Origin of the sequence: Pseudomonas sp. NPDC089758, assembly GCF_044748705.1 — a bacterium.
GTDB lineage: Bacteria > Pseudomonadota > Gammaproteobacteria > Pseudomonadales > Pseudomonadaceae > Aquipseudomonas > Aquipseudomonas putida_X.
The window spans coordinates 113720-170754 of the sequence record NZ_JBIVGN010000006.1; the positions used below are offsets into that span (position 1 = coordinate 113720).

The 57035-nt window shown below is 63.2% G+C and carries 51 protein-coding genes and 3 pseudogenes (2 of these 54 running past the window's edge); 21 read left to right on the plus strand and 33 right to left on the minus strand.

Features of this window, described 5'->3' with window-relative positions; genetic code table 11:
- The 8 genes from ACIPZH_RS10710 to ACIPZH_RS10745 form a co-directional block, all read right to left on the minus strand.
- A protein-coding gene (locus ACIPZH_RS10710; protein ID WP_400636152.1) for a PDR/VanB family oxidoreductase crosses the window boundary here: on the minus strand, positions 1–856 show its 5' portion. Its footprint begins 104 nt before the window's first position; 856 of the gene's 960 nt are visible here — the first part of the coding sequence; it begins with the start codon at positions 854–856; its stop codon lies off the left edge, out of view.
- On the minus strand, positions 853–1884 hold the full coding sequence (locus ACIPZH_RS10715) for a Rieske 2Fe-2S domain-containing protein (protein WP_400636153.1): 1032 nt from the start codon (positions 1882–1884) through the stop codon (positions 853–855). Before ACIPZH_RS10715 ends, ACIPZH_RS10710 begins: the two co-directional genes overlap by 4 nt.
- A 29-nt stretch (positions 1885–1913) precedes the next feature.
- Complete coding sequence (locus ACIPZH_RS10720; RefSeq protein WP_400636154.1) at positions 1914–2726, minus strand: SDR family NAD(P)-dependent oxidoreductase; 813 nt, start codon at positions 2724–2726, stop codon at positions 1914–1916.
- Positions 2727–2741: 15 nt separating this feature from the next.
- Entirely contained in the window at positions 2742–3158 is a 417-nt protein-coding gene (locus ACIPZH_RS10725) for a VOC family protein (protein ID WP_400626750.1), read from the minus strand.
- 26 nt (positions 3159–3184) lie between these two features.
- A complete protein-coding gene (locus tag ACIPZH_RS10730) occupies positions 3185–4237 on the minus strand; it encodes a C45 family autoproteolytic acyltransferase/hydolase (RefSeq protein ID WP_400636155.1) in 1053 nt (350 codons plus the stop codon).
- Positions 4234–5073, minus strand: a complete 840-nt coding sequence (locus ACIPZH_RS10735) for a polysaccharide deacetylase (protein WP_400626754.1) — start codon at positions 5071–5073, stop codon at positions 4234–4236. Before ACIPZH_RS10735 ends, ACIPZH_RS10730 begins: the two co-directional genes overlap by 4 nt.
- Positions 5074–5122: 49 nt before the next feature.
- A complete protein-coding gene (locus tag ACIPZH_RS10740) occupies positions 5123–6541 on the minus strand; it encodes an APC family permease (RefSeq protein WP_400636156.1) in 1419 nt (472 codons plus the stop codon).
- A gap of 317 nt (positions 6542–6858) precedes the next feature.
- Entirely contained in the window at positions 6859–7326 is a 468-nt protein-coding gene (locus tag ACIPZH_RS10745) for an Lrp/AsnC family transcriptional regulator (RefSeq protein ID WP_125924058.1), read from the minus strand.
- 197 nt (positions 7327–7523) lie between these two features.
- On the opposite strand from ACIPZH_RS10745, the gene ACIPZH_RS10750 reads away from it, so the two are divergent.
- From ACIPZH_RS10750 to ACIPZH_RS10785, 8 genes and pseudogenes are all read left to right on the plus strand, one after another.
- Entirely contained in the window at positions 7524–8888 is a 1365-nt protein-coding gene (locus ACIPZH_RS10750) for a glutamine synthetase family protein (RefSeq protein WP_400636157.1), read from the plus strand.
- 37 nt (positions 8889–8925) lie between these two features.
- Positions 8926–10233: an NAD(P)/FAD-dependent oxidoreductase gene (locus ACIPZH_RS10755; RefSeq protein ID WP_400636158.1), complete on the plus strand. Its 1308-nt coding sequence runs from the start codon at positions 8926–8928 to the stop codon at positions 10231–10233.
- 24 nt (positions 10234–10257) lie between these two features.
- The gene (locus tag ACIPZH_RS10760; protein ID WP_400636159.1) at positions 10258–11031 is read left to right on the plus strand and encodes a gamma-glutamyl-gamma-aminobutyrate hydrolase family protein; all 774 of its coding nucleotides are present in this window, start codon (positions 10258–10260) and stop codon (positions 11029–11031) included.
- On the plus strand, positions 11028–12518 hold the full coding sequence (locus ACIPZH_RS10765; protein WP_400636160.1) for an aldehyde dehydrogenase: 1491 nt from the start codon (positions 11028–11030) through the stop codon (positions 12516–12518). Before ACIPZH_RS10760 ends, ACIPZH_RS10765 begins: the two co-directional genes overlap by 4 nt.
- A 227-nt stretch (positions 12519–12745) precedes the next feature.
- A pseudogene (locus tag ACIPZH_RS10770) lies at positions 12746–13603 on the plus strand (IS1182 family transposase); the annotation flags it as partial.
- 198 nt (positions 13604–13801) lie between these two features.
- Positions 13802–14086: a hypothetical protein gene (locus tag ACIPZH_RS10775; RefSeq protein WP_400636161.1), complete on the plus strand. Its 285-nt coding sequence runs from the start codon at positions 13802–13804 to the stop codon at positions 14084–14086.
- Between the two features lie 501 nt (positions 14087–14587).
- Entirely contained in the window at positions 14588–14830 is a 243-nt protein-coding gene (locus ACIPZH_RS10780; RefSeq protein WP_241805278.1) for a hypothetical protein, read from the plus strand.
- 144 nt (positions 14831–14974) lie between these two features.
- Positions 14975–15238 carry a DUF3077 domain-containing protein gene (locus ACIPZH_RS10785; protein WP_267816848.1) on the plus strand — a complete coding sequence of 88 codons (264 nt, stop codon included), beginning with the start codon at positions 14975–14977 and terminating at the stop codon, positions 15236–15238.
- 422 nt (positions 15239–15660) lie between these two features.
- Here the strand turns inward: ACIPZH_RS10785 and trbK are convergent, their stop codons facing one another.
- Positions 15661–15906, minus strand: a complete 246-nt coding sequence (trbK, locus tag ACIPZH_RS10790; RefSeq protein ID WP_400636162.1) for an entry exclusion lipoprotein TrbK — start codon at positions 15904–15906, stop codon at positions 15661–15663.
- A 917-nt stretch (positions 15907–16823) separates the two neighbouring features.
- On the opposite strand from trbK, the gene ACIPZH_RS10795 reads away from it, so the two are divergent.
- The 3 genes from ACIPZH_RS10795 (at position 16824) to ACIPZH_RS10805 (ending at position 19297) form a co-directional block, all read left to right on the plus strand.
- Positions 16824–17066, plus strand: a complete 243-nt coding sequence (locus ACIPZH_RS10795; RefSeq protein WP_400626766.1) for a hypothetical protein — start codon at positions 16824–16826, stop codon at positions 17064–17066.
- Between the two features lie 144 nt (positions 17067–17210).
- The gene (locus ACIPZH_RS10800; RefSeq protein WP_400636163.1) at positions 17211–17474 is read left to right on the plus strand and encodes a DUF3077 domain-containing protein; all 264 of its coding nucleotides are present in this window, start codon (positions 17211–17213) and stop codon (positions 17472–17474) included.
- Between the two features lie 419 nt (positions 17475–17893).
- Positions 17894–19297: an FAD-binding oxidoreductase gene (locus ACIPZH_RS10805; RefSeq protein ID WP_400636164.1), complete on the plus strand. Its 1404-nt coding sequence runs from the start codon at positions 17894–17896 to the stop codon at positions 19295–19297.
- 22 nt (positions 19298–19319) lie between these two features.
- Here the strand turns inward: ACIPZH_RS10805 and ACIPZH_RS10810 are convergent.
- The 3 genes and pseudogenes from ACIPZH_RS10810 to ACIPZH_RS10820 all read right to left on the minus strand — a co-directional run.
- Positions 19320–19892 (minus strand): annotated as a pseudogene (locus tag ACIPZH_RS10810) (2,4-dienoyl-CoA reductase); the annotation flags it as partial.
- Positions 19885–19950: pseudogene (locus tag ACIPZH_RS10815) on the minus strand (MerR family DNA-binding transcriptional regulator); the annotation flags it as partial. The pseudogenes ACIPZH_RS10815 and ACIPZH_RS10810, both read right to left, overlap by 8 nt.
- Positions 19951–20161: 211 nt before the next feature.
- Positions 20162–22213, minus strand: a complete 2052-nt coding sequence (locus tag ACIPZH_RS10820) for a TonB-dependent receptor (protein WP_400636165.1) — start codon at positions 22211–22213, stop codon at positions 20162–20164.
- A 476-nt stretch (positions 22214–22689) separates the two neighbouring features.
- Here ACIPZH_RS10820 and ACIPZH_RS10825 point away from each other — a divergent pair, with 476 nt between their 5' ends.
- A complete protein-coding gene (locus ACIPZH_RS10825) occupies positions 22690–23727 on the plus strand; it encodes a diguanylate cyclase (RefSeq protein ID WP_267816852.1) in 1038 nt (345 codons plus the stop codon).
- A gap of 89 nt (positions 23728–23816) precedes the next feature.
- On the opposite strand, the gene ACIPZH_RS10830 is transcribed toward ACIPZH_RS10825, so the two are convergent.
- From ACIPZH_RS10830 to ACIPZH_RS10865, 8 genes are all read right to left on the minus strand, one after another.
- Positions 23817–24236, minus strand: coding sequence for a DUF6691 family protein (locus tag ACIPZH_RS10830; protein WP_241805288.1), 420 nt, complete (start codon positions 24234–24236; stop codon positions 23817–23819).
- Between the two features lie 2 nt (positions 24237–24238).
- Entirely contained in the window at positions 24239–24673 is a 435-nt protein-coding gene (locus tag ACIPZH_RS10835; protein WP_241805289.1) for a YeeE/YedE family protein, read from the minus strand.
- A 94-nt stretch (positions 24674–24767) separates the two neighbouring features.
- Complete coding sequence (locus ACIPZH_RS10840; protein ID WP_400636166.1) at positions 24768–26087, minus strand: serine hydrolase domain-containing protein; 1320 nt, start codon at positions 26085–26087, stop codon at positions 24768–24770.
- A 21-nt stretch (positions 26088–26108) separates the two neighbouring features.
- On the minus strand, positions 26109–27962 hold the full coding sequence (locus ACIPZH_RS10845; RefSeq protein WP_400636167.1) for a DUF1302 domain-containing protein: 1854 nt from the start codon (positions 27960–27962) through the stop codon (positions 26109–26111).
- Between the two features lie 245 nt (positions 27963–28207).
- The gene (locus ACIPZH_RS10850) at positions 28208–28639 is read right to left on the minus strand and encodes an acyl-CoA thioesterase (RefSeq protein ID WP_400636168.1); all 432 of its coding nucleotides are present in this window, start codon (positions 28637–28639) and stop codon (positions 28208–28210) included.
- A gap of 2 nt (positions 28640–28641) precedes the next feature.
- Positions 28642–29805 (minus strand): iron-containing alcohol dehydrogenase, encoded by a 1164-nt coding sequence (locus ACIPZH_RS10855; protein ID WP_400636169.1) that lies wholly within the window; start codon positions 29803–29805, stop codon positions 28642–28644.
- Positions 29806–29846: 41 nt separating this feature from the next.
- On the minus strand, positions 29847–31634 hold the full coding sequence (locus ACIPZH_RS10860; RefSeq protein ID WP_400636170.1) for an acyl-CoA dehydrogenase C-terminal domain-containing protein: 1788 nt from the start codon (positions 31632–31634) through the stop codon (positions 29847–29849).
- A complete protein-coding gene (locus ACIPZH_RS10865; protein ID WP_400636171.1) occupies positions 31631–32869 on the minus strand; it encodes a 3-hydroxyacyl-CoA dehydrogenase NAD-binding domain-containing protein in 1239 nt (412 codons plus the stop codon). Before ACIPZH_RS10865 ends, ACIPZH_RS10860 begins: the two co-directional genes overlap by 4 nt.
- A 98-nt stretch (positions 32870–32967) precedes the next feature.
- Here ACIPZH_RS10865 and ACIPZH_RS10870 point away from each other — a divergent pair, with 98 nt between their 5' ends.
- A complete protein-coding gene (locus tag ACIPZH_RS10870; RefSeq protein WP_400636172.1) occupies positions 32968–33867 on the plus strand; it encodes a LysR family transcriptional regulator in 900 nt (299 codons plus the stop codon).
- A gap of 102 nt (positions 33868–33969) precedes the next feature.
- Complete coding sequence (locus tag ACIPZH_RS10875; RefSeq protein ID WP_267816867.1) at positions 33970–35928, plus strand: alkyl/aryl-sulfatase; 1959 nt, start codon at positions 33970–33972, stop codon at positions 35926–35928.
- Positions 35929–35946: 18 nt separating this feature from the next.
- Here the strand turns inward: ACIPZH_RS10875 and ACIPZH_RS10880 are convergent, their stop codons facing one another.
- From ACIPZH_RS10880 to ACIPZH_RS10890, 3 genes are read right to left on the minus strand one after another with little or no spacing between them, the layout of a single operon-like run.
- Entirely contained in the window at positions 35947–36246 is a 300-nt protein-coding gene (locus tag ACIPZH_RS10880) for a DUF202 domain-containing protein (RefSeq protein ID WP_241805298.1), read from the minus strand.
- Positions 36239–36625 (minus strand): YidH family protein, encoded by a 387-nt coding sequence (locus tag ACIPZH_RS10885; protein WP_267816871.1) that lies wholly within the window; start codon positions 36623–36625, stop codon positions 36239–36241. Before ACIPZH_RS10885 ends, ACIPZH_RS10880 begins: the two co-directional genes overlap by 8 nt.
- Before the next feature lie 28 nt (positions 36626–36653).
- Positions 36654–37991, minus strand: a complete 1338-nt coding sequence (locus tag ACIPZH_RS10890) for a DUF1329 domain-containing protein (RefSeq protein WP_400636173.1) — start codon at positions 37989–37991, stop codon at positions 36654–36656.
- A gap of 155 nt (positions 37992–38146) precedes the next feature.
- On the opposite strand from ACIPZH_RS10890, the gene ACIPZH_RS10895 reads away from it, so the two are divergent.
- Positions 38147–39109: a LysR family transcriptional regulator gene (locus ACIPZH_RS10895; RefSeq protein WP_241805301.1), complete on the plus strand. Its 963-nt coding sequence runs from the start codon at positions 38147–38149 to the stop codon at positions 39107–39109.
- Here the strand turns inward: ACIPZH_RS10895 and ACIPZH_RS10900 are convergent.
- The 7 genes from ACIPZH_RS10900 to ACIPZH_RS10930 form a co-directional block, all read right to left on the minus strand.
- Complete coding sequence (locus ACIPZH_RS10900) at positions 39094–40368, minus strand: MFS transporter (RefSeq protein ID WP_400636261.1); 1275 nt, start codon at positions 40366–40368, stop codon at positions 39094–39096. The two genes, ACIPZH_RS10895 and ACIPZH_RS10900, sit on opposite strands and share 16 nt — an antisense overlap.
- 105 nt (positions 40369–40473) lie before the next feature.
- Positions 40474–41637: an acyl-CoA dehydrogenase family protein gene (locus tag ACIPZH_RS10905; protein ID WP_400626790.1), complete on the minus strand. Its 1164-nt coding sequence runs from the start codon at positions 41635–41637 to the stop codon at positions 40474–40476.
- Positions 41638–41651: 14 nt separating this feature from the next.
- Positions 41652–43199 carry an AMP-binding protein gene (locus ACIPZH_RS10910; RefSeq protein WP_400636174.1) on the minus strand — a complete coding sequence of 516 codons (1548 nt, stop codon included), beginning with the start codon at positions 43197–43199 and terminating at the stop codon, positions 41652–41654.
- 166 nt (positions 43200–43365) lie between these two features.
- Positions 43366–44622 (minus strand): OprD family porin, encoded by a 1257-nt coding sequence (locus tag ACIPZH_RS10915; protein WP_400636175.1) that lies wholly within the window; start codon positions 44620–44622, stop codon positions 43366–43368.
- Positions 44623–44687: 65 nt separating this feature from the next.
- A complete protein-coding gene (locus ACIPZH_RS10920) occupies positions 44688–45992 on the minus strand; it encodes a CitMHS family transporter (RefSeq protein ID WP_241805305.1) in 1305 nt (434 codons plus the stop codon).
- Positions 45993–46117: 125 nt separating this feature from the next.
- Positions 46118–47434, minus strand: a complete 1317-nt coding sequence (locus tag ACIPZH_RS10925; RefSeq protein ID WP_267816887.1) for a dicarboxylate/amino acid:cation symporter — start codon at positions 47432–47434, stop codon at positions 46118–46120.
- 77 nt (positions 47435–47511) lie between these two features.
- Positions 47512–48591, minus strand: a complete 1080-nt coding sequence (locus tag ACIPZH_RS10930) for a 4-oxalomesaconate tautomerase (RefSeq protein ID WP_400626800.1) — start codon at positions 48589–48591, stop codon at positions 47512–47514.
- 147 nt (positions 48592–48738) lie between these two features.
- Here ACIPZH_RS10930 and ACIPZH_RS10935 point away from each other — a divergent pair, with 147 nt between their 5' ends.
- The gene (locus tag ACIPZH_RS10935; protein ID WP_241805308.1) at positions 48739–49632 is read left to right on the plus strand and encodes a LysR family transcriptional regulator; all 894 of its coding nucleotides are present in this window, start codon (positions 48739–48741) and stop codon (positions 49630–49632) included.
- A gap of 21 nt (positions 49633–49653) precedes the next feature.
- On the opposite strand, the gene solA is transcribed toward ACIPZH_RS10935, so the two are convergent.
- Complete coding sequence (solA, locus tag ACIPZH_RS10940; protein ID WP_400636176.1) at positions 49654–50832, minus strand: N-methyl-L-tryptophan oxidase; 1179 nt, start codon at positions 50830–50832, stop codon at positions 49654–49656.
- A 105-nt stretch (positions 50833–50937) separates the two neighbouring features.
- Positions 50938–52182, minus strand: a complete 1245-nt coding sequence (locus tag ACIPZH_RS10945; RefSeq protein ID WP_400636177.1) for an MFS transporter — start codon at positions 52180–52182, stop codon at positions 50938–50940.
- A gap of 115 nt (positions 52183–52297) precedes the next feature.
- On the opposite strand from ACIPZH_RS10945, the gene ACIPZH_RS10950 reads away from it, so the two are divergent.
- Positions 52298–53227, plus strand: a complete 930-nt coding sequence (locus ACIPZH_RS10950) for a LysR family transcriptional regulator (protein ID WP_400636178.1) — start codon at positions 52298–52300, stop codon at positions 53225–53227.
- Here the strand turns inward: ACIPZH_RS10950 and ACIPZH_RS10955 are convergent.
- Positions 53224–54171, minus strand: coding sequence for a MerR family transcriptional regulator (locus ACIPZH_RS10955; RefSeq protein ID WP_241805314.1), 948 nt, complete (start codon positions 54169–54171; stop codon positions 53224–53226). The genes ACIPZH_RS10950 and ACIPZH_RS10955 overlap by 4 nt on opposite strands.
- Before the next feature lie 96 nt (positions 54172–54267).
- Here ACIPZH_RS10955 and ACIPZH_RS10960 point away from each other — a divergent pair, with 96 nt between their 5' ends.
- The 4 genes from ACIPZH_RS10960 to ACIPZH_RS10975 all read left to right on the plus strand — a co-directional run.
- Positions 54268–54714, plus strand: coding sequence for a PAS domain S-box protein (locus tag ACIPZH_RS10960; RefSeq protein ID WP_267816899.1), 447 nt, complete (start codon positions 54268–54270; stop codon positions 54712–54714).
- A 100-nt stretch (positions 54715–54814) separates the two neighbouring features.
- Positions 54815–55237 carry a nuclear transport factor 2 family protein gene (locus tag ACIPZH_RS10965; RefSeq protein ID WP_241805316.1) on the plus strand — a complete coding sequence of 141 codons (423 nt, stop codon included), beginning with the start codon at positions 54815–54817 and terminating at the stop codon, positions 55235–55237.
- Positions 55234–55986, plus strand: coding sequence for an SDR family NAD(P)-dependent oxidoreductase (locus ACIPZH_RS10970; RefSeq protein ID WP_400636179.1), 753 nt, complete (start codon positions 55234–55236; stop codon positions 55984–55986). Before ACIPZH_RS10965 ends, ACIPZH_RS10970 begins: the two co-directional genes overlap by 4 nt.
- Positions 55987–55993: 7 nt before the next feature.
- Positions 55994–57035 carry the 5' portion of an NAD(P)/FAD-dependent oxidoreductase gene (locus ACIPZH_RS10975; protein ID WP_241805318.1) on the plus strand. The gene runs 206 nt beyond the window's last position, so only the first 1042 of its 1248 coding nucleotides appear in the window; it begins with the start codon at positions 55994–55996; its stop codon lies off the right edge, out of view.

A 57035-nucleotide genomic window follows, 5' to 3' on the forward strand; every position in this document is an offset into this window, starting at 1 on the left:
CCGGCACGCCATCCAGCACTCGCGTCTCGCACATGCCGCACACACCCTGTTCGCAGGATGACGCCACTTCGTGCCCCGCCGCCCGCAGCGCCGCCATGATCGTGCAACCGGGCGGCACCTGCAGTTGAGTGCCGCTGCGGGCAAGAATGATCGTCAACGCTTCACCGCCCTGCTCCACCGGCGCCTGCACCGGGGCGAAGCGCTCCAGGTGCAGGCGCTCCAGCAACCCTGCCTCGGCAAAACGCGCCGTCAGTGCATCCAGCAGCCCTGCCGGCCCACAGCTGTAAACCTGACGCCCAGCCCGTGCAGCGGCCACCACGGCGTCCAGGTCGAGCAGGCCGACCTCGTCCATCGGCACGACTTCGACACGCCCCCCGCCCATGGCCTGCAGCTCATCAATGAAGGCCATCGAGTGGCGCGAACGACCGCCATAGAGCATTTGCCAATCGACACCCGCGCGCTGGGCGGCCTGCGCCATGGCCATGATGGGGGTAACCCCGATGCCGCCAGCGACAAACAGATAGGCTTCACCTTCATGCATCGTGAAGGCGTTGCGCGGCCCGCGTATCGCCAGTTGCTGGCCCAGGCGCAAGGCACCATGCACCTCACGCGAACCGCCCCGGCCATTGGCCTCCAGCAGCACGGCGATGCGCCAGCTGCGACGCTGCTGCGGGTCACCGCACAACGAGTACTGACGCACCAGCCCCGAGGGCAACAGCAGGTCGATGTGCGCGCCCGGGGCCCACGCCGGCAACACGGTATCGTCAAGGGCACGCAGCTCCAGCGAGATCACGCCCTCGGCTTCCAACCGCAGCCCGGCTACCTGCACCGCCAGCGTCTCGCCCAGGGCACTCACGGCAACGCCCTCGGTTCGTCGACCAGGCGCACCGGCACGTGCTGGCCGCGTTCGATGAACTCGCGGAAGGCACGGCGGTAATTCAGGGTATACAGGTCCGAAGGCACCGAATGCTCGACCTGCTTGGCGTCCCAATCGATTTCCGCCGGGGTGATGGTCGCGGCCACGGGCAGGTCTTCGAGGTACAACAGCTCCTCGACGCGCAGGCACTCCTGCAGGTCGCCACCTGTGTAGTTGCGATCATTGGCCACGCCCCAGAAGATCTTCACGTGGTCATAGGCCACCGGGCACGGGAAGCCGGCCACCACGCGCTTGCCCAGGCGTTCGTAGTCGTAGGTGATGGCCACCAGGCCCGGGGCGACGATGTGGTAGTTCATCATGCAATCGCCGTCGTTGGCCCACTCGCCCTCACAGGCCTGCAGCGGCCGGTCCATCCAGATGTCGAGGCCTTCGCGGCGCACGTTGAGCGGTTCGACCACCGGGTTGACGTGGCCCATCATGCCGCGGTGAATGTAAGAAAAGTGCGCGACATCGCCGAAGTTCTCCACCGCCACCGCCACGCCGGTGGGCGAGTCCAGCGGTTCGGCCGCTAGCCATTGGAGGTCCAGCTCACGCCACTCGGCCAGGTCGTACAGCTCGAACAGCGGCTCCTCCAGGGCCGTCCACACATGCCCATAACGCTCCTGGCAGGCGAAGGTACGCACGGCCGCGGCCTGGGGAATCTTGCACTGGTCTTCCAGCGACGGCACATGGCTGCACTTGCCGCCCTCGGCAGCAAAGCGCCAACCGTGGTACGGGCAGCCAAGGCTCTCGCCGTGAACTTCGCCCAGCGACAGGTCGGCGCCGCGGTGCGGGCAGCGCGCCTCCTGGACCACCGCCTGGCCGGAGGCGGTGCGCCACACCACCAGTTTTTCGCCCAGTAACGTGGCCGATTGCGGGGTGCCGAGGTCGGTCGATCGGGCCACCGGGAACCACTGGCGGCGCATGGCCTGTTCGGCGCGTTGGCGCTGGGTTGCTTGAGTCGTCATGGAATAGTCCTCACAGGGTGTTCTTGTTGTCAGATGCCGACTACCAGGGCCCCACCGTTGACGGGGATGGCCTGGCCGGTGATGAACGCCGCTTCGTCCGAGGCGAGGAACGCCACCACCGCAGCGATTTCTTCGGGGTGTACCAGGCGGCCAAGCGGGATGGCGGCCTGCTCGGCCTCGATGTACTCCTCGGGCACCATGCGCGTCAGGATCGCGCCGGGGGTAATGGCGTTGACCAGGATGCCCTCGCCGACGAACTCCTTGGCCAGGGTCTTCATCAGCCCCAGCTGCGCCGACTTGCTGACCATGTAGCCGTAGGAGTGGCCGTCGGGCACTTGGCCCCACTGCGAGTTGATGAAGATCACCCGCGGCGCCGGGCTGCGACGCAGGTGTGCCAGGGCTGCACGGGTGAGGTACAGCGGCGCGTTGACGTTGATCGCCAGCAGCCGGTCGAAATTGCCATCGTCGGTGGCTTCCAGGCCGGTCATGGAGTAGATCAGCCCAGCGTTGTGCACCAGGATGTCGAGGCCACCCAGCTGCTCGACGACCTGCACCACGCAGTGTTCGGCCAGCGCCCGTTCGGTGATGTCGCAGGCCAGGGCAATGGCGCGGCCACCCTCCTCGGCAATCTCGGCGGCGGTGGCGCGGGCCACGTCTTCATCGATATCGACCACCGCCACCGCGGCGCCGCGGCGCGCCAACAGCCGGGCATGGGCACGGCCGGCGCCACGGCCGGCACCGGTGACCAGCGCCACACGGCCATCGAGCGAGCGCGCTTCGGGGGCCAGCGCCAGTACCGACGCCGGGGCCAGGCGGGTAGATTTTTTGTGGGTAATGGACATGTTTCGGCTCCCGGCTCAGACGGTCTTGTGTGGTTCGGTGACGTAGAACATGTTGCCGTCCGGGTCGAACATCGGCCGGTAGCGGTAGTGGGTACCGTTGGGGTGCTGCCATTCGATAGGGGCCGGCGTTACCCACTCGACTTTGCCGTCCAGGTAGGCGATGGCTTCATCGAGGTTTTCCACCTCAAAGGCGAAGGAGTCGAAACCCGGCTTGTCTTCCAGGTTCACCGCCGTGCGGCGCTCGACCGGTGCCGGGTTGGTGGTGTGGAACAGGTACAGGGTGACGTTGCCCATCTCGATGGCGGCCCAGCGTTCTTCGGCGACGTAGGGCAGGAAGAACCCAAGGCCGAGGGTGCCGTGGTAGAAGTCCACCAGGCGCTGCACGTTGTTGGTGAGGATGTCCATGTTGTCGAGGCGTTTGAGTTGGAGCATGGCGTGGTTTCCTTGGTGGCAATGGTTTACAGGTGGCGGCATGGGCCACCCGGCAATGCGTGCAGAGTGCCGTTGAGCACATCGAGGGTGATGCTGGCCAGGGTCGCGTACTGCCCCGTTGCCGGCAGTGCCGGGTCTGGGTGGCAGCACAGCGCGCCGGTGGTACCGAGGTGGCTGTTCAGGGCCTGCAGCAGGTCGTTGACGCCAAGCCCTGGGCGGTTGCCGAGGCGGCGCTGCAACTGGTCGTAACGCACCAGCGTGTCCGGGAAGCTGCCGGGCTCGGTGTCGAAGCCGCGCGCGGGGCTGGAGAGAAAGTGGTTGGTGTGCACCAGCAAGCCGTCGGCACCGGGGAACACCAGGCCTGGCCCACCCGGGTGGATTTCCACCGACACCGCGCAACTGGCGCGCTCGGCGGCAGCGACCAGGGTCAGCGAGCTGGAGGCGGAGACCGCTGCACGCTGGCACAGCTGCAGGGCCTGGTTGATGTCGCTGCAGCTGTCGAGGATCCACCGCGACAGCACATGCACCGGCACGCCGATGCCTGCGCCATCGTGGGCGTGGTGCAGGATATTGAAGTGCACACCCAGGCCGCGGTTGTTGACCCCGGGCTTGCCGACGATGCCGTACTCGGTGACGGTGGTGGTCAGGCGGCCATCGGCGTGGGGGATCTCCCAGGTCAGCCACTGCTCGGCGAACTCGGCGTACCAGTCCCAGGTCTGCGCGGTGACCGGCGCGCCCCACGGGTCGACCTGGACCACCGTGGAGCACTCGCCGCGCAATTGCGCCCCCAGCACGGCAAGCACCTCGGTGCGGGCATTGATCGCACCGATCAGCGCCGGGTCGATGCCGGCGCCTTCGGCGATGCCGAGCATTTCCACATGCAGCGGCGGCGCGAACGCGGCCACCTGTTCAAGGCAGCGTGTGCCCATGGCTTGCAGGTCGAACGGGGTCTGGGCAACCCGAGCGAACAGGCCTTCATAGGCCGCTACGGTGGCGCGCACCTTGGCGGCGAACACTTCGCCGAACTCGCGGCCACGCGCGGCCGGTTGCAGTTGGGTGGAACGGAACAGCGTGCTCATGGTTGTACCTGTTGCAGTTGCGGTGAGACCTGGGCAGCCACCTGATCAAGACGGGCGAACCACACATCGCCATCGCTGGCCATACGCTCGACCAGGCGTTCGAGCTGCTCGAAGCGCGCGGCCCGGCCGATCACCTCGGGGTGCATGGTGAAGCTGGTATGGCGGCCATCGCGGCGCGCCGATTCGTACTCGGCCAGCCAGCTGTCGAATAGCACCCGGGGTGCGGTGAAGTTGCCGCCGTTGTCGATGCTCCAGCCGAACATTGGCCAGTCGTCCAGCGACCAGTGCACCGGCAGTTCGAGGAGCGAGGCGCCATTGAAGTGCTCGTAGTACGGGCGGTCGTCGCCCATGCAGCTGGAGTCGTAGGCGAAGCCGTTGGCCAGCACCAGCTCGAAGGTTTCCGGGGTCAGCTCCCAGGACGACGAGCGATAACCGGCGGGCTTCGGCGCACCGGCCTTGGCCAGTGCGGCCAGGCCCCGTTCCATCTCCTCGGCCTGCTGTTCGGCGCTGACCTTGTCGCTGCGCAGGTGCATGTGGCCGTGGTGGCCGATTTCGTGGCCATCCTTGAGCAGCAGCTCGATCAGGTGCGGGTGCTGCTCGGCCGTGTAGCCCGGCACGAAAAACGTCGCGGCAATCTTGTGCCGGCGCAGCAGTTCGAGAATGCGCGGCACGCCGCGGGTTACGCCGAAGCGCCCTTCCGACAGGCTGGTCAGGCGGCGGGCGAAGCTTGGGCTGTCGCCCAGCAAACCGGCCTCGGCGTCGACATCGAAGGTCAGGGAAACGGCCACAGGGCTTTTTTTCGGCCAGCACAGGCGGCCGGAGTCATCTGCACGCATCAGGTGCACTCCTCTTACGGGGTTTGTCAGCGAAGTCGGGGGTAGTGCGTCAGCGCGGGCTCGCGCACGCGTCGGCCTTGCGGTCTTGCAACCGGCGCAGGCGGTAAAGGGCCTGGGAGACGGCCAGCACCGCGACGGCGATCAGCACCTCCTTGAGGCCGCCGTAGCCGGTGATCGAGGCACTGGTCACGCCGACCAGCAAGATCAGCCCGTCGAAAGCTGCCAGGGCCATGGCCACCCATACCCAGCCACGCCCCAGGCGAATCGGCCGCGCCTGCTCCGGGCGGTCGAGGCGCAGCACCACGTAACCGGCAACCGCCAGGCAGTGCGCAAGGATGTAGCCGATATTGCCGGCGACGATCACCGCCAGCGGGTTGCCGACCAGCAGCACCAGGGCGACATTGATCAACAGTTGCACGGTGACCGCCCGGGCCGGGACGCCGGCGCGGTTCAGTTCGCCGAACTGGCGCACGGTCAAACCGTCACGGGCGCTTTGATACAAGGCGCGGCCGGCATCGGCGGTCCCCATCACGGAGAGCACCAGAATGCCGGCGATCAACACCAGAGTGACCACCGTTGCACCACCGCCCAGCAGTACCTCGGCGGCCGCCTGCAAAAAGCCATAGGGCCGCTCGGCCATCAGTTGCTCGCCGAGCAGGCCGGTCAGGCCCAGTGGCGCCAGGGTGAACACCAGCAGCAGGATCAGCGCTGCAATGCGCAGTGCCTTGCGGGTATCGCTTACGGTATCGCGGAACTCAGGGATGAAAGACGCCGCAGCCTCTACCGCATACGCCGACCAGGCCATGATGAACAGCCAGGCCAGCACCGTGCGCAGGCCGTGCAGACCTTCACCGGTGTGCCAGGTGAAGCTGGCCGTGCTCCAAACCGGGCTGGTCATGAAGCTGGTGCCGAACACCAGCACCGGCACCATCAGCAGCACGCCGGCGACGGTGAGGATGACCATGGTAAAGCGCAGCTGGACCATGCTCAGCGCCCAGCTGAACAGCGCCACAGCCAGGGCGATGGCCTGCGGCAGGCCCAGTTGCACAGGCCCCAGGTCGTAATGCGCGGTGACTTCGGGCCAGAACTGTTCGGAGAGGATCTGCGCCACCGCCAACCCCCAGATCGCCGGCGCGGTGGCCCAGGCGAACCAGTAGGCATAAGTAGCCAGCGGGCCCAGGCATGGCATGCGCCGTGACCAGGCTTCGTTGGCGTACAAGGCGATGCCACCGGACTTGTCGGCGAACATCGCGCCCATTTCCGAATAAAGCCAGTTGTGCAGCACCGCCACGGCGGCAATCAGTGCCCATAAGGCCATGGCCGCCCAGGCGCCGATGGCCCCGATCGAATAACCCAGGCCGACGAACAACGCTGCGGGCAAGCTCAGGGTGATCGCTACCCCGTCCCACCAGCGGATGGATTTGACCAACTGCGCCGTTGGCGCGGTGCCTGCAATGGCCTGTTGCATCGTATCGCCCTCTGTTTTTTTTATGGGTCTCGATGAGCAGATGTTACGTCACGATTCTGCGCATGTGTATATTTTTATTTCATAACAATGCGCATTGCGCAATATAAAAAGAATTTTTTTACGCAATGTGCAAAATAGGTGCGCGTTGCGCGAAAGCCGTGCAGACGCAGCAGAACGGCTCTAGGAAGGCGGTCTCGACGGAGAAGGCAAGCGAAGGGATCACGGGGGCAGATCGGGGATGGTGCAACAGTTCACGCATTGCGCAGGAACTTCAGCCAATTATTGCGCAGCCCCGGCTGGGCCGCGCAGCACGCATTTCAGCCCTCCGTCTCCGCCGGCGGCAAGGTAAAGCGGATCTTGTGCACCTTCACCTCCTGCAAGGTCCGCACATCGCGAATGCCCGGCAGGCTGCGCACTTTCTGCTGCAGGTTCCACAGGCTCTCGTCATCGCGGCACAGCACCTGCACACAGATATCCGCCGTACCCATGGTGGTGGACAGGTAGCTCACTTCGGTCCAGCGGCTGAGGGTATCGGCTACGCGGTCGTGGTCCTGCGGCGCCACATTGACGAACAGCAGCGCCAGCTTGGCGTGGCCGAGCTTGGAGGGGTTGGTGAACGCCAGGATCTGCAGGATGCCCTGGTCCTGCAGGCGCTTGACCCGGGTGCGGATGGTCGCCTCCGGCACCGACAGGTTACGCGCGACCTCCCGGAAGGCGCGTCGCCCGTCCTCCTGCAGTTCGCGGACGATCTCGAAGTCCAGTGGGTCGAGGGTGGAAATAGACATGTTCAGCGCTTCCATGGTGGATCGGGTGGCGGGGCACAGGCTAGCAGATTCTCCGGCCTACCTGTAGGCACGGGCGCTTCTGCGAATAACCGGGCGGAAATAACGCATTGCGCAATTATTTTCACACAAAAGTATTGATTGCGTAATTTACACCCCGTAGATTTTACGCAAACCACAAAAAACAGGTGCTCACCACCATGACCTTCGCCCCGCCCTCCCACGCCCAGGCATTCCTCGCCGACAACCCCGATATCGAGCTGATCGAGCTGTTCATCCTCGACGCCAATGGCATCCCCCGCGGCAAGCTGCTACACCGCGAAGAGCTGCTGGCGCTGTACCAGACCGGCCGCCCGCTGCCCAGCACCATGCTCGGCCTGTCGCTGCAGGGCGAAGATGTCGAAAACACTGGGCTGGTCTGGGACGTCGGCGACATTGACTGCCGGGCCTACCCGCTGGAGGGGAGCCTGGTGCGCCTGCCCTGGCGGCAGATCCCCACGGCCGCAGTGCAGGTGTCCATGCACCCCAGCGAAGGGTTGCCCGCCACCGTGGCCGACCCACGGCAGTTGCTGATCCGCGTCATCGAACAACTGCAAGCCGATGGCCTGTACCCCGTGATGGCCTGCGAACTGGAGTTCTACCTGCTCGACCAGCAGCGTGACGCCCAGGGCCGCCCGCAACCGGCTCTGGACCAGGACGGCGCACGCCCGCGGCAGACCCAGGTCTATGGCCTGCGGGAGCTGGAACAGATCGAGCCGTTCCTCAAAGACGTGTACGCCGCCTGCAAGGCCCAGGGCATCCCGGCCCGTACGGCGATTTCCGAGTATGCCCCCGGCCAGGTGGAAATCACCCTGGAGCATGGCGACACGTTGCTGGCCATGGACCAGGCCGTGCGCTACAAGCGCCTGGTCAAGGGCGTGGCGCACGCCCACGGCATGCAGGCTTGCTTCATGGCCAAGCCGTTCGACCACCTGGCCGGCACCGGCATGCACATGCACGTAAGCCTGGCCGATGCCCAAGGCAACAACCTGTTTGCAAGCAGCGACCCGGCCGGCACGCCGCTGCTGCGCCAGGCGGTCGGCGGCATGCTTGCCAGCCTGCTCGACTCGCTGCTGCTGTTCTGCCCAAACGCCAACTCCTACCGCCGCTTCCAGGCCAACAGCTATGCACCACTGGCGCCGACCTGGGGTGTCGACAACCGCACCGTGAGCCTGCGCGTGCCTGGCGGGCCAGCCCACACCCGGCATGTCGAACACCGCATCTGCGGCGCCGATGCCAACCCCTACCTGGCCGCTGCGGCAATCCTCGCTGGCATTCACCACGGCATCCGTCAGCAACTTGACCCCGGCGCACCGGTAGAAGGCAACGGCTATGCCCAGGCCAAGACCCTGCTGCCGACCGACTGGTTGAGTTCTCTGCAGGCATTGCAGGCGTCCAGCTGGGCGCGTGATGCGTTAGGCCACGAATTCTTGCGCGTTTACCTGGCGGTAAAACAAGCCGAGTACCGGCAGTTCATGGCCGAAGTGGGCGAGCAGGACTGGCGCTGGTACCTGACCAATGCCTGAGCCCCGCCCCTGCCTTCGCGCCCCGGAGAAGAACGCCATGAATGAAATAGCGCAACCGGCCGTAGCGCTGCGGCCACCGTCCTACTACACCGCCACCCTGGCCGAAGACACCGCCTACCCGCCCCTGCAAGGCAGCGTCAGCGTCGATGTGGCGATCATCGGCGGTGGCTTCACTGGCGTCGCCACGGCGGTCGAGTTGGCCGAGCGTGGGCTTAAAGTCGCGCTGGTGGAAACCCACAAGGTCGGCTGGGGCGCCAGCGGGCGCAACGGCGGCCAGGTCACCGGCAGCCTGTCCGGCGACAAGGCCATGCGCATACAGATGCACAAGCAACTGGGCGCCGAAGTCGACGACTTCATCTGGCACCTGCGCTGGCGCGGCCACCAGATCATCGAGCAGCGAGTGGCGCGCTACGGCATCGACTGCGACCTCAAGCGCGGCCACCTGCACGCGGCGATGAAGCCTGTGCACATGCGCGAGTTGCAGGCCAGCCATGACGAGGCCCAGCGCCGCGGGATGGGGGCTGCGGTGAGCCTGCTGGACCGCAATGAGGTGCGCGGCTTTCTGGACAGCCCGCTGTACTGCGGTGCCCTGCACAACAGCCGCAACCTGCACCTGCACCCGCTCAACCTGTGCATTGGCGAAGCCCGCGCCGCGCACTCACTGGGGGCGCTGATCTTCGAGCACTCAGAGGTGCTGGACATCATCCACGGCCCACGCCCTGCCGTGGTGACCGCCCAGGGTCGGATCGATGCAAGCCAGGTGCTGCTGGCCGGCGACGTGTATCACAAGCTGGAACCGCGCCAGCTCAAGGGTAAGATCTTCCCGGCCATGGGCGGCATCGTGACTACCGCGCCGCTCGGCGCGCTGGCCGAGCAGATCAACCCGAAGGACGTGGCGGTGTACGACTGCCGCTTCGTCCTCGACTACTACCGTCTCACCGCCGACAAACGCCTGCTGTTCGGCGGCGGTGCCAACTACTCCGGCAAGGACTCACGGGATATCGCCTGCGAACTGCGGCCGTGCATCGAACGCACCTTCCCGGCGCTCAAGGGCGTGCCGATCGAGTTCCACTGGAGCTGCGCCATGGGCATCGTGGTAAACCGCATCCCGCAACTGGGCAAGCTGTCGGACAACGTCTGGTACTGCCAGGGCTACTCCGGCCATGGCATCGCCACCAGCCACATCATGGGCGAGATCATGGCCGAGGCCCTGACCGGCACCTTGGCCCGTTTCGACACCTTCGCCACGTGCAAGCACATCAAGGTCCCGCTGGGCGAGCAACTGGGCAACCCGCTGCTGGCCGCAGGCATGTGGTACTACCGACTGCTGGAGAAGCTGCGCTGAGGCGCGCTCATCATCGAGGTAAACATGCACAAATTTCCCCTCGTGGCGGTCAGCGCCTGCACGCGGCAGCTGGGTGCGCACCCGTTTCACATGGTCGGCGACAAGTACGTGCGCGCAGTGTTCGACGCCGCGGGCGCGTTGCCGATGATGCTGCCGGCCCTGCCCGGCCTGGTCGAGCCGAGTGACCTGCTCGCCCATGTCGACGGCCTGCTGCTGACCGGTTCGCCGTCCAATATCGAGCCCTGGCATTACCAGGGCGCACCCAGCCCGGCAGGCACTCTGCACGACCCGGCCCGCGACGCCTGCAACCTCGCGCTGATCCCCGCCGCGCTCAGCGCCGGTGTACCGCTGTTGGCGATCTGCCGAGGGTTCCAGGAGCTCAATGTGGCGCTCGGAGGCACCCTGCACGCGTGCGTGCATGAAGTGGCGCCCTACCAGGACCACCGCGAGCCCGCCGAGCAACCGGTGGCGGTGCAATACGCCGCGCGCCAGCCCCTGCTGGTGGAGCCTGGCGGCGTGCTGGCGCGGCTTGGTCTGCCGCGCCGCTGCCAGGTCAACTCGATCCATGGCCAGGGCATCGACCGGCTGGCGCCTGGCCTGCGGGTCGAGGCACTGGCCGAGGATGGCCTGATCGAAGCCGTGTCGCTGCCTTGGGCGCGGGACTTTGCACTCGGCGTGCAGTTTCATCCCGAATGGCGGGTGCTGGAGCATCCGCATTACCTGACGATATTCCAGGCGTTTGGCGCTGCCTGCCGGCAGCGCGCCGAACGTCGCAGCACTACAGGAGCCACTGCATGAACCTTACCTTCCAGGCCTGGGAATCCCGCGCCGAACAGCTGAAGATCGAAGGCCGTGCCTTCATCAACGGCGAATACACCGACGCCGCATCCGGTAAAACCTTCGACTGCCTGAGCCCGGTCGACGGACGCTTCCTGGCCAAGGTTGCCAGCTGCGACCTGGCCGATGCCAACCGCGCGGTGGAAAACGCCCGTGCAACCTTCGATTCCGGCGTCTGGTCGCAGCTGGCTCCGGCCAAGCGCAAAGCCAAGCTGATCCGCTTCGCCGACCTGCTGCGCAAGAACGTCGAAGAGCTGGCGCTGCTGGAAACCCTGGACATGGGCAAGCCGATCGGCGACTCCTCCAGCATCGACGTGCCAGGTGCGGCCAATGCCATCCACTGGACCGCCGAAGCCATAGACAAGGTCTACGACGAAGTTGCCCCCACCCCGCATGACCAGCTAGGCCTGGTCACCCGCGAGCCAGTGGGTGTGGTCGGTGCCATCGTACCGTGGAACTTCCCGCTGCTGATGGCCTGCTGGAAGATCGCTCCAGCCCTGGCCACCGGTAACTCGCTGGTACTCAAGCCATCCGAGAAGTCGCCGCTGACCGCTATCCGCATCGCCCAGCTGGCCATCGAAGCCGGCATCCCGGCCGGTGTGCTGAATGTACTCCCAGGCTACGGCCACACCGTCGGCAAGGCCCTGGCCCTGCACATGGACGTCGATACCCTGGTGTTCACCGGCTCGACCAAGATCGCCAAGCAGCTGATGGTGTACGCCGGCGAGTCGAACATGAAGCGCGTCTGGCTGGAGGCCGGCGGCAAGAGCCCGAACATCGTCTTCGCCGACGCCCCGGACCTGCAGGCCGCTGCCGAAGCTGCCGCCAGTGCCATCGCCTTCAACCAAGGCGAAGTGTGCACCGCAGGCTCGCGCCTGCTGGTCGAGCGTTCGATCAAGGACAAGTTCCTGCCGATGTTGGTCGAGGCCCTGAAAGGCTGGAAGCCAGGCAACCCGCTGGACCCACAGACCACGGTCGGTGCCGTGGTTGACACCCAGCAGATGAACAACGTGCTGTCGTACATCGAGGCTGGCCACAAGGACGGCGCCAAGCTGCTGGCCGGCGGCAAGCGCACCCTGGAAGAGACTGGCGGCACCTACGTCGAGCCGACCATCTTCGACGGCGTGACCAATGCAATGCGCATTGCCCAGGAAGAAATCTTCGGCCCGGTGCTGTCGGTGATTGCCTTCGACACCGCCGAAGAGGCCATCGCCATTGCCAACGACACGCCATACGGCCTGGCGGCTGGCATCTGGACCTCGGACATCTCCAAGGCCCACAAGACCGCCCGTGCCGTGCGCGCTGGCAGCGTCTGGGTCAACCAGTACGACGGCGGCGACATGACTGCACCGTTCGGTGGCTTCAAGCAGTCGGGCAATGGCCGTGACAAGTCGCTGCACGCACTGGAGAAGTACACCGAGCTAAAGGCGACCTGGGTCAAGCTGTGATTCCACGGGCCGCGAAGTGGCCTCGATTGTCGAGTCGTGTAAAGGAGCGTTGAACCCGTTCTGAGCCTCACAAGAACATTGAATCGCCTCTGCATTCACAGATACCTTTGAGCGTCCGGTTTTGGCTCATAGCTGCCCCTAGCGAACGGCAGCTATGGGTCCAGGCTGTGTGAAAACGCCCGCAGTTGTCTAACCTTCTGACCGTCGTGATCGTGGCGGGGACAATCATGAAGCGGTTCATCGAAGGTAAGACTCGGACGCAGGTCACATTGCTGCCAGAGTGCCTGGATGACTACATCACCGATGAAAAACCAGTGCGAGTGGTCGATGTCTTTATCGATGAACTCGACCTGAGCGCGCTCGGTTTCGCAGGCGTCGATCCGGCAGCAACAGGTCGCCCGGCCTACCATCCAGCGGTCCTGCTGAAGATCTACATCTACGGCTACCTAAACCGCATTCAGTCCAGCCGCCGGATCGAGCGTGAAGCTGAACGCAATGTTGAGTTGATGTGGCTTACGGGGCGTCTGGCTCCAGATTTCAAAACCATCGCCGACTTTCGCAAGGACAACGGTAAAGCCATTCGCAGTGTCTGCCGTCAGTTCGTGATCCTCTGTCGCAACCTCAACCTGTTCTCCTACTCAATCATTGCCATCGACGGCAGCAAGTTCAAAGCCGTGAACAATCGCGACCGTAACTTCACCCAGGCCAAGGTGAAGGCCCGGATGCAGCAAGTCGAGCAGAGTATTGAGCGCTATCTGACAGCGATGGATTCGGGGGACCGGGCAATGCCGGAGGTGGCTGTGGCCAAGGCCGAGCGACCGAAAGAGAAGATCGAAACGCTGAAACAGCAGATGCAGAAGCTCAAAGACATTGAAGCGCAGCTACTTCAAACCCCAGACAAACAAATCTCTCTCACAGATCCCGATGGTCGCTCCATGTCAGTTGGTGGTCGGGACACTGGCACCGTTGGCTATAACGTGCAGATGGCCGTTGACGATCAGCACCATCTGATCGTTGCGCATGAGGTGACGAATGTCGGTCATGATCGCGGCCAGTTGAGCAACACGGCGAAGCAAGCACGTGACCCTCCATTTGGAACGCTCAAGTACTGGATGGGGGCGATGCGTGCAAGCCCGGAAAAGATGTAGATCATGCAGCCGAGCAACATGAGCGGCATATCGACGGGAATCATGGACGTCCTTGTGAACCCTTACGTGAACGCCGCAGAATGTACCCATTGGCAGTGATGCCACAAGCCCGGACATAGAAGGACATCCCACGCAATGACGCCCGACGAGGCTTTAAAGTTCACCCGCACGGTGGCTGGCCTTTCGATCACAACAGTGATCCTTGGCCCGATCCTGGCGCTTTACGTACTTCAGTCGCCAACCACTTCCCCCGTCAAGATCTCGGGCATTCTTGCGTTTGCGATCCTGGCGCTCACCAACCTGATTTCAATGATCTTCAACGCGGTTTACTGGTGTATACGGCGGGAGCCCAAATGGCTCTCGGTCACGCTCTTGGTTCAAGCCGGTGTGGCAGTTGCCACGTTAATTCCATTCTTATAACCCGTTCATTGCTTCGGCTGAGCAGCCTCAACAATGCTCATGAGGCCAATCCCCGCAACCGACTGGCAGGTCACCATCCAAGCGCTCGAATCCAAAATACCGAGCGTCACCGAGCCGCGCCTCCAGCCATGGGTGAAAGTGCTGAGCCATGACCTGTGGGGTTTCAAAACTCCGTCACCCACCTCTTGAGCGCTGGAAACGCCAAGAAATCAGATTTTGCCTCTTCCTTGTAGTCCATTTCCCAAACATACTCTCGCCGCACTTTTTCCGTTGCCGTCGCTTGGGCTGCGTTCTAGTCTCGGCGGGTCGTTGCTCATCAACGATACAGCTTTGACAGGCTGTGACGGCAAATAGTGTGCGGCCCCCTTATGGTGGCTGTACGTGCGGGCACGCTTGCGTGCGCCGGAACTTAGCTATTTCCGCCGGTCTGTCAACCCACGTACAGCTGCCACCCTTCTGTTTGACAGCAGACAGGTGGCGGCACAAAAAAGGTAAATAGCTATGTTAAAGGTCGTCCCCGATCCCCCCCACAACCACCACTCCCTCGAAGACACGATCATCCAGGCTGCGGAGTTCGCCCTGTGCGCGCAGAGCGTGGCGCAGCAGGCTGTTTCGCTACAGCCCAGAACGCCCGCCTCGGTTCTGATGATGGCCTCGATGCATGAGCTCGAGTCGCTACGCGTGCTGCTCGAATCAGCCCTGATCCAGCTGCAGATGCCGAACGAACCACGCACCCTGCACTAGGCCGTTAAGCCTGTGTTGCCTGGGCGGGCGCTGTGGCCGGCAAGCCCGTACGCACAGCGCGCTGCGTGAGACCGGTGCTGAGCTAAAGGCGGGTTGTCCGTCATGACGTTCGCCCAGGCCCTAAACCTTCAGGGAGGCAACGCAATGACCCCAGATGACACCAAAGTCACTGTCGGTAAGACCACGTTCTACCAGGGTGAAAACCAGACCCACCCATTGTTTCGCATCGAAGCGGGCATCCCTTGCCAGAATGCCCGCGAACAGGCTTCAGAGCTGATGGGCTATGTGCGGGACCTGACCATCGAAGGCTTGATGGAAGGTAAACCACAGCTGATCTGGGCCTCGCACTACCTGAGTGCCTTGGCCAAAGCACTGATGGATGATGCCGAGCTGGGCATGATGCACTAAGGGCTGAACTGCCTGACCATGGCGGACATCTGCAACCGGGGCCGCTTCGCGGCCCATCGCCGGCAAGCGCGGCTCCCACCGCGACCGCGCAATTCTTCAGGCCTGCGCTTTACCTATGGAAGCAACCGTCTTGCCCAATTTCTAAAAGACTAAATCTGTAATTTTTCTCACTGCTGCGCTTGCTTCAGGTTTCGCCATGGCGGTCGATGAGGCTGATTATTCAGTGTCCGAAGAGCATTGCACTCCTGAGTACTGGGAGACGCTACCAGATGGCAAAAAAACGGAAGATCTCATCGATAAGTGCGATGATCTGGAGCCATCCGAGAACGGCGGTTCTGGGCAATAGGTCCGCTGAGCGCGATCCGAAAGATAAGGAGCCCGTAGGCTCCTTATTGGCCGAGATGGCTTGTCAGGCTAGATTCTCAGAAATTGTCTTCTGGGCTTTTCTTGAATTCCCAATTGGTCATTTTCTTCGCGGCGAGGAAGCTCTTGCAGTTTGCGATGAACTCGTTACGGTTCGACTCTTTCGATAAGCTCGCCAGATTCTTTTCGTACATCACTGGAGCACAGTTGTCTGCTGTCGGCTCGGGCACTTTTTCCTCCGAACAAGCTGCCAAAACCACGGCCAATCCCATGGCTGCACCCAGCCGAGCCAATTTGATATCCATATTTTGATCCTTCAGTCATTGCGTTTAGCGTGGTAACGGACTCCCTCGAGCCCGGCGGTAGCCTAAAGCGTGGTGACGTGAAACGCCAGGTTTGACCATTTCCCTCGCCATACACCAACGGCCGTTTTGGGACGACTCCGCTGCGCCGTGGTACATGCCTCCAGGCAATCAAATTGGTTGGCCGCAACGGGTCGAATGCGGTCACCATCAACTCATGGATCTGGCAATTTCCGCCGCCCCAGTCCAACCGATTTCCTTAGAGAGCGATTTGCCCGTCGCGGTGGCGTGCAGGACAGCGAAGGTGATTCCTCGGCGAGCGAACTCGGCATCAACAGCTTGCATCAAGGCCAAGACTAGAAATCAGCAGCGATAGGCCGGATGGACAAACACATTCAACTCCCTCCCCCCTTACCCAGGGTTGGGTGCGATGGATAGGAAGGCCGGGCAATGCTCATAAGGCCAATCCCCGCAACCTACTGGAAGGTCACCATCCAAGCGCTCGAATCCATAATACCGAGCGTCACCGAGCTGCTCCTCCAGCCATGGGTGAAAGTGCTGAGCCATGACCTGTGGTGTTTCAAGACTCCGTCACCCACATCTTGGGCGCTGGAAACGCCAAGAAATCAGATTTTGCCTCTTCCTTGTAGTCCATTTCCCAAACATACTCCCACCGCACTTTTTCCGTTGCGGTCGCTTGGGCTGCATTCTAGTCTCGGCGGGTCGCTGTTGTTCAGCGATCGGCTTTGACAGGCCGCGACGGTATTATGCATACGGCTTGCCTTCAATGGCGGCTGTACGTGCGGGCACGCTTGCGTGCGCCGGAACTTGCATAGTCCGCCGGTCTGTCAACCCATGTACAGCTGCCACCCTTCTGTTTGACAGCCGATAGGTGACCGCCTAATTGAAGGTACTATGCAATGCTCAAAATGGTCCCCGATCCACCCCACAACCACCACTCCCTCGAAGACACGATCATCCAGGCTGCGGAGTTCGCCCTGTGCGCGCAGAGCGTGGCGCAGCAGGCTGTTTCGCTACAGCCCAGAACGCCCGCCTCGGTTCTGATGATGGCCTCGATGCATGAGCTCGAGTCGCTACGCGTGCTGCTCGAATCAGCCCTGATCCAGCTGCAGATGCCGACCGAACCACGCACCCTGCACTAGGCCGTTAAGCCTGTGTTGCCTGGGCGGGCGCTGTGGCCGGCAAGCCCGCACGCACAGCGCGCTGCGTGAGACCGGTGCTGAGCTAAAGGCGGGTTGCCCGTCATGACGTTTGCCCAGGCCCTAAACCTTCAGGGAGGCAACGCAATGACCCCAGATGACACCAAAGTCACTGTCGGTAAGACCACGTTCTACCAGGGTAAAAACCAGACCCACCCATTGTTTCGCATCGAAGCGGGCATCCCTTGCCAGAATGCCCGCGAACAGGCTTCAGAGCTGATGGGCTATGTGCGGGACCTGACCATCGAAGGCTTGATGGAAGGTAAACCACAGCTGATCTGGGCCTCGCACTACCTGAGTGCGTTGGCCAAAGCACTGATGGATGATGCCGAGCTGGGCATGATGCACTAAGGGCTGAACTGCCTGACCAAGGCGAACATCTGCAACCGGGGCCGCTTCGCGGCCCATCGCCGGCAAGCGCGGCTCCCACGGGTACAGCGCATACCTGAAGGCTGGTGACATTCCTGGACTGCCTCCAGGGGTCAGCTTCTTGGGGGCAGTCCACAGGTGTGGGATTTCCAGGTCGTTAGTTGACGAGCCAACCTGCTGCGCAGGTTTCACGCCGCCCGGACGCAAAACTAACATTGGCGAAGGCCTGGTAACGGCCATACTCCGGTGTACGGTCAATTCAGCTAGTCTGCTTGGAAGTCCGAACACGCCCGGTATTTTCGCTTCATAGCGAGGCAACGCAATTGGTTGACAATACGCAACTGCATAACGTTTCAGCGTCCTCGCCTACTCTCACTCGGCGACATTTACTCCAGGCAGGGATGACCGGGATTGCCGTCAGTGTGTTTGCGCCCTGGTCGTCATGGGCGGCACCATCGGGCGTCTTGGTGAACGATGTGACGATGCTCAATCCGATTTGGGTCAATCGCCTGTTCGCACCCCGCACCACTGGCGAAATACAGCGAGCGCTCGCTATGTCGTCAGGCCCAGTCAGCATCGGTGGTGGCCGTTATAGCATGGGGGGACAAATTGCGACCGAAGACAGCCTGCACCTCGACATGCGGCAGTTTGACCAGGTGATCCGATACTCGCCTGAGAACAGAGTCATACGCGTGCAAACAGGGATGCGGTGGCGTGACTTGCAGTCGGTCATCGACCCAGACGACCTCTCGATAAAAATCATGCAGAGCTATGCCAATTTCACCGTCGGCGGATCGCTCTCGGTCAACGCTCATGGACGCTACGTCGGCGCTGGCCCGGTCATCAACTCTGTGCGTTCTCTGCAACTGGTGCTTGCGGACGGTTCGGCATTAGAAGCGTCCCGCACCACGAATTCCGACCTCTTCTACGCTGCTATCGGTGGCTATGGCGCGATGGGAGTGATCACTGAGGTCGAATTGGACCTGGTGCCCAACACCACAATTGAACGTCAGATACAGCGCATGCCAGCGGCTGATTACCCGAGTTTTTTCAATGACCGAGTGCGCAACAACGAACAGGCCATCCTGCATAACGCCGATTTGACTCCCCCTTTTTTCGACACAGCCACGTCCGTCACGTGGCACACTTCGGACAAAGCGTTGACGGTCGCAGAAAGGCTGGTTGCGCCGGGGCAGTCTTACAAAATCAACCAGACCGTCATGTGGAGTGTGACCAAGCTTCCCGGCGGCCCAATGCTTCGCAAGGATGTGATCGATCCACTGCGTTATTTCAACCAACCGGTGGTGCGGCGCAACTACGAGGCCAGTGCGGATGTCGCCTCGCTTGGCCCCATTGTAACCCGGAACGGTACCTACGCATTGCAGGAGTATTTTGTGCCGGTGGCACAGTTCAATGCGTTCGTGAAACAAATGGCCGCCATCCTCCAGGCGCACCGCGTTGACGCCGTCAATGTATCCATTCGACACGCACCAGCCGACCCCGACTCGTTTCTGTCCTGGGCACGCGAAGAGGTGTTTTCCTTCGTGCTTTATTATTGGCAGCGCGTGGAGGTGGATGATCGCGAGCAGGTTGGTGTGTGGACACGCGAACTCATCGACGCTGCGCTGTTGCTTGGCGGTACCTACTACCTTCCCTATCAACTGCATGCAACGCAGGAACAGTTCTCAAGTGCCTACCCAAACGCTCGGCGTCTGCTCGCACTCAAAGCACAAGTCGACCCAGGCGATCGATTCCGGAACAAGCTCTGGGACAAGTACCAACACGGGATAGTGGAAAGCTTGTGACCAGATTGGCCCTGCGCACGGGTCATCTTGCGTCTCTCAGTCCGTTGTAATGCTCCGACCTTTCACTCCATTTACGATACTGGCGAGTACGAAAAGCCATGTTGAGCTGTTGCAGGATCAGCGCGCGCAGCGGCGACACGCTCGGGTCGGGCTTTTTACCCCGGCTTAGTTTGCGCAATTGAAACTTCACTACCGCCATGTTCGCCAAGGCCGCGATGGCTTTGTTTTTCCAGGTGATCGGCGGTAATTCAGGGGCGTTGTCTTTCCCCTGCAACCAGGCACGAGGCAGGTGCGGATCGATGGCTAACGCCGTTCCCATGCCTACCATGTCCACCCCGCTCTGCACGACGCTTTCAGCTACCGGGCGGCGACGTATACCGCCGGTGACCATCACCGGCATTCTGGCGACGGTTTGGAGATCACGGGCAAACTCGACGAAATACGCTTCGCGAGCCAGGGCGCGACCATCGCGCGCGTGCCCCTGCATGGCAGGTACTTCGTAACTGCCTCCCGACAACTCCACCATGTCGACGCCCAGGTCATTGAGCAGCTCAACAACCTTTTTCGCGTCATCGGTGGTGAATCCTCGCCTCGTAGAATCGGATGCGTGACGGACTCAATCCACTGATTTTCGCCAGTTCGCCTATTCTCATGCCTCACCCTGAAATGCCTGTTGACCTTGAAGTTGACTTTAAACCTAAAGCCATCAGGCGGCCAGGCATCAGGTAGGACCCTGCCACTTGCAACGCTTGCAACGAGCGGCTCGGCTTTTCGCGGCGAAGGGTGAACTGGCTTTTTGATCCCGCAGACCTCTTGAAGGCGTTAGATCGCCCTCAAGAGTCACTTGGCCGATGCCCTGACCTGTCAAAGACTCATGTTTATCGAAACGAACGCTGAACGGCCTGGTGCTGGCGAGAACATCGCCTGGTCGTCGCCGCCCCAGAAGAAGTTGTCATACCAGACATATTCGTACTCACGGTCAAAGAGGTTTTTCACCTGCAGATCCACGCTGGTTGACGCGGTGATGCGGTAACTGACACTGGCGTCCACGACCACGAAACCACCGTACTTGCCCTGCTCGTTCTGCTCGTCGATGTAGTAGCTGCCTTGCGCCCGCCCCTGCGCCCCGAACTTCCAGTCGTCATTGTATCGGTAGTCCACGCCCAGATTGCTAATGTAGCGCGGGGTGGAAAATACCTCTTTGCCCGCCAAAGACTGGCCGTTCGCCGCGTAGGCCTTGACCACTTTGGCCTCCTGGATCGCGTGGGACGCCCATACCGTCCATTGATCGTCCAGCTGAGCACTGATCTGCATGTCCACGCCACGCCGGCGTGTTTCGCCAAGACCGACCGTGGTGCCAGTGCTGGGCATGTTAGCAACTTCATCGGTCGCATCCTGTTGCCACAGCGCAACCCGCGCTTGAGCCCCAGGGAATGGCTGAAACTTGATGCCGACTTCCTTGCCGGTGTTGATCGACGGGTCGTACGAGGTTTGCCCAGGCACCCTGTAAGCGGGCCCGCCAGAGCCGGTAAGAATCTGGAAAGTACGCCCCCAGTTGGCGTAAAGGTCGATCTCCGGGGTGAGGCTGTAGATGACGCTCAGCTTCGGCTGGCGGATCCAGCCGTAATCCTGCAGGGATCCCTTGACCTCACCAAGCGTCACGCTGTTGCCAGAAAACTTGTCGACGCGCATGGCTGGGATGATCTTCAGCGCGTCGGTAGGCTGAATGACCGCCTGCACATAACCGCCAATATTGCGCAGGGTGTAAGTGTCGTCATTCTGCACACGTGCCGCAGGGGCATCGAAGTCGGTCGGGATCCCATAGCTGTAGCGCAGGCGACGATACTCATTGTCCTGCTCCTCGTAGTTGATGCCGCCATCCAGCGTCAGCACATCGTTAGCGCGCCAGGTCAGGTTACTGAGCATCCCGCGCTGCTGCTCATCCCACTGCCGGCGCTGGCGTGGCGCGTTGCCGGGCTGGTAATCGGTGAACGTGATGGTTCGGTCATCGTTGTAACTGTTGTAGTACAGCTTGCTGCTCAGGCTCAGGTCGTCGGCGAGCTGCCAGTCGGCGTGCAGGCTCAGCTGCTTCATGTCGCGGTCGTCACCGTCATTGGCGTTCTTGGCCGGCGATTGGGTGCGGCTGCCGTGCAGTTGTTCGCGGGTGAGGAAACCAGACTCTTGGGCCTGGTGGTGGTAAAGGCGAGCGATAAGGCCGACACGGAAGTCTTGTTCGTCGTTGCTGACGAACCATTTGCCGCCAAGCGCATATTTGTTGGACTCACTGTGGTCGCGGAAACCGTTGCTGTCCTGTTTGGCGAGGATATAGTTCTGGGCGAAATTCCCCTCTTCATGCCCAACTGCCAACTGCACTTCACGCGTGTCGAAGCTGCCGTATGTCACACGGCTATCGACATAGTTCCCGCCTTGGCGGGTCGCGAAATTGATGTTGCCACCGATATTGTGCAGCCCATAGCGCGGATCGTTGGTACCGCGCACGACTTCGATGTACTCGATGTCCAGCGGAAAGATCATGTCAATGAAGCGCTGGTTACCACTGTTCACATTGCTCGGCACACCGTCGATCAAGGTCTTGATGCCGTTGATGTAGCCCTCGCCATTGAATGCGCGGAAGGTGACCTTGCCTGACTCGGCGCCTTGCCCTGTTTCAGTCAACTGGATGCCCGGCATCTGCCCCAACAGCTGCCAACTGTTCATCACATTCTTGTCTCGCACCTGATCGCCGCCCAGGACATCGACCGAGGTCAGCACATTTTCAGTGCTCAGGGCTGTAGCAGCAGTTTCGGTGATATTCACATCACCGAGGATGATGGTGGAGTTACCCGTCTGTTCGGCGAGGATTTCAGGTGTGAACATTGCTGTGAAGATGGCAAACGAAGCTGGGGTGAATCGCATGAAGGTTCCTGAGGCGGGGGTTGAGTGTTGGTGGGCGACAGCGGCAGGAGGCAGGGCCTCTTTTTGCCATATGAAAACGTTATACCATAACTAAACGTGTTCGTGGAACGGGTCCATTGGACCTATAGCCGCATCGTTCGCTGCGCTCTAGCGCGCCGACTTGACCTTGATTGCCATGGCCTTTTCGCCGAGCACGAGGGGCCACTACTGCCCAAAGCGCTACCACTTCACAACCTGCCGATAATGGTCCTGACCTGACGCGGCTGGTGGGCGATACTGTTGGAGCCGAACTATCAGGCGTGAATGCGTCCTTGAGCCTGGCCTGCGGATTTAGCATGTGGCCTGGAAATGCTGCAGTTTGCGTCCTATACCAGAACATCCCGTTTTGCTAGAAAATCGCGTGCTGATCCTGTCCTCGCAACGAATGCCGCAGCCTCTGACAGGTGCCGCCCGCACCCCCAGAAAAAGGAAGCCCCATGCCAGCTTGTCCCCTGCCCTCCGACGAAGCAGCTCGCCAACGCACTCTGGATGAGATGCACCTGCTCGACACACCGGCCGAGCATTACCTCGACACCCTGGTACGGCTTACCCAGCAACTGGCGCAAGTGGACACCGTGCTGATCAGCCTGATCGACCAGGAGCGCCAGTGGTTCAAGGCACGTATCGGGCTGGAGGCCACCGAGACGCCGCGCAATGTTTCTTTCTGTGGCTACGCCATCCTTGGCGAAGGCACCTTGTTGGTCCCCGATGCCACGCATGACCCGCGTTTCGTCGACAACCCGCTGGTACTCAGCCCACCCTACATCCGCTTTTACGCCGGCCATCCGTTGCGCGCGGGGAATGGCAAAGCCATAGGGACGTTGTGCATGCTCGACCCTCGCCCGCGCACGCTGAACGAAACGCAGCAAGCCAACTTCAAGGACCTGGCCACCCTCGCAGAGGGTTATCTGCAGTTGCGTGGCCTGATCCAGACCAACCGTGACCTGCGCCTGGAAATGGACCGAGAGCAGCGCAAGGCCATGCTCGACCCTTTGACGCAGCTGTGGAACCGCAACGGTCTGACAGCGTTCGAGGACCACGAGCGGCGCCGCGCAGCACAGAGCAGCCTGCGCCTGGGGGCGATCTATGCGGACCTCGACCATTTCAAAAGCATCAACGACCGGTATGGCCACGCCACTGGCGATCAGGTGCTGTGCGAATGCGCCCGCCGCCTGCGCGCAGCGCTGCGCCCGGACGATCTGGTGGTGCGCCAGGGCGGCGAGGAATTCGTCGCGCTGGTCATGGTCAACGACAGCGAAGAGCTCAAGGGGATTGCAGAGCGGGTGCGGCAGATGATCGGCAGCGAACCGCTACAACTGCCCACCGGCCCGCTGCGTGTCAGCCTGAGCATCGGCTGCACGCTGCTCAACGATCAAGAGCACCTCGACCGGGCGCTGGAACGCGCCGACTCCGGGCTCTACAGCGCCAAGCAGAATGGGCGTGACCGGGTGGTTTATGTAGCAACCGTTGACTGACCTGGATATCTGCAGACGCAAGAGTTGGCCTGTGCCTGACGTTCGTTTCAGGACAGCGTGATCCATGCAAACAGGCGGCGGGCACCTCCTCAGGGTGTACGCCGCCCCTGCAGCACAGTGAACGCATACATCCCCGCCAGCATGGCCAATACGAATACCAGTATCTGCCAGTGCCCGGTCAGCGAGATAGCGACCGCAGGCCCCGGGCAGATGCCGGCAATGCCCCAGCCTATGCCGAACACCAGGCTGCCACCGATCAGACGGGCGTCCAGCTCTCTTTTCACAGGTAACTGCATAGGGGCGCCCAGCAACGACCGCTGGTGTTTGCGGGCCCAATTCAACGGCGCAGCCGCCACCGCGATGGCCCCGGCCATCACCAGTGCAAGTGACGGATCCCAGGCCCCGGTCACATCGAGAAAAGCCAGCACTTTGGCGGGGTTCGCCATTCCTGCCAACAGCAGGCCCAGACCAAAGATCAACCCGGCGACAAAAGCCGTCAACTTGTTCATTCTCAGGCCCCCAGCGCATGGCGGATGACGTACACGGTGGCAAAACCGCTGGCCATGAAGCACACCGTCGCCACGATGGAGCGGGGAGACAAGCGGGAGACACCACACACGCCGTGGCCACTGGTACAACCCGAGCCGTATCGTGTCCCCAGGCCAACCAGCAGCCCGGCAATCACCAACGCCGGCCACGGGGTATCGATTTCGATTTCCGGCAGCACGGCGAACAGCCCCCACAGCAAAGGCGTAATCAGCAGGCCGAGAACAAACAGCGCCTTCTCACCCCAGCCCTCACTGCCCCTTTGCATCACACTTGCAAGCAGGCCGCTGATGCCGGCGATGCGGCCATTGGCCAGAATGAACAGGCTGGCGGCCAGCCCGATCAAAGCCCCTCCCCCCAAAGCACTCCAGGGTGTGAAGTTGATCCAATCAATGCTCATGTTGCACCTCCGGCGTAGTGAACCTGGTATAGGGCGTTGAACAGCACAGCAAGATGGCACGCATGATAACGATTCGCCGAACGCCCCACACCGCTCACCCCGGCAGCGCCGCCAACACCGCAGTGACCATGCCGTTGAACGTCGCCGGTGAGTCCACCACGCGGGCAGTGACTTTCGCCTCACCGTCGGCACGGGTGGCGCGCCGGGCCTGGTCGGCAGTGGCCGACAGCTTGACGATCACTACTTCGCGGCGCGGGTTGATATAGATTTTCTGACCGAAGCGCCCGCTGGCCTCGACAGACCCGTCGCCATCGTTTTTCTGATACCAGTAGTTGCGATAAGCGTAGCCCGGGCGGCCGGGGGCAAGGTTACCTTGGGCGAACGACGCCGGGTCGGCGGGCTGGAACGTGCTGCGCACCGCTTGGTTGAAACTGTCACCCTTGACGTCACGGGCCAGCTCACGGCGCACCCGTTCAGCGAAGCGCGCCGTGTCGCGCAGGTTGCAGCTGATACCGCCGCTGGCCATCTCGGTACCGAGCGGGTCGACTTGCACATAGGCGTCGTCCTGGGCGAAGCGTGACCAGATACGTTGTTCAACCAGTTGCGCCCAGTTCAGCCCGGTGATGCGCCGCAGTGCCCAGGCCAACGCTTCGGGTGAGCCGTTCTGGTAGAAAAACAACGGTTTGGCGCCTGAGTCGGGCGCCTTTCGTGCGTGCTGGAGGAAACTGTAGATATCCCCCGGCATGCCTTCGGCGCGAGGTATGAGCCCCGTGGCGGCAAACAGCCCCAGGTCCGGCGGCATCTGCGGCGGGTACTCCACCGCCACCTGCATGTCCAGGTTGGCCTGCACCGTCGCCTCGCCAAATGGCGTGCCGCTGAGTTCCGGCACGTAATGCGCCAATGTACGTTGCGGGTCCAGCGTGCCTTCGGCGATCAGTTGAGCGGCGATCAGGCCAGTCACGGACTTGGTCATCGAGGCCCAGATATGCGGCTGCCCGGGTTGGAAACCCTCCAGATAACGCTCGTACACCACCTGGCCACGGTGCAGCACGATGAGCCCGTCGGTGCTGGTCTGTTGCAGGTAGCTCGCCAACGTCAGGGGCTGCTCGCCGGCAGTGAACGCCACCTGGTCAAGCGCCAGCTCGGTGCCTGCCGGCAAGGCCAGCGGCGTGGACGCGCGGCCGATGCCCCGGGTCGGCGAAACCTCGCGGGCGTGGCGCATGGACCAGCGCAGGAACGGTGGCTGGAACGCGTTGGCCTGGTTCACGCGCAACTGCGGTGCAGGGGGAAACCCTTGCATCACGCCCTGCTCTGCCGGTGCGCTGCTGGCCACGCCCGGGGCAAGTGTACCGGCCAGCATCAAAGCGATGGCCGGCAGGTTGGCCGGTGATGGGTGCATGCTGCGTTTGGACATGGTCTTGCCTCCTTGAACGGTCTAGAAGTTGGCGCCGACGCTCACGGCCACGTAGTCGCGGTCGCCGCGGATGCCGTAATCGCCATCGAGATAATCGGTGTAGGCAAGGCTTGCCCAGTACTTGCTGGCCAGCGCCACGTCCACGCCCAGGCTGATCGAGCGCGAGCCTTCATTGAAGCCCGACCCATCGGCAGGCGAATAGCCTTTCACGTCGTGGGACCAGGCCAGGTTAGGGCGGATGTCCAGGCCCGGGACCAGGTTCTGGTAGCTCCAGGTCGCCCGCAGCCGGTAGCCCCAGGAAAACGGCGTGACGAACCCTTCGCCGTTGCAGTCAGCAGGGCTTTTCGAGATCGCCTGGCAGAGGCTGTTATCGGCCAGCTCACCGTTGCCGTAGGCCCCGGAGCGGCCATAACGCGGCCCGAAACGCCCCTCGAGCCCGCCCACATAGGTGGCGCCCACCTCCCCCATCAGCAGCAGCTGGTTGGCGCCCATCACCTGGCTGAACGCCTGCATCGCCGACACTTGGGCCTGGGTCACTTCCTTGCGTCGATACCCGTCGAACAAGGTGTCGTCGGTCGCTGGGCGCAGGCCTTCGGCGTTGAGCGGGCTGCGGCCCGGGGCGTTGAGCAGCGACTGCAGCACATCGTTACCGTTGAGCTGCACCGGCTGGTTGGGGCGGTGGCTCAACTCCCCCTGCACGGCGGTGCCGTTGTGCAGGGTGGTGGCGAAGGTGATGCCGTAGAGCCGGATATCCTCGGGGTACTGCGCCAGGTACTGCGAGGTTCCCATGCGCAGGGCGCCGGCCAGGGACTGCCCGCTGCTCGACGCCAGGAAGGCACCGCAGCCAGACAGTGGCACGCCAACCGTGCTGCACAGGTCCCTGGCAAAACCGGTATTGGCGTAGTAGCGGCTGCTGACTGTGCCCAGGTAGGGAGAGCGGCTGTGGTAGTTGGCCGCGAACAGGCCGAACTCGGTATCCAGCGATTGCACATACCAGTGCAAGGCAAACCCCCATTGGCCTCCATTGCGCGCATCCTGGTCGGCCCCACGCGGCACGCGCACGCCCTCATCGGTGAGCGTCACACCCAGGGACGCCAGCGCTTGGGAAACACCCGGGTTGGCGACCATCTGCCCACCCACGTCCAGGCCTTGGCAGCCCTCGGGCATGAAGTCGTTGTTGGAGAAGAAGGTCGCACAGTTGTCCAACCGGGTCTGCTCCCAGTCCAGTTGGTAGAAGGCGTCGAATGACAGGGCCTGGTTGAGGTTCTGCGTGACATACAAAAGGTTGACCGGCGCCAGCGCGTCTTTGACCTCTGAGCCCGGCCGGCGCAACGCGGCCTGATTGAACGGGCTGATCACGTTCAGGCCACCCTGGATGAACAGGCTTTCGCCCCAGTTCACGACCTGTTTGCCCAGGCGCACCGAGCCGGGCTCGCCGTCGATGTCGTAGAGGGCATAGGCAAAGGCATCGAGCAGTTCCGCTGCGGCAGTTTTAGCCGATGCCTGGCGGTTGTGGTCGTCGATGTCGACTGCACGCTGGCTATGGTCGCGTTGCACCGTGTCATACCAGTAGGTGCCCCGCAGAAACACCCCAACGTTGTCCCGGTGCAGTTCCAGGTCATGGGTTGCTTTGAAAATGGCCGAGAACACATCACCCGAGCGGTAGTTCCGCCGCCCGTCATTACTGTTGGCGGCCTGCAACTGCTGTTTGTCGGGGTTGGCTGTGCTGACGGCAGTGCCGAACGACAGCGCCGTGTCGAAGCGCCCTTCGAGCGGGCCGGCCTGGAACTGCAAGGCAGCCGCCGGGGCGGCGAGCAGGCAGCATAGAGCCGCCAGCGGCGCTTGGCGCCGGCAGATACGGATGTATTCGCTCACTCTTAACCTCTTGTTGTTTTATTCGAGAGTGAAAGGTGGGGTAGCACAGATGAAGTGCCGGTCGCCGAGGCAGGCGGTACCGGTAATCTGGATTATCGGGGCAGTGAAAGCGGGCTCACAAATAGCGTCTTCGGATCAGTGCCATGCCAGATTGTTATGGCCTGGGCGGGGCTTGAGAGAGGCGTTCGGGGCTGCCTGGGCTTTTATGAGGCGGCGCGAAACGAGCACCGCCCCCGCAGGTGACCTCACACCGCCAACAGTTCCAAGGCCCTGCGCACCTTGCCTGGTATGGCAACCGCACGCTGCTCGCGACGATCGACGAATACATGGGTGAAACGCCCGGCCGCGCACGCTTCAGGTTCCCCCTCGACGAAGACGGCCAGCGCGTAGTTCACCGAACTGTTGCCTATCCCCGTGACCGCGATACCCACTTCGATGCGCTGCGGAAAGGCGACCGCGGCGAAGTAGTCGCAAGCAGACCCGGCCACATAGGCCACCACCGGGTCGCGGTGAATATCCAGACCGGCATGCTCGATCAGCCAGGTGTTCACCGCGCTGTCGAAAAAACCGTAGTAGACGACATTGTTCACATGCCCATACAGGTCGTTGTCGTGCCAGCGCGTGGTGATCGGCTGGAAGTGGCGATAGGCGCCGCGTAGCGGGCGTTCCCTGGCCATGATCAGAACGCCGCCTGGTAGAGTTCGACGGCATCGGCGAGGGTGACCTTGCGCGGGTTGTTCACCAGCAGGCGCTGCTGTTGCAGCGCTTCTTCAGCAAGCTGTTGCAAACTGTGCCGGGGCACGCCGACATCCCGCAACCGGCTCGGCAAGCCGCAGCGAGGTGCCAATTGCTCCAGCTCGGCAATGAACTGGCTGCACAACTCATGGGGCCCGCCAGGCTCCAGCCGCTCGCCCAACAAGGCCGGCGCCAGCGCCGCGTAGTCGGCGAATGCCTCGCTACGGTTGAAGCGCATGACATGCGGCAGGACCAAGGCATTGGCCAGCCCGTGCGGTACGTGAAAGCGCGCCCCCAGCGGGTAGGCCAGGGCGTGCACCGCAGCGACCGGTGCGTTGGCGAACGCCTGGCCGGCCAGGCAAGCCCCCAGCAGCATGGCCTGACGGGCCTGCAGATTACCGCCGTTGTGGACTGCCTGGTCGAGGTTGCCTGCCAGCAGTGTCAAGGCTTCGCGGGCCAGCAGGCTGGACAGGGGGTTGCGTTTGAACTTGCTGGTGCTGGCTTCGATGGCATGGACCATCGCATCGATGCCCGTGGCGGCCGTGATCGCAGGTGGCAGGCCCAGCGTGCGCTCGGCATCGAGCAGCGCCAGGTCTGGCAGCAGCAGCGGTGAAATCACCGCCATCTTGGCGCACTCGCCGGTGGTGATGACGGCAATGGGCGTGACCTCCGAGCCGGTACCCGCAGTGGTTGGGACCTGGATCAGGGGCAGGCGCTGGCCCTTGGCCTGGTCAATGCCATACACCGCCTCCAGGGTCTGGTCGCACCCTGGGTGGGCCAGCAGCGCGACCAGCTTGGCGACATCCATGGAGCTGCCGCCACCGAAACCGACGATCAGCTCGGCACCGATATGCCGGGCACGGCCGACGGCAGCCAGCACGCAGGCATGGCTGGGGTCGGCGCTGACATCACTGAAAATCGCCGCACTCAGGTTCGCCCGGGTGAAGCCAGGCAGGATGTCGTCAAGCATCCCCAGGCTGACCAGACCGGGGTCGGTAACGATCAGCACGCGGCGCACGCCGCGTTGCTGACACAACTGGGCCAGGCGGCCCGCGGCGCCCGGTTCGCAGAGCAGGTGAGCGGTCGTGGCAAAACTGAATGGCTGCATGTTCAGGGTCCTTTTGTTCTTGTGGGTGAACGGCGCAGCGCTCAGAAGGCGAAGTGCGCTTCATTCAGGCTCATCAGGCACTGCGCGCCGCCACGCAAAGCCTCACAGTGGGCACTTGCGCGCGGCAGGATGCGCCGCCAGTAAAAGTCCGCTGCGTGCAATTTGGCCTGATAGAAAGCGCTGTCGCCGCTGCCGGCGGCCAGTGCCGCACGGGCCCGCTCGGCCGCCCGCAGCCACAGCGCAGCCAGCAGCACATAGCCTGAATAGGCAAGAAAATCGACCGACACCGCGCCAATTTCCTGGGGGTCGCAGCGGCAGGCATCGAGCACCTCGGCGCTCAGGTTGCGCCACTCCTGCAGGCGCAGGGTCACCGCCTCGGCCATCGCTGCCAGGTCATCTGCGCGGCACGCGTGCGCCGCCTCCAGCAGGTCATCGATCAACAGGCGCAGCTGTTCGCCACCATCGGCCAGCACCTTGCGTCGCACGAGGTCCAGGGCCTGAATGCCATTGGTGCCCTCATACAGCTGGGTGATGCGGCTGTCGCGCATCAACTGCTCCATGCCCCACTCGCGAATGTAACCATGGCCGCCATACAGCTGCACGCCCAGGCTGGCGACCTCCTGGCCGACATCGGTGAGGAAGGCCTTGACCACCGGAATCAGCAGCGCTGCCCGACGCCCGGCGGCAGCCTGCACTTCAGGCTGCGCCGCACCCTGCTCCAGGTCGAGCGCCTGTGCAGCATAGGCCGCCAGCATCCGGCAACCCTCGCTGAGGGTCTTCTGGGTCAGCAGCATGCGCCGCACATCAGGGTGGCAGATGATCGGGTCGGCGCTGCGCTCGGGCGCCACCGGGCCGGCCAGGCTGCGCGACTGCAAGCGCTCGCGGGCGTAGGTCAGGCCGCCCTGGAAGGCAGCTTCGGCAATGCCCAGCCCCTGCAGCCCCACCTGAAAGCGCGCATCGTTCATCATGGTGAACATGCACGCCAGGCCCTGGTTGGCTTCACCCACCAGCCAGCCGCGGGCGCCGTCGAAGTTCATCACGCAAGTGGCTGCCCCCTTGATGCCCATCTTGTGTTCAAGGGCACCGCAGCCCAAGGCGTTGGGCTCCCCCGGCCCACCGTCGGTCGCGCACTCGAACTTGGGCACCAGGAACAGGCTGATGCCGCGCACGCCGGCCGGCGCATCGGGCAGGCGCGCCAGCACCAGGTGGATGATGTTGTCGGTCAGGTCCTGGTCGCCGCCACTGATGAAGATCTTGCTGCCAGTGATGCGATAGCTGCCATCGCCTTGCGGCTCGGCCCGGGTACGCAACAGCGCCAGGTCGGTGCCAGCCTGCGGTTCGGTCAGGCACATGGTGCCGGCCCACTCGCCGCTGACCAGCTTGCCCAGGTAGTCGCGTTTGAGCGCCGGGCTGCCATGGCGATGCAGCGCCAGCACAGCGCCTTCGGTGAGGCCCGAATAGATGCGAAACGACAGCGAGGCGCCCATCAGCATTTCGTGGAAACAGGCTGCGACCATCTGCGGCAGGCCCTGGCCATCGTGCTCGGTCGGGCCGGTCATGCCGCCCCAGCCCTGCTCGACATACAGCCGGTAGGCCTGGCGGAAGCCTTCGGGGGTCAACACCTGCCCCTGATCCAGGCGGCAGCCCTGCTCGTCGCCCTGGCGATTGAGCGGGGCCACCACCTCGCTGGCAAAGCGAGCGCCCTGTTCAAGGATGCCATCGATGGTGTCACGGTCCAGGCCGTTGCCCAGGCGGGCGCAATGTTGCGCCACATCGAACACCTCATGCAGGACGAACTGCATGTCACGCAGGGGGGCTCGGTAGGTCATACGCGGCCCTCATTCACGTCAGCCAACTGTTTGCCAGCTGCCGCCAGCCGCATCAGAAGACCCGCCGGGCGCCAGTGTTCGCCAAACAGGCCTTGCAGCCGCTCCAGCCTCGCCAGCAGCAGCCCCAGCCCTTGCCGATCGGCCCAGGACATCGGCCCGCCCGTCTCTGCCGGGAAGCCATAGCCATGCAAGTAGACCCGGTCGATGTCCTGGCTGCTGCTGGCTATGCCCTGCTCAAGAATCTTCGCCCCTTCATTGACCAGCGCCAGCAGGCAGCGCTCACGGATTTCCTCATCGTCGATCGGACGCCGACGCACCCCCAGGTCCTGAGCGACCTTGAGCACCAAGGCATCCACCTCGGGGTCATGCACAGCTTCGCGGCTGCCGGGGGCGTACCGGTAATAGCCCTGGCCAACCTTCTGCCCGAAACGACCGAGTGCGCACAGGGCATTGTCGACCTGGACCAACGGGGCATCCATCCCCTGCCCGGCCAATTGACGTGCGCGCCACTCCAGGTCGATGCCTACCACGTCGTACATGCGGAACGGGCCCATGGCAAAGCCGAACCCCTGCAGCGCCTCGTCCACCTGCCGTGGCGTGGCGCCCTCGAGCAGCAACTGCCGGGCCTCGGCGACATAGGTGCGCAACATGCGGTTACCAATGAAACCGGGGCAGTTCCCAGCGACCACCACCTCCTTGCCGATGCGCTGGCCCAGCGCCACGGCCGCCTCCAGCACTGCGGGCGCGGTGCACTTTCCGCGCACCACTTCCAGCAGCTTCATCACATGCGCCGGGCTGAAAAAGTGCAGCCCCAACACCTGTTCAGGCCGCCCGGTGACGGCGGCGATGGCATCGATGTCCAGCGCCGAGGTATTGCTGGCCAGGATCGCTTCAGGCTTGAGTGTGCTGTCCAGGGTGCGGAAGATCTCTTGCTTGAGCGCCAGGTTTTCGTACACCGCCTCGATCACCAGGTCGGCCTCGGCCAGCTCGGTGTAAGCCGTGACCTGCCGCACGCGAGCCAGGCAGGCATCGGCCTGGGCCTGGTCGATGCGGCCTTTGGCGACCTGCTGCGCCCAGGTCTGCGCGAGCATGGCAAGGCCTGCCTCGGTGGCGCTGGGGTCGTTGTCCAGCCACAGCACAGGCAGTCCGGCACGGGCCAGGCTGATGACGATGCCGCGGCCCATGGTGCCGGCGCCGATCACTGCAGCCTGCTGAACGTTATAGGAAGTACTCACGGGTGACACTCCTGATTCGGTGTAAAGGCATTGCCCCCACCCTAGTCAGGCGCCTACTATTTTTGAAATTCTAATTTTCCATCCCATGTATTTTTCGCATGAATATAGCCAACTTCGATCTCAACTTGCTGCGTGTGCTGGACATGCTGCTGCGTGAACAGAACGTGTCACGTGCTGCCGAGCGCCTGGCGTTGACCCAGCCGACGGTGAGCAACGCCCTGGCGCGTTTACGGGACATTCTCGGTGACCCGCTGCTGGTGCGGGTCGGCCGACGCATGCGCCCAACCCCCCGGGCCCTGGCCCTGGAAGGGCCGATTCGCGCGGCCCTGCAGCAGATCGAGCAGACCCTCGGCGCTGGCGACAGCTTCGACCCAGGCCGCAGCCACCGGCAACTGCGCATCGCCCTGACCGACTTCGCCGAACAATTGTGCATGCCCAGGTTGCTCGCCACCTTGCAAACCCAGGCGCCGCATCTTCGTGTGGACGTGCTGCACCTGGCACCCAACCTGCCGGCCGAAGCCCTCGACCGTGGCGAACTCGACTTGGTGCTGGGGCGCTTCGACGATGTGCCGGCGCGGTACGAGCGTCGCCACTGGCGCAGCGAAACCCTGCACGTGGCGGTGCGCCAGGGGCATCCAGAGGTCGATGGCGCGCTCGACCTGCAAGCCTTCCTGAGCTTGCGTCACCTCTGGGTGCACGGCGGCCAGACCCGGGGCATGGTCGACCAGTGGCTGGCCGAACAGGGCCTTGCGCGGCGCATCGCCTATACCACGCCCAATTACCTGCAGGCCGCCCACCTGGCCGCCAGCTCCGACCTGTGCGTGGTCTTGCCCACCGCACTGGCCCGCCATTTCGCCCAGCTACTGCCCTTGCAGGTCTTTGACCTGCCCTTCGCCCTGGAGCCCTTCGAGCTGGAACTGGTGTACCTTGCCCATCGTCAGCACGACCCGGCACTGGCCTGGCTGGTCGCGCGCATCATGGACATTCGCGCCGGCTGATCCATCGCATTCAGGTATGGCCACCCATGCAAGAGTGGTATTGGTTCGCTGGCAATCGATGTCCTTAGAGTGGTGGCCCCCATAACAACAAGGACCACCCCTATGCGCCTACGCTACCTGCCCACCCTGCTGGCCCTCGCCCTGCCCTCTGCGGTGCTGGCCCAGGCACCGGCCAAGGACGCCACCGAGCTGACGCGCCAAAGCAACCAGCAGTGGCTGCAGCGCCTGCCCTTCGAGAACCGGGCAGACTTCGACAACGCCCGCCGCGGCCTGCTGGAAAGTGCCGACCAGGCGGTGCTCAATGCCGATGGCAAGACGGTTTGGGACCTGCAGCGCTACGCCTTCCTCAAGGGCGAGGCGCCGGCGACGGTCAACCCCAGCCTGTGGCGCATCGCCCAGCTCAATACCATCGCCGGCCTGTTCAAGGTTACCGACCGCATCTACCAGATACGCGGCATGGACCTGGCCAACATGACCTTGATCGAAGGCGAACACGGGCTGATCGTGATGGACCCGCTGCTGTCGGTGGAAACCGCCCGGGCCGGGCTGGCCATGTACTTCAGGCATCGCCCGCAGCGGCCGGTGGTGGCAGTGATCTACACCCACCCACACGTCGACCATTTTGGCGGCGCGCGCGGGGTGATCGATGAGGCCGACGTAAAGGCCGGCAAGGTTCAGGTCATCGCCCCTCAAGGTTTCTTGGAACATGCCATCAGCGAGAACGTACTGGCCGGGCCGGCGATGAAGCGCCGGGCGCAGTACATGTATGGTGCGCCTCTGCCACGCAGCGCCCGCGGGCAGGTTGACGCAGGCCTCGGCAAGGCCGTGCCGGCCAATGCCACAGTCAGCCTCATCGCCCCGACACGGCTGATCGAAAAGCCGTTCGAGACCCTGCGCATCGACGGCGTGGATATCGAGTTCCAGCTGACGCCCGGCACCGAAGCACCGGCCGAGATGAACCTGTGGTTCCCGGCGTTCAAAGCCCTGTGCATGGCCGAAAACGCCTCCCATGTGCAGCACAACATCCTCACCCTGCGTGGCGCGCAGGTGCGCGATGCCAAGGTCTGGGCGCACTACCTGGACCAGTCGCTGCTGCGTTACGGCGACAAGGCCGAGGTGGTGTTCGCCCAGCACCATTGGCCGACCTGGGGCGGCGCGGCGATCCGTGAGTACCTGGCCGATCAGCGCGACATGTACGCCTTCCTCGACAGCCAGACGCTGCGCCTGCTCAACCGCGGCCTCACCCCTACCGAGATCGCCGCCGAACTGACCTCGCTGCCCCCCCGCCTGGCCAACAAATGGTACAGCCGCGACTACTACGGCTCGCTCAGCCACAACGTGCGGGCGGTGTACCAGCGCTACATGGGCTTCTACGACGGCAACCCGGCGACCCTCAACCCCTTGCCGCCGAGCGATGCAGGCCAGCGCTACGTGGCAGCGCTGGGCGGCAGCGAGCGGGTGCTGACGCTGGCGCGTGAGGCGTACGACAAGGGTGACTACCGCTGGGTGGCGGAGCTCACCCGGCACCTGGTATTCGCCCAAGCCGACAACAGCGCTGCACGTAACCTGCAAGCCGATGCCTTGGAGCAACTGGGTTACCAGAGCGAGAACGCCACCTGGCGCAACGCCTACCTGACCGGTGCGCAGGAGCTGCGCAACGGCGTCGCGGCCGGTGCCAGCAAAGGCGGCAGCGCCGACGACTTGGTACGCGCACTGACCCCATCGCTGTTCTTCGACTACCTGGGTGTGCGCGTCGATGCCGCCAAGGCGGCTGAGCAGGACCTGACCATCAACTGGCGCTTCACCGACATCGATGAAGACTACGCCCTGACCCTGCGCAATGGCGTGCTGACCCACCGCGACCATGCACAGCACGCCCAAGCGGATGTGCAGATCAACATGAGCAAGGCCACCCTGGACCGCATCGCACTCAAGCAGACCGGTTTTCTCAAGGAAGCCAAGACGGGTGATATCGACATCAGCGGTGAGCGGGTGAAGTTCATGCAGTTCATGGCTGGGCTGGATGAGCCGGACGGGCGCTTCAATATCGTCACGCCCTGAGCCTGCAACGGCGCCGTGCTAAGCAGTGCGGCGCAACCACACGCCCAGCACCAACCCGGCCACCAGTAACGCAGCCAGCGGTACGGTGCGCACTGCAGCCCACCCCCGCTCGCTGCGCAACATGGCCAGGCCCCGGCGGTAGATGGCGCGTTCGCGGGCCCTGCCCAGTAGCGCCAACGACAGTGCCGCGCCGGCCACAGCCACCAGGCCGCCGCGCCAGGCCAGGCAAGCCAGTACCAGTAAAGCCAACTGGGTTCGCCGCCAGGCCAACACCGTACGCTCGGCCTGCAGCCCGGTATCGACCGGGCCGTCAGCCATGCCAACGCCCCCATAACAGCGGTATCAGTGCCGCGCAGCCCAGCGCGCAGGCCACGCTCAACAGCGGTACCAAGCGTGGCAGCGGCAATGGCGCAGCGCGGCGCAGGGCGCGTTCCACCACCAGCCAGCGCCAACCAGCCCCCAGGCTTACCAGCAGGCTCGCCAGCAGCAACGCGAACTCCATGGCCAGGCGCCCGGATTGCGGCCAGGCATGCGCGGCAAAGGTTTCCAGGGCAATGGCACCGCCCAGCAATGCCAGGGCGGTGCGCAGCCAGGCCAGAAAGGTGCGTTCATTGGCCAGGGTGAAGCGCGGGTCAGGTGGCTTGCCAGGCCCCAGCAACCAGCGCTCCCAGGCGCTGTAATGGTGATCGGAACTCATCGGCTGTCCTGTGTGTGGCCCTGGGCGCTCAACGCAGCCCTTGGCTGCGCAGTGCCCCGGGCGAGAAGTACGAAGCGCTGGTGCGCAGGTCGAAGGTGAAGGGTTTGGGTTGCTCGTTGGTCAGGCCCGACAGCTGGTAACGCCCGTTGCGCAGGTCGTAGATCACCTCCATGGCGTTGACCAGTGCCTGCCCGGTGACGTGGTAGTAACTGTGCGCCTGGGCCGTGCGCCACAGCCGCCCCTGGTGGTCGAAGAAGTCGGCTTCGACGATGGCCCAGCTGTCCTCGTCCAGGTAGTAGCGGCGGCTGGCATAGATATGCTCGGCCCCGGGCTTGAGGGTACCGACCAGCTCCCATACCCGGTGCAATTCGTAGCGGGTTGGCTGCGGGTTGACGTGGCCCGGGCCGACCAGCGCGGTGTAGCTCAGCTGTGGCGAAGCCAGGCGATAACTGTTGTAGGGTACGTGCAGGGTTTTCTTGCCGATCAGGGTCCAGTGGTAAAGGTCCGGGGCACCGTTGAACATGTCGCGGCTGTCGGCGGTGCGCAGCCCGGCAGTCCCTGGGGTGATGCTGTCATAGGCCACGGCAGGCGCGCGCCGTACGCGTCGCTGGCTGCTGCTGTACAACCACGACAGGCGTGGCTGGGCGACCTGGTCGAGGGTTTCGTGCAGCACCAAGGCGTCACCTGCCAGGCGCGATGGCGCGGTCATGCGGTAGCTCAGGTAATACAGTACGTTGCTTGCCTGGCCGCCTGGCAGCATATCGGGCCTGGCGAAGGTTTGCTGCGCGCTGAACATGACGAAGCGACCATCACGACGCGGGGTGATGCTGTCCGAGGCCAGGCTGTAACTGCCGTTGCGTGGCCGCGTCAGGTGGTTCCACAGTACCTGCAGGCCATTGCGTGGCAGCGGAAACGCCAGTACCCCGGCAAAGCCCTGCACGCCATTGCCGTCATTGACCAGATGGGCGCTGGCAGCGTTGTGCTGGGCCCACTCGCTGACCCGAGCCGGCACCGCGACACTGCGGTGCGAGGGGTATACCGGCAGGCGAAAAGAGTCGGGAAAACGCTCGAGCAGCGCCACCTGGCCTGTCGTGAGCTGCTCGCGATAGCGCCGGTAGTTCTGCGCGGTGATGGTGTACAGCGGCTGCTCATCGGCGTAGGGGTCAAGCGGCGTGCCGTTGACCGCCAGTGAGACCTGCCCCGGTTGCAGCCCCCCGTTCCAGGCCGGTATGCGGCCATCACTGCTGGGCGCACGCTCGGCACCCACGGGTGTCAGTTGCGGGGGCAGTGGCGTAGCGCCAAGGTGGAGGGCCAGCAGGCTGGCATTGACGAGCAGGATACTTCGCAGCAGGGCGACAGCGTTCATGGGGTTGGCCTCTTGTTGTTGTTGGCTGACCTGGCCGTGCGGGCTTGCTTTGGCACGCCCCTTCCGGGTGATACTAGGAGCCACGCTTCGAACCCCACAAATAACGTGTTCGGATACGTGCCATATCAGTTCGGCATACCCTTGGAACCGCTGCGATGACCCTCAAACAGCTCCGCTACCTGATCGCAATCGTCGAAGCCGGCAGCTTTTCCTCGGCCGCGCGTCGTGCCTACATCGCCCAGCCGGCGCTGAGCAGGCAGATCGGCCTGCTGGAGAGTGAACTGGAAATGCAGCTGCTCGACCGCCAGCACGACGGCATCGTCCTCACCGACGCCGGTCGGCAGCTTTACGAGGTGGCCCGCCAGGTGGTGCAGAAGCTCGATTCGGTGAAGGACGAGCTCAAATCGAGCCGCGGTGACCCCAAGGGCCACGTCGCCATTTCCATTCCTGCCACCGCCGCAGACATGCTGCTGCCAGAAATCATCAAGCGTGCCGAGCAGCGCTTTCCCGGCGTGACCCTGACCGTGTGGGACGGCCTGAGCCGCAACGGCGGCCAAGCCATCGAATTGGGCAAGGTCGACTTCGGCGTGGTGCCCAATGCCGAGGAGCTGGAGCATGTCGAGGCCGAGCCGATCTTCACCGAGGCGCTGTACTGGGTCGGCCCTTCAGCCGCTGGCGTCGCCGATACCATCACCCTGGCCGAAGCCGCCGCCACGCGGCTGGTGCTGCCACCAAGGGCACTGCACCTGCGCCGGCGCATCGAACAGGCGGCCATGGAAGCCGGCGTGCCATTGGCGGCCGCCTACGAGCAGCAGTCGGCACCCGGGATCGCCAGCCTGGTCCGCGCAGGACTGGCGGCGACCATCAGCAACTGGCCGCCGCTGTGCGAGCTGCTCGAACCGACCCAGGCGCGGCTCATCGTCGAGCCACGCATCAGCCGCACCATTGCCTTGGCGCACTCACGGCACAAGCCCCTGTCGTTTGCCGCCGGTTGCTTGCACGACCTGGTGCGCGGGCTGCTGATCGAGCTGGTACTCGGCGGCCGCTGGCGTGGTGAGCTGATCGGCGGCGATGATGCGCCGCTCGGGTCGGTGCCGGGGGTTCAGCTGGCTGTCTGAGAGCGCGCCGGCACGCCACGCTCCACCGCACGCGGTTCAGCCAAGCGCTTCAGGGTGCGCTGCGGGTTCAGGCTCACCAGGCCCACCAGCCCCGCCACGACCAGTACTGCGCCACACACCAGAAAGCCCTGGGCATACCCTGTGGGATGCGCGGCACCTGTGCCCTGCACCAGCAACCCGGTTACCACCGGCGCAGCCAGGCCGGCCAGCGAAGCGATACCGTTACCGATGGCAAGCACCCCGCCGCGCTGGGCCGTTGGGGTGAACTCGGCGAGCATGGCCGGCCCTACGGAGTACATCACCAGCGCCAGGCCACCGCTGAAGGTCAGTGCGCCAACCCGCACGGCGGTGCTCAGGCCTGGCAGCATCAGCGACGCAGACAGCAGCCCGGAAAGCACCAGGCACAGCGAGACGAACACGCCGCGCGCCACGCGCGAAGATACGCCACGGCGCATCAGGCGTTGGGACAACCAGGCCATGAACAGGCTCAACGGCGTGGTCACCACCACGAACATCACAAAGATCCGCCCGGTCTGCAACGGGTCTATGCCCAGGCCGACCTGCAGATAACTGGGCACCCAGGTCAGCGTCAGGGCCAGTGACCAGTTGGCGGCGAAGTGGCAAAGGTAGTTGCCCATCACGCTGGGGTCGCCCAGCAGCTTGCGGTACGGTATTGCCGGCTCATCGCTCTTGAGCTGGCTGGCACGCAGGCGCTCAAGGGTGCCCTCCTGCCCCAGCCGCCACCACAGCAGGCACCACACCAGGCCGATCAATGAAAGGACGATGAAGTTGGTGCGCCAGCCATAGTGCAGGCTGACCCAGGGGATCATCGCGCCGGCCACCAGCAGCCCCATGGCGCTACCGGTGTGCAGCAACGCCACGGGCAGGTTGCGACGGTCATTGGGAAACCACTTGTACAGCGCATGGGTGGCGACCGGCGATGCCGGGCCCTCTCCGATGCCCAGCAACACGCGGCAGGCAACGATGGTCCACAGTGAAGTGGCGAACAGCATCGGCAACTGGATCACCGCCCAGAACAGGCCCATGCCCAATAGCAGCGTGCGGGTGGGGCGCCGGTTGGCCATGAAGCCGCCCACCACGGCGGACAAGGCGAAGAACCAATGCAAAGCGCCGCCAATCAGCCCGAACTCGGTCGCGGTCAGGCCCAGCTCGGCGCTCATCGGCACCGCAACCAGGCCAATCACCACCTTGTCGAGAAAATTGACCAGCATCAGCATGGCCAGCAGTACGGCCACCATCCAGGCGGTCCGTGGGTTGGGCAGGGAAGCATCCACAGTCATGGCGATTACTCTTGTTATTGTTGTGGAATGTAACAAAAGGCCGCCTTGGTGGCGGCCTGAGGGTCACGCGGGCATCAGCACGCCTTTGGCGATGGTGTTGCGCTGAATTTCACTGGTCCCGGTCAGGATGCGCATCATTCGGGTGGCACGGAAAATCCATTCCACCGGGTGGCCCTGCATCAACCCGGCACCGCCATGCACCTGCACGGCCTTGTCGGCAATGCGGAATGCAGCCTCCGAGACGAACAGCTTGCACATCGGCGCCTGGGTCCGGATATCGCCGCCGGCATCGTTCACCTGCGCCGTGGCGTAGACCATGCTGCGTGCTGCATGCAGCTCGGTAGCCATGTCAGCGATCATGTGGTTGACCGCCTGGAACATGGCGATCGGCTGGCCGAACTGCTTGCGGCTACGGGCATGCTCGATCGACAGGTTCAGGGCCAGGCCGGCCATGCCCAGCAAGGTCGGGCAATGCAGCAGCCGGTTGAGGGTAATGCGCCCCATGGCCAGCTTGAAGCCCTGGCCCTGCTCGCCAATCAGGTTGGCCGCTGGCACGCGCACGTCATCCAGCACGATGTCGCCGTGGGCCCCGCCACCGGACATGACTGCATAGTCGCTTTCGACGCGCACGCCCGGGGCCTTGAGGTCGACGAAGAACGCCGAAATACCCTGCGCGCCCTGCCCGGGGCCGGTCACGGCCAGCAACACCGCCAGGTCCGCGTACGTGGCACCCGAGATGTAGCGCTTGCTGCCGCTCAGCACGTAGTGATCACCATCGCGGCGCGCCTGGGTACGGATGGCAGTGGCGTCTGAACCCGCCTCGGCCTCGGTCAGGGCGAAGCACACGGCTTTCTCGGCACGGCACACTGGCTGCAGGAAATGCTCCACCTGATAGGGGCTGGCCACTTTGAGCAGGTGGCCCACCCGCGGCGGCCCGGACAGCTCGCCCAGTACGTGCGGGGCGAGCATCGAACCGGTCAGCACCGTGGCTTCTTTCACGGCGCACAGGTCGGCCACGCTCAAACCTGCACCGCCCATGGCTTCGGGCAGCATGAGGGTGTAAAGGCCCTGCTCGCTGGAGCGCTTCCAGACTTCCCGCAAGACCGCCTGAGGATGCGGGCGCGCCCAATTCAGCTGCATCTGCTGCTCCAGCGGGCGAACCTGGTCGCGGACGAACCCTTCGATGGCTTCAATGATCTGCGCAGCTTTTGCACTTGGTTGATACATGGTCATGCTCCCTGTCAGATACGACGATCGCTGTGTTGCCAGTAGGCTTCCCGGACCAGGCGGCGGACCACCTTGCCATTGGGGTTCTTCGGCAGTTCGGTGACGAAATCCACGCCTCGCGGCTTCTTGAAACCGGCCAGTGCACGGCCGCAGCGCTCGATGAGCTCGGCGGCGTCAAGCTGCGCGCCGGGCTTGAGCACCACCACAGCACGCACCGCTTCACCCCACTGCTCGTCCGGCACACCGACCACTGCCGCCTCGAACACTTCGGGAAAGCCGTAGATCACCTGCTCCACTTCGCTGGGGTACACGTTGAAGCCCCCGGAAATGATCATTTCCTTCTTGCGGTCGACGATGAATACGTAACCCTGCGCATCGACCGTGGCCAGGTCGCCGGTCAAGTAATAGCCGTCGCGCATGACTTCGGCGGTGAGCGCGGGCGCGCGCCAATAGCCCTGCATGATGTCCGGGCCCTTGACCACGATTTCGCCGATCTCGCCCGGCGCCACATCCTCGAATGCGTCGTTCACCACACGCAGGTCGGTCTCGAAATAGCAGCGCCCGCAAGAGGCCAGGCGTTGGTAGTTGCCGTCCTCGACCAGGTGGTCCTGCTCGGTCAGTACCGTGACCAGCGAGCAGGTTTCGCCGGCGCCATAACCTTGCACCAGAATCGGCCCGAACAGTTCGATGGCCTTCTTCACCAGGGCCGGCGCCATGGGCGCAGCGCCATACATGACCAGTCTGAGGCTGGACAGGTCGAAGCGCTCGACGTCGGGGTAATTGACCAGGCGGTTGATCATCGCCGGCACCAGGAACAGCCGCGTCACCCGCTCACGTTCGATGGTCTCCAGCAACAGGCGATCGTCGTAGCGGTCGAGCAGCAGGTTGCAGGCGCCCACCGCCAGCAGCGGCATGATCTGCATGCCGCTGGCATGGGTGATCGGCCCCACATGGGCCATCACATCATCAGGGCCAGAGCGCCGCGTGGGGCTGGCGATGCTCTTGCGGACCAGCGCCTTGCGGTTGCCAAACGACAACATGGCCGCCTTGAGTACCCCGGAGCTACCGGAGGTGTAATGCAGCACTGCCAGGGCGTCGTCGGCAGGGTCAAGGCTGCACGGTGCCTCGCTGCCGCGCTCAAGCAGCGCGGCGTAACCCAGGTCACCGCCCTCGCCCTCCAGCGCGATCACCTGGCGCAACATCGGCAAAGCCTCGCGTCGTTCGGCCAGCGCCTGGGCGAAGGTGGCATCGGTGATCAGCGCAACGCTGCAGGAGTCTTCCAGTACCCGTACCACTTCATCCAGCGACAACCGCGCGTTGATCGGCACCTTGACCATCGCTGCCTTGTACAGCGCCACCTCTGCCTCTACCAGTTCCACGCGGTTGGCAGCGAGGATCGCCACATGTTCACCGCTGGCCACGCCCAGTGCGCCCAGCCCCGAGGCCAGGCGGTTGCTGCGCCGTTCCAGTTGGGCATAGGTCAGGCGCGTCTGGCTGTCCGCCACGGCAGTGTGGTCCGGCCAGTAGCGGGCGCTGCGGGTAATGATCTTTCCAAGGTTCACGTTGTTGTTCTCGTCGACAGGAAGACATCGACGATGCTAAACACCCAGGCGTGGGCGGATGTAATACCAGTTTCCGATGCCGGCCATAACGAATTTGGCTGGGGTCATACAGCTGCCTGCAACCGTCGCCACAATGCACCCTGCACTGACGGGCTACAGGCCAGATTCACCAGATGGCGATGTCATAGGTCAGGTACAGGCGGTTGCTGTCCCGACCGCGGGAAAAGTCAGACCTGTAGACATAGTTGCGCAGCCGGATCCCAAGCCCTTTGAGGGCCCCGCCCTGCACCACATACGCAAGCTCGGCGTCACGCTCCCACTCACTCAGGCCCTGCGCCCCGGAGCGGCCGTTGTCCCCGCTCAGGTAGCGCGTCATGAAGGTCAGCCCGGGCACCCCTGCGGCGGCAAAGTTGTAGGCATAGCTTGCCATCCAGGTCTTTTCTTCTTCCTCGATGAACTTGCCGATGCCAACGTTGCTGAACGAATACACCGTTGCGCCACTGATGTACGGCAGCCCGGCTTCACCGTCCAGCACCTGGTACCCCGCGCCGAAGGTGTGCCCTGAATGGGCGTAGGACACTTGCGCACTGAACAGGTCGTTGTCGATGCTGCCGCCGTATGCCGCGCCGCTGTCACGGCTGGCGAAATACCGCAGGTCGGTGGTCAGTACCCCGCCGGCCAGCGCAAGGTCATGCACCAGGCCGGCGAAGTCCTGGCGGTAGAAGTGTTCGAGCTGACCGTGGAAGTAGCTCAAGCGCACGTGCTTGCTGAGCGCGTAGTCGGCGCCGGCGAAGTTGAAATCGCCCGACTCGGCGCCGCCATAACCGTCCAGGTACAAGCCGGTACTGTCGGAGGAGTCGCGTTGTTTGAACCGGTCCAGATGCCCGGCAGTGAGTGTCAGCCGCTCGATGTCGGTGCTGGTCAGCTGTGTGCCCTGGTAGGTCTGCGGCAGTACTCGGGCATCGTTGTAGACCAATACCGGCGTCTTGGGCAGCAAGGTACCGTGCTTGACCACCGTACGGCCCAGGCGAGCCTTGGCCGTCACCCCGGCACTGGCGAACTCCTGGGCAGCGCGACCGTCGTCATGCACCGGCAACAGGCCCGTACCGCTGCGGCCACGGCCGGAGTCCAGCCTGACTCCCAGCAGCCCCATGGCGTCGAGCCCCAGGCCCAGCGTGCCTTGGGTAAAGCCTGACTGATAGTCGAGCAGAAAACCCTGCGCCCACTCGGTTCGCTCGCTTTTGGCGGTGGCGGCGGCGCGGGCGCTCATGCCCTGCTCGTCGCGGAAATTTTCGTTGAAGTAAACGTTGCGCAGTTGCAGTTTGAGCTTGCCGTCATCGACGAATCCAGCAGCGCCGGCAACAGGCAGGCAGCCGCAGAGCAGGCCACAGGCGGCCGCCGCACGCAGAGCAGTTGGGGACATGTTCGGTACTCTGTTGTTGTTTTTGAATGAGTTCAAAGCGGGCGCCCGGCGGCGCCCTGGGCGGTTCAGACGAAGAAGGACAAGGCCCCGGTGGCCAGGGCCAGGGCGGTGATCACCAGGGAGGTGAGCACCGCCCATTTGACGGTGGCCTTTTGGAAATCGCCGATATCGCGGTCGACCATACCCACCAGCAGCAGGGTCGAGGCCACCAGCGGGCTCATCAGGTGCACAGGCTGGCCGAGCACCGAAGCGCGGGCGATCTCTACCGGGTCGATGCCGTAGGCAGCCGCCGCGTTGGCCAGGATCGGCACCACGCCAAAGTAGTAGGCATCATTGGACAGCACGAACGTCAGCGGCATGCTGGTGATCGCCACCACCAGCGGGAACCAGTGGCCCCAGGACTGCGGAATCCAGTCCACCAGTGTCTGCGCCAGCGCATCGACCATTTTCGTGCCGGAGAAGATGCCGGCGAAAATCCCTGCGGCAAACACCAGCAGCACGACCGTCATGGCGTTGCCGGAGTGGGCCAGGATGCGCTCTTTCTGCACCTCCAGTTGCGGGTAGTTGATCATCAAGGCAGCAACGAAACCGATCATGAACAGAATCGCTGCGTGCATCACGCCCAGGACCAGCGCGACCATTACCGCTACCACCAGCAGCAGGTTCACGTAGGCAAGCCGCGGACGCTTGTGCGGCGTGTCCTCGAGAATCGCCTTGATGTAGCAATTGCCGCCACCAGACTCGAGCTTGATGTTGCCGATGCGTTTGCGTTCGGCACGGCCCAGCAGAAACGCAGTGAAGACCACCCAGGCAGCGCCACCGATCATGGTGGGCAACATCGGGATGAAGTACTCGGTCGCATCGAGCCCCAGCGCCGCGATGGCCCGCGTCGCCGGCCCGCCCCATGGGCTCAGGCCGCTCATGATGCTCAGTGAAAGCATCGCCACCGTTGCCAGGATCATTGGGTTCATGCCGATGCGCTTGTACAGCGGCAACATGGCCGCGCAGGTGATCATGTAGGTGGTGGTGCCATCACCATCGAGCGCCACCAGCAGCGAAAGCAGTGCAGTGCCGATGGCGATCTTGATCGGGTCGCCATTGACGCGCTTGAGAATCTTGCGGATCAGCGGATCGAACAGCCCTGCGTCGATCATCAGGCCAAAGAACAGAATGGCGAACAGCAACAAGGCAGCCGACGGGGCAACCATCTTCAGGCCGTCGAGCATCATCTTGCCGGTGGTCGGCGCAAAACCGCCGATCACGGCGAAAACGATGGGGACTACGGTGAGCGCAACGATCGGCGACAGGCGTTTGCTCATGATGAGGTAGGTGAATGTCACCACCATGATCAAGCCAAGCAATGCAAGCATGATTGGGTTCTCTTGTTTTTATTCTAAGGCGTGGCCATCTGGCGCGCAGACGGCCCCCTGCCCCACTCGGCATCACAGTGATGCTGAGCGGGGGCCAAGTCAACGAAGGGGGTTAAGGGTGACGATCAGCCGTGACGACGGGGCTCTGCAGGCCAGCTGGACACCGTTGGCGTACCCTGCTCGGCGAGCGGCTCAGGCTCACCGTTCAGGGTGCGCATCAAGGTCTCCCGCTCACAGGCATTTTCCGACAGCGAGACCACCACGGTGGCAACGGCATTGCTGGCCAGGCTGGTCAGGGCGCGCGCCTCGGACATGAAACGATCGACGCCGATCAGCAGCGCCAAGCCAGCCAAGGGGATGTCGTGGATGACGGTCAGGGTCGAGGCCAGGGCTACGAAGCCACTCCCGGTGACACCGGCAGCGCCCTTGGAAGACAGCAGCATGATGGCGAGCATGGTGATGGTCTGGCCCAAGGTCAGGTCGATGTTGCACGCCTGGGCGATGAAGATGGCCGCCAGCGACAGGTAGATCGCCGTGCCATCCAGGTTGAAGGAGTAACCGGTGGGCAGCACCAGCCCCACCACACCTTTTTTGCAGCCCAGTGCTTCCAGTTTCTCCAACATGCGCGGCAACACCGGCTCGGTGGAAGAAGTACCCAGCACCACCAGAAACTCCTCACGGAAATAACGCAGCAGTTTCCACAGGCTGAAACCGTGCGCGCGGCAGATGCCACCCAACACGACGATGACGAAGAAGGCGCAGGCGATGTACAAGGTGCCGACCAGCTTCGCCAGGGCGCCAAGCGAGCTGATTCCGTACTGGCCTACGGTAAAGGCCAGTGCACCGAACGCACCGATCGGCGCGAAGCGCATCAGGTAGCCGAAAATGCGAAACACCATGGTCGAAGCGGATTCGAGCACATCCAGCACCGGCTTGCCCTTTTCACCCATCGACGACAGAGCAAACCCGCTGAGTACCGCGATGAACAGCACTGGCAGCACTTCGCCTTTGTTGAATGCGCCGATGAAGGTATCGGGAATGATGTGCATGAAAAAGTCGACCACGCTCAGTTTCGCCGCAGACGCAGCATACTGGCTCAGCCCCTCGGTGCTGAGGGTGGCGGGGTCAATGTTCATGCCCTCGCCAGGCCGAAAGAGGTAGACCGCCGCAAGGCCGATGATCAGGCTGACCACGGTCAAGCCCAGGAACAGCAGCAACGTCTTGCTCATCAAGCGCCCCAGCGAACGCTTGTCGGTCATGCCGGCGATCCCGGTGACGATGGTGCAGAACACCACAGGCGCGATCATCATCTTGATCAGCTTGATGAAGGCATCGCCCAGCGGTTTGAGCGCAACCGCCTGTTGCGCCCAGAAATGCCCGACCACCACGCCCAGCAGGACGGCGCAGAGAATCTGGAAGTACAGTGATTTTGCGATCTTCATGAGGCATCACCCATTGTTGAAATTGTGCGGATGCGCTTGTGTTGCCTGGGTTACCACGGTTTGACGCTTGGCAGGTTTCAACCCGCCATGCGCTGAAAACCAGGGGCGTATACAAATCCGGAGAACAGCCGGCGGGCGGTTCGAACCACCGAGGCCTGAATGGTCTGGCCATCCGGGCCACCGCGCGAAAGCGCGACATCGATACCGCCGCTAGGATGTTCCAGCCGTACTTCGGTGAGTGCTTGGGCAGCATCACCGAGCATGTCCATCACGACGGTGCCTGGGCTGACGCAGGCAGTTGCCAGCCCGATGGATCCTGTGATGGCCAGCGCCCGGTGGCAATTGTGCGGCATGAAATACCTTACCTGCAGCGTACCGTCATAGCGCGGCGCAGAGATCAACACGGGCTTGGGGATCACCATGTTGCTGACGTCGCCCAGGCCCATGGCCTTGCCCGCTTTCAGGCGCAGGGCTTCAAGGCGCTGCAGCAGGTGCGTGTTCGCATCCAGTTGCGCGGGGGTTTCCGAACCTGTCACGCCCATTTGCGCGGCATCGACGATCATCATCGGCATGGCCATGTCGATGCAGGTGACAGGGATACCGTCGATCACATCCTTGGCCTGCCCGGTAGGGAACAGCTTGCCCGTCTTGCTACCCACGGCATCGAGGAATGTCAGGTGAACCGGGGCGGCAGTCCCCGGCACGCCGTCGATCGCCGTACGCCCTTCGTAGCGCACGATGCCGCCGGGGGTCTCCACCAGCGAATTGACGAACGTGTTGGTATTGAGGTTGCGGATACGCACCAGGGTCTTGCCATCATTGCCCTTGACCAGCCCTTGCTCGATGGCGAAAGGGCCCACGGCACACAGCATATTGCCGCAGTTGGGGGCGGTATCGACGCGGCGCTGGGCAACCATCACTTGCACGAACAGGTAGTCGACGTCGGCGTCGGCATGCAGCGAAGGGCTGATGATGGCCACCTTGCTGGTCTGCGGGCTGCCACCGCCAATGCCGTCGATCTCAAGCTCGTGACCGGAGCCCATCAGGTTGATCAGCAGCTCGTCGCGCTCGACCACATTGGCTGGCAGATCCCACGCATGAAAGAACGGGCCTTTGGAGGTACCGCCGCGCATGAGCACACAAGGAATTCGTTGCATGACTACTGACTCTTGTTGATCAATTGGGGAAATTGATGTTCTGGACACAAGAGTGACAAAGTTTGATAAATCGATCCAATGCAAATATCGTAGCCATTGTTGCGTTTTACAAAACAATAAAGCGGTGAATTCCCTTAGGAAAACGTCATGGAATATGAGCTGCAAGACATAAGATCTTTCGTGAAAATCGCAGAACTTGGCAGCTTCCATGAGGCGGCTGAGGTGCTGCACCTGTCACAACCGGCGTTGAGCCGGCGGATAAAAAAGCTCGAAGAGGGCCTGGGAACGCCCTTGCTCGAACGGACCACCCGGCGCGTGAGCCTGACCACGGTCGGTCGCGACTTTCTGCCCAAGGCCAGGCGCCTGCTGGACGATTTCGAAGATTCGATCCTGAGCATTCGTGAACTTGCCGAGCGTCAGACCGGCCAAGTGACCCTGGCCTGCATCCCGACCGCTGCGTTTTACTTCCTGCCCTCGGTGATTCGGGACTACAACGAGCAGTACCCGAAAATCCGTATTCGGCTGCTGGACCTCAGTGCCAACGAGGGGCTGGAGGCGGTGCTGCGCGGTGAAGCCGATTTCGGTATCAACATGATGAGCGGCCAGCATCCGGATATCGAGTTCGTGTCGCTGGTGCAGGAGCGTTTCGTGCTGGCGTGCCGGCGCGATCACGAACTGGCCGATCGCGCGTCGGTCACCTGGACAGAGCTTGCCGATTACAGGCTCATCGGCGTCGGGCGCCTGAGCGGCAATCGCATGTTGCTGGACCATGCGCTGTCCGGCCTCAGCTGGCGGCCGAAGTGGTTCTATGAGGTGCAGCACCTTTCCACCTCGTTGGGCATGGTCGAAGCGGGGCTGGGGGTGTCGGCCATGCCAAGCCTGGCCATGCCGGCTGCCGACCATCCGACGTTGGTGAGCGTTCCACTGATGGAGCCCGAGGTGACGCGTACGCTCGGGCTGGTGTATCGGCGTGGGGCCTCGCTCTCACCTGCGGCAGAAAAGTTCGTTTCCATTCTGCTGGAGAAATGGCCGAACCGTTGATCGGTCGTGGCCAGCCACGCATCAGGTTGAGCGTTGTCCTTGGAATCGTTGCAGGGTGAATGATGAAAGATCGAGGTCGGTCCAGCCCCGGATGCACCACTGGGCGAATGCCTCGCCCAAGGCGGCGGAGTGCTTGAAACCATGGCCAGAGCACGCTGACACCACCAGGGTGTGCTTCAGCGCAGGGTGTTCATCAATGATGAAGTGGCGATCGGCAGTGACGGTGTAGGCGCAAACAGCCGACTTGACGACCCTGTCGGTCACCCCGGCGATACGGCCTTGTACTTGCGACTCATACATCTGCCGCTGTTCTTCTGCGCTCACGGTCCGGTCCAGCAGGTCGGGCAGCGATGCCGTGTGGTATTGGGCCGTGGCGATTTTCATGCTGCCCTCCCCGGGCAGCGCTGGGAAACCATAGTTGATTTTGTCGTCCCCGCGCCCATGGGTGAGGATGAATGTTGGCGATGCACCCTCAAGGCCCGCCTCGGCTTCGAGCTCGAACCAGAACAGCTTCTGCCGGTAGACCCCCAGCAAACGGTCGAACGGCTCGCCCAACAAACCGCCCGCCCAGTTGCCGGCGCTGAACACCAACTTGCGCGCCTTTAATGTGCGCAGGTTGGTGCAGACCGTGACACCGCAGTCATCCGAGCTGATCTGAGTGACCGTTTCTCCTGTGTGCAGCGTCGCCCCGTGTTGCACTGCCAGGCGCAGCTGCACGTCGATGCACCGCTCGGGGCGCACGAAGCCGCCACCGGGCTCGAAGTAGCCGATCGCATCGTCGCGCACATTGGCAAATTGCGGGAAGCGTTGACGGATCTGTGCAGCGCCAAGCACTTCGTGCTCGATTCCATAGGCCTGGGCCAGGCCTATGGTGCGCAGGGTGAAATCGCTTTTATCGTGCGGATCGAAGTCGGGACTGGAGGTCAGTGCAAGCAGACCGGACTGTTCGAACAACGATTCGCCAGACAGCGCCTCAAGTTCACGCCAGATCTGCTGAGCCCTCTTCACGATCGGCACGTACTGGGCACCCTCGCCGACGGAAAGACGCGTAATGCGCGTATCACCGTGGCTCGAGCCGAGGGTATGCGGTGGGTGGTAGCGATCGACCCCCACCACATCGACGCCCGCCTTGGCCAGTTGATAAGCGGTGGCGGCCCCCATTGCACCAAGCCCGATGACGACTACTTCGCAATGCTCCACTGACTATCGCTCGCTCAAAAAAGGCGGTAGTTGAAAGCAGGCGGGCCCAGGAAACAAAGAATTAAAGGGTATATCGATATGCCCTTGCGCAGGCCGTGTTCATCATCAGCCTTGCTTCACTGGCGCGGATGCCGCTGGGCGGGCGCGGTGAGCAGCCTTGCCGGCCCGATCGCTTGCCACCCACAGCAGCAGTGAGAAGCCCACCGCCAGCACTGCAATCAGCGCGCCCACCCAGCCCAGCGCAGCCAGCCCCAGTTGCTCGATGGTGACGCCGCCAATCACAGCGCCCAACCCGATGCCCGCGTTCGCCGCCGAGACATTCAATGTGCCGGCCAGGGCCTGCGCTTTGGCGCCTGCGATCATCACGCGTACCTGGCAAACAGGGAACAACGCGGTATACGCAATACCCCACGCGGCCAAGGCCACCACCAGCAACCACCGCGTATCGACCGCAGGCGGTGCGCCTGCCATGCCGGCGCCCAGCACCGTCAGCAGCACGATGGTCGCGCCAAGCGGGCTGCGGTCGACCAGCCGCCCGCCGATGGCGTTGCCGATCATGCCCACCGCACCGAAGCCCATCAGCCACCAGCCGACCTGCGCGCTGGGCACGTGGGCAAGGCGCTCGAGGATGTCGGCCAGGTAGGTGTAGGCGCTGAACATCGCAGTGAACACCACCACAGAGAGCGCGACATGAAAGATGAATTTCGGGTCCCGCAGGATGATCGTCTGCCGCTCGCCGCCCGCCCTTTTGGGCGCCTCCGGCAGCTGCGGCAGGCACACCCACATCAGCAGCGCGATGACCAGGCAAAGGCCCGAGATCAGCCAGAAGGTGCCCCGCCAGCCGAGCGCATCGGCTGCCAGTGTGCCCAGCGGAATGCCGAACACGAACGCCGCCGTGATGCCCAGATAGACCCGCGCTACGGCCTTGCCTTCATTGCCTTTACCCGCCAGCTGGCCTGCCGATTCACTGGCGGTGCCCCAAAACACCGGAAGCGTGGCAGCAGCCAGGATGCGCGACAAGGCCATGGTCCAGAAATCCGTAGCGACCGCCGACAGCGCATTGGATGCGGCGAAGATGATCAGCACCCCGAGAAACACCTTTTTGCGGTCCCAGTGGGATATGGCAGCGGTGAGAAACGGCCCGACCAGCATCACGGTAAAGGCGAAAACGGTGACCAACTGGCCCGCTTTCGGCACTGAAATACCCAAATCACGGGCGAGCCCGGGCAATATGCCGAGAATGATGAATTCGGTGGTCAGCACAGCGAACGCCGCCATCGTAAGGATCAGAATGCTGGTGCCTGCACGGGCATCTGCTGCCCCCGACAGGGACGCAGGGTTGGCATGCATGAGCGACTACTCCAGAAAAGGAAATTGGAGCAGGAGGGTATCCTGGAATAAAATTATCGTCTTTGGTATTTAAGAAAGGCCATTTGAGAAATTCATTCAACAATTGGAGGCGTCTTTGCTCAGTGAACAACGCTTGAAGGGCATTGCGGTCTTCATTTGCGTGGCAGAGGCCGGAAGCTTCACTGCTGCGGCCGAACGCATGAGCCTGACCACCTCCGCCGTCAGCAAAAGTGTGACCCGGCTGGAGCAACGCCTGAACATGAAGCTCTTCGCACGCACCACACGGCGCTTGGCGCTGACCGATGCGGGAGCCAATTACTACCAGACCTGCAAGCAGATCCTGGCCAGCCTGGAAGAGGCCGAAATGCAGATGCACAGTGCCCAGGTCGAGCCCTGTGGCCGGGTGCGCATCGACCTGCCTGCTTCTTACGGCAAACTGCGGGTACTGCCCTTGCTCATCGAGCTGATTGCCGAGCATGAGCTGCTGATGCCACATATCACGCTCACAGACCGCTTCCTCGACCCCATCGAGCATGACATCGACATCCTGGTCCGCATTGGCGGGCCGCACATCTGGCCCCAAGGTGTAGAGCGGCGGCTGATTGGCGTGCAGCAGCACATCTTTTGCGCCGCACCGGGTTATCTGCAACGCCGGGGCGTGCCTGAAACGGAACGGGACCTCCATGAGCACGGCTGCGTGCTTTATGGCAGGACCGACGGCGGTGTGTATCCGCTGCACTTCCCAGGTGCCCATGCCAGCGACAGCGAGCAGCGCGTGGTCTCGGGCCGTATTGCCATCGGCAACGCAGAAGGCCAGCTTGCCATGGTGCTGGCCGGGCTGGGGGTGGCCCAGTTGCCCTCCTGGCTGGTGCAGGAGCATCTTGACGCGGGCTCGCTGGTCCAGATCCTGCCGCAGCTGAGCACCACCGGCCTGCCTATCAACGTCGCATGGCTGAAAAGCCGGCAGTCGCTTCCCAAAGTAGCCGCATTGGTCGATGCCATCTGCACCAGGCTGAGCGAGCAAGCAACAGCCAACGCCGGCTAGCGGGATTGCTCAGCGCTTTGCTTCCCTGGTGCAGGCTGGGTGGTCGAGAGCTCCAACGCCCCCCTGAGCAAGGCATTGAGCATCGCGCCGGCATCACCACCCTGCCCCTCCAGCAGGCGCAGTGGAATACCCTTGAGCGCAGTCGCCGATTCGGCCAGGCCATCGCCGAGCAGCGCCAATGGGCAGGCAATATCCATCTGCAAGGCGCGCAGACGATCTGCCAGGCCACGGCTCACAGGGGGCTGCACCAGCAGCACCAGCGCGGCAGGCGCAATGGCCGCACACAACAGGGGCAACTCCTCCAGTGGTTGGTCGCTGCTGAGCACCTCGATCCGCTGCTGCTCACCGCTCATCAGCAAGCCGTGGCACAGCAGTTCAAACTCAGCGCTGCCACCGGTGCCGGCCAACAGCACGCGAGGGGCGGCGGCCTGGTTCAACTGCAGACGTAGCAGCAAACGGGCGCGCAGAAAGGCATCGAGAAACAGCCACTGGCTACGCTGGCCGTATGTGCTGCCTGACTGTAATGTGCGCCACACAGGCATCAGTATGTCGAGCAGCACCGTGGATTTGGGAAACAGTGTGAACAGCTGGCCATGAATGGCTTCTAGCGCCTGGCCATCGAACGCCAGGGTTGCACGGAGCACGGCAGCGCGCCACGTGGCATAGCCATCGGCAGCCGGTTCAACCGTTTGCTCATAGGCGTCTCGCCGCCTGGCCAGCATTTCGCTGACTTTGCTGATCGGTAGCCCGCTGGCGGTCCAGCGCAGTATGTCGCGGATGTGCTGCACATCCTGTGCGGTGTACAGCCGGTGACCACCCTCGGTACGCTGCGGCTGGATCAGGCCATGACGGCGCTCCCAGGCACGCAAGGTCACCGGGTTGACCCCGGTCAGGCTGACAACGTCACGCATTGGCAACAGGTCGGTGAAGGTCGCTTCGTTCATTGCGGCGGATCATCAGGGCGGTTACACATACTAAACCTATAGCTGCATGCAGGCTAAGCTGCGCATAAGCATACGCAACCACTTCAAGGAGGCCCCATGATCGACGCAAAACTCCTGCAATTGATGGTCGAGGCGTCCAACGACGGCATCGTCATTGCCGAGCAGGAAGGAAACGACAGCATCCTCATCTACGTCAACCCCGCCTTCGAGCGCCTGACCGGCTACGCTGCCGATGACATTCTCTACCAGGATTGCCGCTTCCTGCAGGGGCAGGACCATGATCAAGAGGCGCTGGACGCCATTCGCCAGGCCATCCGGGACGGGCGCCCGTGCTGCCAGGTGCTGCGCAATTACCGCAAGGATGGCAGCCTGTTCTGGAATGAACTGTCGATTTCGCCAATACGCAACGAGGCCGATCAGTTGACGTATTACATTGGCATACAGCGTGATGTCACGGCCCAGGTGTTTGCCGAGGAAAGGGTACGAGAGCTGGAAGCAGAGGTGGCCCAATTGCGCCGGCAACTGGATGAAAGGGACAGCTGACACGCCCATGCAAAACTGTACAAAAATATGACCCTGTATAGCTTTATGCAGCGGGATCGACTATACCTGTGCAAGAAACCATTTTTGTACAGGGCCGCGCATGTCAAGCTACCTGCAAACCTTCGCCGAACGCTTTGCCAGCCTCGATGCGAACAACCTCGACCGCTTGGGTGACTTGTACAGCGAGGATGTCACCTTCCGCGACCCCTTGCACAAGATCGACGGGCTGAGCGACCTGCGCGCGTACTTTGCAGAGCTCTACGCCAACACCCAGGAGGTGCACTACACCTTCGAGGGTACCGATGAAGTCCAACCCGGCCACGGCTACATTCGCTGGACGCTGAACTTCCGCCACCCACGCCTGGCCAACGGGCGCCTGATCAGTTTGCAGGGTTGCAGCCACCTGCGCTGGCATGAACGCGTGCACTTTCATCAAGACTACTTCGACGCCGGTGCACTGCTTTATGAGCATGTACCGGTGATGGGCAGCGCTGTGCGTTGGCTCAAGGGGCGGCTGGCATGAGCCGCTGTTGGCTGACGGGCGCCAGCAGCGGCATCGGCGCTGCGCTGGCGCAACAGCTGCTTGAGCAGGGGCATCAGGTGGCGCTGGGTGGCCGGCAAGCTGAAAAACTGGCGCCGTTGGCCGCCCAGTACCCCCAGCAGACGCTGCAGGCCATCGGCGATATCAGCGACCCTCGACAGGTCGCTGATATCGCCGCGTACATCGAGCGCGACTGGGGCGCGCTCGACCTGGTAATCCTCAATGCAGGCACCTGTGAATACCTGGAGCCAGGCCATTTCGACCCAGAGCTGGTCGAGCGCGTGGTGCGCACCAACCTGCTCGGCGTCAGTCACTGCCTGCAGGCTGCCCTGCCCTTGCTGCGCCGTGGTCGACGCCCGCACCTGGTGGTGATCGGCAGCTCGGTATCCTGGCTGGCGCTGCCCCGTGCCGGGGCCTATGGCGCCTCCAAAGCGGCCGTGCGCTACCTGATCGAGTCCCTGCGCATCGATCTGGTCAACGAGGGCATCGATGTCACGCTGGTCAGCCCTGGCTTTGTCGATACGCCATTGACCCGCCGCAATGACTTCCCCATGCCCCAGATCTGGAGTGCAGAGCGCGCCGCCAGGCACATTGCCGAGCGCATACCCAAGCGCCCGCTGGAAATCAACTTCCCCGGTGTCTTCACTGTGGTACTGCGCCTGCTGGGCGCAATGCCGGTGCGCTGGCGACTGAAGCTAGGCCAGCGCCTGGCACGTAAGCAACAGGACTGAAATAAACATGCGCATCGCAATCATCGGCAGCGGCATTGCCGGCCTCACCTGTGCCTATCTGCTGTCTCGGCGGCATGAAGTCACTGTATTCGAGGCCGCCGACTGGATCGGTGGCCACACCCATACCGTCGATGTCCAATGGGGTGGCCGGCAATACGCTGTGGACACCGGTTTTATCGTGTTCAACGACTGGACCTACCCACACTTCATCCGCCTGCTCGACCAGCTCAAGGTCGCCTCCCGGCCCACTGAAATGAGCTTTTCGGTGCATGACCCGCGCAGCGGCTTCGAATACAACGGCCATGACCTGAACACGCTGTTCGCCCAGCGCAGCAACCTGCTATCGCCAGGCTTCTGGGGCATGCTGCGCGATATCCTGCGCTTCAACCGCAAGGCCATTGCCGACCTGGACAGCCAACGTATCGACGAGGCCACCACCCTGGGCGGCTACCTGCAGACGCAGGGCTATGGCCAGCGTTTCATCGACCACTACATCGTGCCAATGGGCTCGGCGATCTGGTCGATGTCACGCGCTGACATGCTCAGTTTTCCGCTGCAGTTCTTCGTGCGTTTTTGCCGTAACCACGGCCTTCTCTCGGTGAGCAACCGCCCGCAGTGGCGGGTGATCGAAGGCGGCTCGCGCAGCTACCTGGCGCCGTTGTGCAAACCCTTTGCCGAGCGCATCCGCCTCAACTGCCCTGTTGACCGCGTCAGCCGTGACGCAGGTGGCGTGACCGTGTTCAGCGCGGCCGGTAGCGAACGTTTCGACAACGTGGTATTCGCCTGCCACAGCGATCAGGCGTTGGCCTTGCTGGAGGCGCCGAGTGCCGATGAGCGTGCAGTGCTCGGCGCCATCACCTACGCCAGCAACGATGTGGTGCTGCATACCGACACCCGACTGCTGCCCACCCGGCGAAAAGCCTGGGCCAGCTGGAATTACCGCCTTGGCGGGCCGCAACAGGCGCCGGCTGCGCTGACCTACGCGATGAACATCCTGCAAGGTATCGAAGCGCCGGTGACCTTCTGCGTGAGCCTGAACCAGACCGCGC

Bases quoted from the DNA above. Each gene is read 5' to 3' on its own strand.
- ACIPZH_RS10715 (WP_400636153.1), bottom strand. From the start codon at position 1,884: ATGACGACTCAAGCAACCCAGCGCCAACGCGCCGAACAGGCCATGCGC.
- ACIPZH_RS10720 (WP_400636154.1), bottom strand. From the start codon at position 2,726: ATGTCCATTACCCACAAAAAATCTACCCGCCTGGCCCCGGCGTCGGTA.
- ACIPZH_RS10725 (WP_400626750.1), bottom strand. From the start codon at position 3,158: ATGCTCCAACTCAAACGCCTCGACAACATGGACATCCTCACCAACAAC.
- ACIPZH_RS10730 (WP_400636155.1), bottom strand. From the start codon at position 4,237: ATGAGCACGCTGTTCCGTTCCACCCAACTGCAACCGGCCGCGCGTGGC.
- ACIPZH_RS10735 (WP_400626754.1), bottom strand. From the start codon at position 5,073: ATGCGTGCAGATGACTCCGGCCGCCTGTGCTGGCCGAAAAAAAGCCCT.
- ACIPZH_RS10740 (WP_400636156.1), bottom strand. From the start codon at position 6,541: ATGCAACAGGCCATTGCAGGCACCGCGCCAACGGCGCAGTTGGTCAAA.
- ACIPZH_RS10745 (WP_125924058.1), bottom strand. From the start codon at position 7,326: ATGTCTATTTCCACCCTCGACCCACTGGACTTCGAGATCGTCCGCGAA.
- ACIPZH_RS10750 (WP_400636157.1), top strand. From the start codon at position 7,524: ATGACCTTCGCCCCGCCCTCCCACGCCCAGGCATTCCTCGCCGACAAC.
- ACIPZH_RS10755 (WP_400636158.1), top strand. From the start codon at position 8,926: ATGAATGAAATAGCGCAACCGGCCGTAGCGCTGCGGCCACCGTCCTAC.
- ACIPZH_RS10760 (WP_400636159.1), top strand. From the start codon at position 10,258: ATGCACAAATTTCCCCTCGTGGCGGTCAGCGCCTGCACGCGGCAGCTG.
- ACIPZH_RS10765 (WP_400636160.1), top strand. From the start codon at position 11,028: ATGAACCTTACCTTCCAGGCCTGGGAATCCCGCGCCGAACAGCTGAAG.
- ACIPZH_RS10775 (WP_400636161.1), top strand. From the start codon at position 13,802: ATGACGCCCGACGAGGCTTTAAAGTTCACCCGCACGGTGGCTGGCCTT.
- ACIPZH_RS10780 (WP_241805278.1), top strand. From the start codon at position 14,588: ATGTTAAAGGTCGTCCCCGATCCCCCCCACAACCACCACTCCCTCGAA.
- ACIPZH_RS10785 (WP_267816848.1), top strand. From the start codon at position 14,975: ATGACCCCAGATGACACCAAAGTCACTGTCGGTAAGACCACGTTCTAC.
- trbK (WP_400636162.1), bottom strand. From the start codon at position 15,906: ATGGATATCAAATTGGCTCGGCTGGGTGCAGCCATGGGATTGGCCGTG.
- ACIPZH_RS10795 (WP_400626766.1), top strand. From the start codon at position 16,824: ATGCTCAAAATGGTCCCCGATCCACCCCACAACCACCACTCCCTCGAA.
- ACIPZH_RS10800 (WP_400636163.1), top strand. From the start codon at position 17,211: ATGACCCCAGATGACACCAAAGTCACTGTCGGTAAGACCACGTTCTAC.
- ACIPZH_RS10805 (WP_400636164.1), top strand. From the start codon at position 17,894: ATGACCGGGATTGCCGTCAGTGTGTTTGCGCCCTGGTCGTCATGGGCG.
- ACIPZH_RS10820 (WP_400636165.1), bottom strand. From the start codon at position 22,213: ATGCGATTCACCCCAGCTTCGTTTGCCATCTTCACAGCAATGTTCACA.
- ACIPZH_RS10825 (WP_267816852.1), top strand. From the start codon at position 22,690: ATGCCAGCTTGTCCCCTGCCCTCCGACGAAGCAGCTCGCCAACGCACT.
- ACIPZH_RS10830 (WP_241805288.1), bottom strand. From the start codon at position 24,236: ATGAACAAGTTGACGGCTTTTGTCGCCGGGTTGATCTTTGGTCTGGGC.
- ACIPZH_RS10835 (WP_241805289.1), bottom strand. From the start codon at position 24,673: ATGAGCATTGATTGGATCAACTTCACACCCTGGAGTGCTTTGGGGGGA.
- ACIPZH_RS10840 (WP_400636166.1), bottom strand. From the start codon at position 26,087: ATGTCCAAACGCAGCATGCACCCATCACCGGCCAACCTGCCGGCCATC.
- ACIPZH_RS10850 (WP_400636168.1), bottom strand. From the start codon at position 28,639: ATGGCCAGGGAACGCCCGCTACGCGGCGCCTATCGCCACTTCCAGCCG.
- ACIPZH_RS10855 (WP_400636169.1), bottom strand. From the start codon at position 29,805: ATGCAGCCATTCAGTTTTGCCACGACCGCTCACCTGCTCTGCGAACCG.
- ACIPZH_RS10860 (WP_400636170.1), bottom strand. From the start codon at position 31,634: ATGACCTACCGAGCCCCCCTGCGTGACATGCAGTTCGTCCTGCATGAG.
- ACIPZH_RS10870 (WP_400636172.1), top strand. From the start codon at position 32,968: ATGAATATAGCCAACTTCGATCTCAACTTGCTGCGTGTGCTGGACATG.
- ACIPZH_RS10875 (WP_267816867.1), top strand. From the start codon at position 33,970: ATGCGCCTACGCTACCTGCCCACCCTGCTGGCCCTCGCCCTGCCCTCT.
- ACIPZH_RS10880 (WP_241805298.1), bottom strand. From the start codon at position 36,246: ATGGCTGACGGCCCGGTCGATACCGGGCTGCAGGCCGAGCGTACGGTG.
- ACIPZH_RS10885 (WP_267816871.1), bottom strand. From the start codon at position 36,625: ATGAGTTCCGATCACCATTACAGCGCCTGGGAGCGCTGGTTGCTGGGG.
- ACIPZH_RS10890 (WP_400636173.1), bottom strand. From the start codon at position 37,991: ATGAACGCTGTCGCCCTGCTGCGAAGTATCCTGCTCGTCAATGCCAGC.
- ACIPZH_RS10895 (WP_241805301.1), top strand. From the start codon at position 38,147: ATGACCCTCAAACAGCTCCGCTACCTGATCGCAATCGTCGAAGCCGGC.
- ACIPZH_RS10900 (WP_400636261.1), bottom strand. From the start codon at position 40,368: ATGGTGGCCGTACTGCTGGCCATGCTGATGCTGGTCAATTTTCTCGAC.
- ACIPZH_RS10905 (WP_400626790.1), bottom strand. From the start codon at position 41,637: ATGTATCAACCAAGTGCAAAAGCTGCGCAGATCATTGAAGCCATCGAA.
- ACIPZH_RS10915 (WP_400636175.1), bottom strand. From the start codon at position 44,622: ATGTCCCCAACTGCTCTGCGTGCGGCGGCCGCCTGTGGCCTGCTCTGC.
- ACIPZH_RS10920 (WP_241805305.1), bottom strand. From the start codon at position 45,992: ATGCTTGCATTGCTTGGCTTGATCATGGTGGTGACATTCACCTACCTC.
- ACIPZH_RS10925 (WP_267816887.1), bottom strand. From the start codon at position 47,434: ATGAAGATCGCAAAATCACTGTACTTCCAGATTCTCTGCGCCGTCCTG.
- ACIPZH_RS10930 (WP_400626800.1), bottom strand. From the start codon at position 48,591: ATGCAACGAATTCCTTGTGTGCTCATGCGCGGCGGTACCTCCAAAGGC.
- ACIPZH_RS10935 (WP_241805308.1), top strand. From the start codon at position 48,739: ATGGAATATGAGCTGCAAGACATAAGATCTTTCGTGAAAATCGCAGAA.
- ACIPZH_RS10945 (WP_400636177.1), bottom strand. From the start codon at position 52,182: ATGCATGCCAACCCTGCGTCCCTGTCGGGGGCAGCAGATGCCCGTGCA.
- ACIPZH_RS10955 (WP_241805314.1), bottom strand. From the start codon at position 54,171: ATGAACGAAGCGACCTTCACCGACCTGTTGCCAATGCGTGACGTTGTC.
- ACIPZH_RS10960 (WP_267816899.1), top strand. From the start codon at position 54,268: ATGATCGACGCAAAACTCCTGCAATTGATGGTCGAGGCGTCCAACGAC.
- ACIPZH_RS10965 (WP_241805316.1), top strand. From the start codon at position 54,815: ATGTCAAGCTACCTGCAAACCTTCGCCGAACGCTTTGCCAGCCTCGAT.
- ACIPZH_RS10970 (WP_400636179.1), top strand. From the start codon at position 55,234: ATGAGCCGCTGTTGGCTGACGGGCGCCAGCAGCGGCATCGGCGCTGCG.